Below are 57,671 nucleotides of genomic sequence, written 5' to 3'. Positions count from 1 at the left end.
GCCGCACCCATGCGATCAGGCCGAGCTGATCGCCGCTGCCGACGCGATAGAGCGTGATCCTGCCGAGATCGAGCTGCGCTTCGGCCTGGCCATCGGCCAGTGCGCTGTCGCGTGCCTGCGTCAGGCGCGGGTCGGTGAGATCGCGCGCACCGAGCAGGCGCCGTCCGCAGAGGCTGGCGCCGGCCAGCACGCCGTCAGCGGTGAAGGCGATCAGCGGCGCCTCGCTGTCGTCGACGAGGCGCTGCAGCCGCTCCGCCAGCGGCATCGTGCGCAGGCCGGTATCGGTGGTGGTGATCAGCACGCCATGGCTGCCATCGGGAAGATCGAGCCGGGAGCAGCCGCAGGTCGAGAGCGTGCCGAGCGGGGCGCCGAAGCCGCGCAGCCGCTCCAGCCGCACCGCGCCGTTCTCGGGCAGCCGCGGCGCAAGCTGCGCGACCTGGCGGCGGTGGCTATCGGCCGGCCCAAAACTTCGTCCCGCCAGCGCAATGCCGCTCGCCGCGCCGAAAGCCTTGGCACCGAGCGGATTGGCCCACAGCACCCGGCTGCCATCCGCCGCCCACAGCCATGCCGGCAGCGCGCCCGCCGCATGGACGGCGAGCCGCGGATCGCTGAAGCCTTGCAAGCTGAAGCCCTGCAATTGGAAACCGGTCTCACTCATGGGGGCGGTCGAACAGCGGCGCATTCCGATCTGGGCTGCGACCATCCCCGAGGGAATGGCAGCCATAACAAGCCGTTAGTAAAGCCCGTTTCCGGGTCTTCGGTCCACTTTCGGACCGCCGAAGGCCGGCTTTAGGCTTGGATAACCTCAATGTGTCCGGCATCCGCCCGCATGGATGCAATGCCGCAGCCTCCGCTCAGAAGTTGCATGTTGCAAAATCGCCGTTGGCAGGTTCACCATGCGTGAGCGCCGATGACGCAGCGCGTCATACCGGTGCAGCCATCGGGGGGTAATCTGAAAGTGCTCCCGAGGACATCCGCGCGGGGAAGCGGCTGCCCTGGGAACGACAAGAGCGGCCGGCTTAGGCGCAATTGTGCCAAGCGGCAAGTCGAGGAAAACGCCACAGGAGTGGGACCATGAACGAGAACGGGCGCGGATTCGAAATCCCCAAGGAAGTGCGGTCGATGGCAGAGGCGGGCTTCGAGCAGGCGCGCCGGACCTTTGAGAAATTCCTCACCAGCGCGCACGAGACGGCAGGCTCGCTGGAGGAGCGCGGCGCCACCGTGCGCGCCGGTGCCAAGGACATCGGCTCCAAGGTGATGGCCTTTGCTGAGAAGAACGTCCAGGCCTCGCTGGATTATGCCCAGTCGCTGGTGCACGCCAAGGACCTGCCCGAGGTGATGCGGCTGCACGGCGAGTTCGTCCAGTCCCAGATGCGGGCGCTGGCCGAGCAGGCGAGCGAGATGGGACAGGTCGTCAGCAAGGCGGCCATGGACGCCGCGAAACCCAAATCCTGAACCTCCCGCGTGGCCGCGCGCCCCGGAACCCATGACGGGTGCGCCGGCCCTGCGTCTGCAGCAAAATAATTCCCTTGGGTTCCGCGGCAATGCAATGAAGTGCATTCGCATTGCACAAAATTGCCACTATACAACTCTACGAGAGGTTGCTCTCAGGGGCGCTCTCCTCTGCGTGATCCGAAATGCGACGTATCAGGCCACGATGCCGGGGCCTGGCCAGACCAACCGTTTCCAAGGATGCATGCCAATGACCAACGACCCGTTCTCTGCCTCCATTATTCCGTTTGAAGTTCCCGAGCAGGTCCGCGCCTTCGCCGAGAAGGGCGTTTCCCAGTGCCGCGACAGCTACGCCAAGTTCAAGGACGCCGCCGAGAGCCACAACAGCGCGATCGAGGCTTTCTTCATCAACGCCAGCAAGGGTGCCAGCGAGTACTCCACCAAGGTGACGGAGTTCCTGAAGGCCAACACCACGGCGAACCTGGACTTCGCCCAGGAGCTGCTCGGCATCAAGTCGCCGGCCGAGGCGCTCGAGCTGTGGACCGGCTTTGCCCGCAAGCAGATCGAGACCTACACCGCCCAGACCAAGGAGCTCGGCGAGCTCGTCCAGAAGGTCGCCAGCGAGACGGTCGAGCCGATCAAGGCCAACGCCTCCAAGCTGTTCAAGACCGCGGCCTGATCGCTCTTGACCGCCTCGGAGACGTGACGGCGGTCATCGCGCGGTCTTGCAAGAGATAAGACAAGCCCGGGTCGCAAGCCCGGGCTTTGCGCCTGTAAAGACTGTCGAAAAATACCCCTTCGCGGCAGGGGACTTTGCACCGTCTTGGCCTTGCCAAAGCCGCGCGCAAATCCTAGTTTCCGGCCCGTTCGGCCCCCCTTCGCGGCGGCCCATCCGGATGCAGTTGTAGCTCAGTTGGTTAGAGCGCCTGTCTGTGGAACAGGAGGTCGGTGGTTCGAGCCCACCCAACTGTACCAGCAAAATCAATCATTTAATCTGATGCCGATAGATTGGCGGCTTAGGCTAGCTACCATCTAGCAACCACGGCGGTCCAAGAGACTGCGGCTCGACAATCAACCTGCGTCCCACAGTTCGCGATCCGTCGAGCCGCTTGCCGGTGCATCATCGCTCAAGCCCGCCGAAGGTCGTACTGGCATCGTCTACTGCGACGGAAGACTTCGGCTAAGCGGCTCACGACCCGCAGCGTAGGGTCGAACCAATCTCCCCACAATGAGACGTGGACCATCCCGCTATCGCTCGGAATGGTTCGATAGAGCGTAGTCGTCTGCCTTTGCCCCTCAGATGGGTGCCGGCGGCGCAAAGCTAACGGAAGAGCATGTTCGCCCACGCTGGCTACGGTGCTGAGCATGGCGTCATTTCCGTCGCACCATGCCAGCTTTGTCACAATCCTGCCCTCCTCAGTATTTGGAGTGATTATATTCGTGCAATGGCGCACTCGAGCGTAGCCAAAGCCGAGCATGGGCGCACGAAGAGCTTGATCAACCGACTTCAAGCTGACGCCCGGCGCCGGAGTCTGGCAGATGGTGCAGCAGTCGCTGAACCTGGCGTACTCGGACGGTAGCTCACAGGTGTTGTGGGAGGACGGCGAGCGCGTGTTCAGCCGTGGCTGGCGACTGGATGACCATGGCAACCGGCTAGCCGTACTGCTTGTGGCCCTAGGCGCCGACCACCCGTCCCGGTCAAGACTCGATCGCCTCACGCACGAATACGAGCTCAAAGATGAGCTCGACGGGGCATGGGCGGCGCGGCCGCTGGCCCTCATGCACGAGGACGGTCGGACCGTGCTGGTGCTCGATGACCCGGGCGGCGAGCCGCTTGATCGTTTTCTCTGTGGGCCTATGGAGATAGGACGCTTCTTGCGCCTGGCTATCGCTATCACCTCGGCTCTAGGCAAGCTTCATCAACGCGGGCTTATCCACAAAGACATCAAGCCAGCTAATATTCTGGTGGATTGCGCGGATGGACACGTGCGGCTCACCGGGTTTGGCATCGCGTCGCGCCTGTCCCGCGAGCGGCAGGCGCCTGAGCCGCCCGAGACCATCGCGGGTACTCTTGCCTACATGGCACCCGAACAAACCGGGCGGATGAACCGCTCGGTCGACGCGCGCAGCGATCTCTACGCCCTCGGCGTCACGCTGTACCAGATGCTCACGGGATGTCTGCCGTTCACCGCGTCCGAACCAATGGAATGGGTGCACTGCCATATTGCCAGGAAGCCGATGCCGCCCGGCGAGCGGTTGAAGAATATCCCGCCCCCGGTCGCGGCCATCATAATGAAGCTGCTCGCCAAGACCGCCGAGGGGCGTTACCAGACCGCAGCCGGCGTCGAGCGCGATCTGCGGCGCTGCATCGTCGAATGGAAAGCCCGGCAGGTCATCGGCGATTTCCCGCTCGGCGAACAGGACACGCCCGACCGGCTGCTGATCCCCGAGAAGCTCTACGGTCGGACACGCGAGGTCGAGACTTTGCTCGCTGCCTTCGATCGCATGGTCAAGAGCGGCGCTCCGGAGCTGGTGCTGGTCTCCGGCTATGCCGGCATCGGCAAGTCCTCCGTCGTCAATGAACTGCACAAGGCGCTGGTGCCTCCGCGCGGGCTCTTCGCCGCAGGCAAGTTCGACCAGTACAAGCATGACATCCCCTATGCGACGCTCGCTCAGGCCTTTCAGAGCCTCGTCCGGCGTCTGCTCGGCAAGAGCGACGCCGAGCTGAGCGGTTGGCGCGATGCCCTTAGGGAAGCGCTGGGCCCCAACGGCATGCTGATGATCGACCTCGTCCCCGAGCTGAAGCTCATCATCGGAGAACAGCTACCCGTCCCGGAACTTCCGCCACAGGACGCGCAGCGGCGTTTCCAGCTGGTGTTTAGGCGGTTCATCGGCGTCTTCGCCCGGCCAGAACATCCACTGGCGCTGTTCCTCGACGATTTGCAGTGGCTCGATGGGGCGACGCTCGACTTGTTGGAGGATTTCCTGACTCAGCCGGACGTGCATCATTTGATGGTGGTCGGCGCATACCGCGATAACGAGGTCGATCCGTCCCACCCGCTGATGCGGAAGCTCGACGCCATCCGAAACGCCGGAGCCTCCATTCACGAGATCAGGCTTGTGCCGCTCGGCCGTGAATACGTGACGCAGTTGGTCGTGGACGCTCTTCACAACGACGCCGAGCGTGCTGCTCCGCTGGCATACCTGGTCCACGAAAAGACGGCCGGCAATCCGTTTTTCGTGATCCAGTTTCTTCACGTGCTCGCGGAGGAGAATTTGCTCGCGCTCGCTCACGACCAGGGGCAATGCGTGTGGGATCTCAATTGCATTCGCGCCAAGGGCTACACTGACAACGTGGTGGACCTCATGGCCGGCAAGCTTAACCGCCTGCCACCCGAAACCCAGATGGCGTTGCAGCAGCTGGCCTGTCTCGGCAACGTCGCCGGGCTCACGATGCTTTCTATTGTTTTGGAGACGTCGGAGGAACAGGTCCACGCCGCCCTATTCGCGGCCGTTCGTCAGGAGTTGGTCGAGCGTATAGCGGGCGCTTACCGGTTCGTCCACGACCGAATCCAGGAAGCCGCCTATTTGCTCATTCCGGAAGCATCACGCGCAGAGGCCCACCTCCGGGTAGGAAGGCTGCTCGCCGCCCGAACTCCTCCAGGGAAGCGAGGGGAGGCGATATTCGAGATCGTCAATCAGCTCAACCGAGGTGCCGCGCTGATCACCGCACTGGACGAGCGCGAGCAACTGGCCGAATTCAACCTGATCGCGGGAGAACGTGCGAAGGCATCCACCGCCTACGCCTCGGCACTCAGGTATTTCGTTGCCGGTGCGGCACTGTTGGCAGGAGACTCGCGGAAGCGCCGGCGTGACCTGATCTTCCAACTGGAGCTGCATCGGGCCGCGTGCGAGTACTTGACGGGCGCACTGACGGACGCGGAGCAACGCTTACAAGCGCTTTCCGTCCACTCCACAGATGCGGTCGAACAAGCGACGGTGGCGTGCTTGCGTATGGATCTGTACGTGACCCTCGATCAGAGCGGCCGCGCGGTCGCCGTTGGTCTTGATTATCTCCGGCATCTGGGCATCGAGTGGTCACCGCATCCGACGGCAGAAGAAGCGTGCCGCGAATACCAGCGGATCTGGTCAACCCTGGGAGATCGCACGATCGAGGCCCTCGTCGAGCTGCCTTTGATGACCGACCCGGCATCCCTCGCGACTCTCGATGTTCTGACTAAACTCGCGCTGCCTGCCTTGTATACGGATGCGAACCTGGCTTGCTTGGCCATCTGTCGAGTTGTCAATCTCAGCCTCGAGAGCGGCAACTGTGAGAGCTCGTGCGTCGTCTATGAATGGCTTGGCGGCATGATCGCCGGACCGCGCTTCGGCGACTACCAGGCCGGATTTCGCTTCGGCCGGCTCGGCTATGACCTGGTCGAACAACGTGGGCTGAAGCGCTTCCAGGCCAGGACCTATATGAACTTTGGAAGTCTCGTCCTACCGTGGACAGCGCACGTCCGAGCTGGCCGTGAACTGCTACGTCGCGCATTTGAGGCTGCGAATCAAAGTGGCGATTTGAATTTTGCGGCGCACTGCTGTAGCCACCTCAACACAAATCTTCTCGCGGCGGGCGATCCACTCGATGAGGTGCAAGGCGAAGCGGAGCGTGGCCTCGCCTTTGCGCAGAAGATGCGGTTCGGTCTTGACATTGACCGCATCAGTACCCAACACGGGCTGATCCGGACTCTCCGGGGACTGACGCCGACATTCGGCTGCTTTGACGATGAGCAGTTTGAGGAGCGTCGGATCGAGCGCCGCTTCTCAGAGAATCCGGACTTGGCGTTTGCCGCGTGCTGGTACTGGGTGCGTAAGCTGCAAGCGCGCTACTTTGCGGGGGACTATGTCGCAGCCGTTGATGCGTCATTGGAGGCACAACGGCTGCTATGGCCATCACATTTTGAAACGGCGGAGTATCACTTCTACGGTGCGCTCTCTCGCGCCGCATCTTGCGCTTCCGCGGCGGCAGATCAACACCAGCAGCATCTTCAGGCTCTCGCTACGCACCACCGACAGCTCGACATCTGGGCGACGAATTGCCCAGAAAATTTCGAGAATCGTGCTGCACTGGTCGCTGCGGAGATCGCGCGAATAGAAGGCCGCCTGCTGGATGCTGAGCGCTTCTACGAAAAGGCCATCCGCTCTGCGCATGAAAACGGATTTGTCCACAATGAGGCGGTCGCCAACGAAGTCGCCGCGCGCTTCTATATGGGACGTGGCTTCGAAAAAATCGCGCGCTCGTACTTGCGGGAGTGCCGGCATTGCTATGTGCGTTGGGGAGCCGACGGCAAGGTACGGCAGCTCGACGAACTCTATCCGCAGCTCTGGGAGGAAAGCCATGCCGGACCGACGAGCACCATCAGGATGCCAGTCGAGCATCTGGATCTCGCTACCATCATCAACGTGTCGCAAAGGCTGGCGGGAGAGATCGTCCTAGAAACGCTGCTCGACACTGTCATTCGCACCGCGATCCAGCATGCCGGGGCCGAGCGCGGCCTCTTGATTCTTTCTCGCGGGGCGGACAATCTGATCGCGGCGGAAGCTAAGACTAATGGCAATGCGATCGTCGTGCATCTGCGGGACAAGTGCCCGGCAGAGGCCGAGCTGCCCGAGTCGGTCCTCCAGTACGTCCTGCGCACGCAAGAGAGTGTGATACTCGACGACGCGCTGGCCCCGAACCCATTTTCCGCCGATCCCTATTTGCGGCAGCATTACGCCCGTTCCATTCTGTGCCTGCCACTGATCAGTCGGGCCAAGCTGATCGGCGTGCTGTACCTCGAAAACAACCTTGTCCCGCGTATCTTCGCGCCGAGCCGGACAACGATCTTGAAGCTGATCGCCTCGCAGGCGGCGATTTCGCTCGAAAATTCGCGGCTCTATCGCGATGTTGCGGATCGCGAAGGGAAGATTCGGCGTTTGGTCGACGCCAACATCATCGGGATCATCACTGCCGACAGCAAAGGTCGAATTCTTGAAGCCAATGACGCGTTTTTACATATCTTAGGATATGATCGTGAGGACTTGGTTTCGGGCCGCGTGCGCTGGACCGAGTTGTCGCCGCCCGAATGGCGCGAGCGCGATATGTTGACTCAGGCAGAACTGAACTCAACCGGGATAGTTCAGCCCTTTGAGAAGGAGTATTTTCGGAAGAACGGCAGCCGCGTTCCTGTGCTTATTGGCGCCGCTCTGCTCAAAGAAGGAGGCGACGAGCGCCTTGCGTTCGTGCTCGATTTGACCAAGCGCAAACGCGCGGAGGAGGCGCTGCGAGCCAGCGAAGCGAAGTTTCGGGCAGCCATGGACGGGATCGCCGGACTCGTTGCGATCATGACTCCAAGCGGCGAACTCGAATCCGTCAACAGCCCACTCACCGAGTATTTCGGCCGGACTGTCGAAGAGCTGAAGAACTGGAGCACAAGCGATGCAGTACATCCGGAAGACCTTCCTCGCGTCCTTGAATCTTATGCGACCTCACTTGCCGCCGGTACCCCGTTCCATCACGAACTACGCCTGAGACGCTTTGACGGCGAATATCGTTGGTTCGAGAATCGCGGCGCCCCGATTCGGGACGAGTCCGGGCTTATTACGCGTTGGTACTGTTTGCTTACCGACATCGAAGATCGCACGCAAGCGCTGGCGCGTTTGCAGCAGATGCAATCAGATTTCGCCCACATGAACCGCGTGAGCGTGATGGGAGAATTGGCAGCCTCGCTCTCTCACGAAATTCTGCATCCGATCGCGACCGCTCGTAATAATGCCCGCGCAGGGATGCGCTTTTTGGAAATGAACCCGCCAAATCTGGATGAGATCAGGGAAGCGCTCGCTTGCGTTGTCAGGGACACGGACCGAGCCAAAGATATCGTCGGACGGATGCGCGATCACATCAAGAAAGCGCCTCTTCGAAAAGAGCATTTTGATCTCAATTCGGCTATTAACGAAGTGATTGTACTGGCGCAGAGCGTGATCCACAGGAATGGCGTCTCGGTCCAGACTCTGCTTGCGGACGGTGTGGTTCCGGTCCTGGGAGATCGCATTCAGCTCCAGCAAGTCTTGCTGAACCTCATTCTGAACGCGGCTGAAGCGATGGGCTCAGTTGAGGAAGGAGCAAGAGAGCTGTTGATCAGCACCGAGCAGGACCAAGCAGGCGCCGTGGTAGCCGTACGCGATTCTGGACCCGGCATTGATGCGCGACATCTTGATCGAGTCTTCGATGCCTTTTACACTACGAAGTCCAGTGGGACAGGGATGGGATTGGCGATATGCCGCTCCATTATCCATGCTCATGGGGGCAAGTTGTGGGTGGAAGCGAACGAACCTCGCGGCGCCGTCTTTCAGTTCACTCTGCCGGCGGACAACGACTCATGAATTGTCCTCAATCGGCGTACCCGGCTGCAGAGCCGAATGCAGGCATCGCTCGAGATGGTCGTCGTCCACTGGTTTGCTGAGGTAGCAAACGATCCCATCCTTTAGAGCCTCATCCCTGACGACCTCATCGGGGTAGGCGGTAACGAGGATCGTCGGAATTGCGTACCCTGCATCGACCAAATGCCTGTGTAGCTCGATTCCGCTCATTCCGGGCATGTGAACGTCGGCGATTAAGCACGTGGTTTCCGGCAAAATGCGTGAAGCCAGGAAATCGGCTCCTGACGGAAACGCCTCGACGGTGTAGCCCATTAGCATTACGAGCTTTCGCATTGACTCGCGATAGAGCTGATCATCATCGACAATGGCTATCAGTGTTCGGTTCAACATTGCCGGTTCCAGGCGCCTTCCTCGCTCCATACACTGGCGGCATGCGCCTGCATGCAATTACCAGTGTCCGGAACATTGCCCAATAATGCAATGACCGCGCCCGTAAGCGATGGCTTAGGCATCCGGCTTTAAGCTTAGGCAAAAGATACCTGTTCATCTCGACTGATTGTGCGTAGAGTGACGTTGGATAGGAAAACCACGCTTCCCCACGCGGGATGTCGAGAATGGGTGAGGCAAATCCCAGTGTCTTGGTTATCGATGACGATCCCGAGTTTCGCGACTCGGTCGTGCGGCTGTTGCGAACAGTCGGCTTAGCTGCCCGACAATTTTCGTCTGTTCCCGAGTTTCTCAAGGCCGATCCGCCGGACGGTCCAACTTGCCTGGTCCTCGACGTGAGAATGCCGGGACGAAGCGGTCTTGAGCTTCAGCGCGACCTTGTCGCCGCAAGCAGGCAAGTGCCGATTATCTTCATCACAGCGCACGCGGACGTACCGATGACCGTGCAGGCGATGAAGGGCGGTGCGATAGAATTTCTTACAAAGCCATTCCGTGATCAGGATCTGCTTGAGGCCATCGAGGCTGGCCTCGCTCGCGATCGTGCCCGTCGAGAGAGTGAGAGCGCATTGGCTGCGCTCAAGGAGCGTTTCAATATGCTCAGCTCTCGTGAGCGTGAAGTTATGCTCGGCGTCGTGGCCGGTCGCCTAAACAAACAGATTGCCAACGATATCGGCATCGCTGAGTCCACGGTGAAGGTGCATCGCGTGAATCTGATGCGGAAGATGAAGGCACGTTCGCTTCCCGAACTGAGCCGCATGGCGGACCGCCTCAATATAAGGCTGCAGCAGCCGCAGAATTTCTGAGCCGAAAGGCTGATACGAGTCGTTTGGCGCACCGCGCCATCTACTCGTAAGTCGCGTCCACTCCATTTTGTCACTCGTTGAGTCCCTCCGTTAGACGTCGTCCATCCGGCTGCCGGATTCGAGGCGCGAATTCTGTGCCCCATCTAAGCGATCGTTTAAACCGGACAGCGATAAGCGAACCTTGCAGTCCCCCCCGCTCAATCGACCGCAGCCCTGGAATCCATCAAGATCCGCCCAACGAGGCCGTCCTCGGGAAACCGCCGTCCCCAGGCACGCGAGGGTTTAATGCGCGCATTTCGCTTGACGCATCCCGAACCGGGATCTGACGTAAGTTGCGCCTCTCAAACTCCGGATACCGATCACGGATTCGTGGATCCACCAATTAAAGTGTCATTCGAACAACACTCTTGCCTGTTTGCAATCCAGCTCCTCTTTCTGGAAGGCGAGAAGCCCTTGCCATTCGGAATTCGAGTCTTGGAGATCCTGCCTGCTTTGCTTGAACGTCGTGGTGAGTTGATCAGCGTAAAGGACTTGATGTCTCGATCGCGGATTTAGCCCGCGAACCTCACGGCTCATAGGTCCACGCTGCGCGAGGGCTGCAGCAGGCATCGGCTGATCGACAACCTCGGGCTCGTGGAAAGTTGATGGAGAACAACCTATGGAGCTTCATCAAGTTCGGTACTTCCTCGCCGTTGCCTCTACACTCAATTTCACCCGAGCAGCCGAGCAGTGCAATGTCACGCAGCCCGCCCTGACGAAGGGGGTGCAGAAGCTCGAGCAGGAACTAGGCGGCCAATTGATCTACCGTGAGCGCCAGCTGACGCAGCTTACGGACCTTGGAAAGGAAGTCCTTCCGATGCTGGAGCGCACACTGGCCTCGGCAGAGGCGGTGCGTCGCAGAGCCCAGCAGTTCCGACGCAAGGAGGTCGCGCCACTGAAGATCGGCCTCGCCCCTTCCATCTCGGCGTCGCTCGTCCTCGATCCGATTGCGGAGATCGCAAAGTTCGTCCCTGGACTTCACGTTGAGCTGCGCGAGGGCACGGCGGAGAAGCTCGTCGAGCTCTTGCTTGAGGGCGAGATCAACGCCGCAATGGTGGGGGACGTACAGGATATACCCGCCCGCATCGACGACTGGTCGCTGTTCGAGGAGCGCTACGTCGCCGTTCTCGCGCCGACACACCGGCTCGCAAACCGTCCCTCGATCGGGATCGAGGAGCTGCGTGAGACCATTTTGCTGGAACGCGCAGACTGTGACGTCGCTCCGAAGATCCAGCGATCCTGTTTCCCCGAGAAGCCGCCCCAACTCGGCCACTGCAGCGGTCACGACTTGCACCTGCAGCACATGGCCGCCGCCGGCTTCGGCGTGATACTCGCGCCCGAGCACATGCCGCGCCTTCCGACACTCAAGACGGTTCCGCTCGAAGGCGATCCGATTTGGCGGGAGGTGCGGCTACTCGCTGTGCAGGGGCGCCGCTACTCCCCAGCGCTCGACGCTTTCATCAAGGTCGCTCGACTTCGCGAGTGGTCGGCCGAACTAGCCCACCGGGACGTGCCGCCTGCAGCAGTCCCGGAGGCGGCGAGGGCGCCCGCATCGCATGACCGAGACACGAAGGCCGCGGTCAACCGGTTCCAGTCATGATCCGCGGCGTCACGACTACCTTTGGGTTGGGCCCGGCTCCGTGTAGCCCGCCGCGGGTTCACCGAGTAATGACTCTCAGCACTCGGACATCATAAAGCGCGGCTATCGATTTCATGGCGTACCGTCATTTCCGATTCCCTGCGGTGAACTTCATGCTTCGGTCATACCGCGCTAATGTCGCCGGCAACGCCGTGAACGCGGCGGGCGGCGGCGCACTTGGACATCGAGGTTGAATACATTGCGGCACTCCAGGAGCGACACCCGATCATGTTTTCAGTGATTTTTGAGGTCCTCCCCAATAAAAAGAACTGGGATGACTACCTCGACAATGCCAACATGTTGCGCCCCGAGCTGGAGAAGGTTGAAGGCTTCGTCGACAACATCCGCTACAAGAGCCTGACCCGCGAGGGCTGGATCCTTTCGCTCTCGAGCTGGCGCGACGAGAAGTCGCTCGTGCGCTGGCGCACTCGTATGCGCCATCACGAGGTCCAGCAGAAGAGCCGCGACGAAATCTTCGCAGAGTACCACCTCCGCGTTGGCCAAATCACGGCCGACAACCGGGTGCCGCAGGGGTACGCCCTCGCTGAGCAGCGGCTCGACGAGACTGAAGTCGGGGAGGGAACAACGGTCACGCTGATCAACGCGACGCGCCCCGCAGAGTGGAAGCAGACGAGCAACCCGTACGAGTGCGCCGAGTGGCTCGGCTTGAACCCCTGGGCAGCCGACAGCACGTCCTGGGACATCTTCGACGCCATCCTCACGCCCGGCGACTTGATTCTGCTCATATCCTGGAAGGACGCCGCTGCGGCGCAGGCGTACGAGGACGCTTCCGTGCCAAATGACGATGCGCGGGTGCGGACAGTGCGAATCGTGCGCGACTATGGCAAATACGATCGTCGCGAGGCACCTCAATACTACGCGGATGCCAAGGGCGGCCCCACCCTGCACGCCTGATACGCCTTAGGCGGAAGGGCGCTTAGCCCGTGGTCGTCGTCCAGCGGCAGACCCCGACAGCAGCCTGAGGCGCAAAGGCGCAATGGGCTTTCGTTCGTGAACCTGGTCGATGCCGGCGCAAGCGCACGCACGCTTTCTGCCTGAGCTGAAAGGGCCGCGGCGAGCTACGTGCCGTCGCGAAGAGGCTGCGGCGCCGATCTGACCGCCTTCGACGGCGAGCCTAGCTGGACGCTGATCATGCCGGCCCGGTACGCCGCGGCGCCCGGCGGGACCGTCGAGCGCGTCCACAACAGCGACGACTACACGCCGCGCGGTAACCCGTCTGAACTGATCCCCATCCTCGCCCCGCGCCAGCTCGGCTCAGAGATTCCAGAAGGTGTGTCCGTGCGTCCGAATCAATGGACCGGGCCGTTCCAACGCGTGCATGCACGTTGCATCTAGGCTCCATGGTTGCGACGTGCCCGTCTCGTCGCCGAGTGTAACGGTCGTCAGCATAAGAGAAGAACAACCTATGGAGCTTCATCAAGTTCGGTACTTCCTCGCCGTTGCCTCTACACTCAATTTCACCCGAGCAGCCGAGCAGTGCAATGTCACGCAGCCCGCCCTGACGAAGGGGGTGCAGAAGCTCGAGCAGGAACTAGGCGGCCAATTGATCTACCGTGAGCGCCAGCTGACGCAGCTTACGGACCTTGGAAAGGAAGTCCTTCCGATGCTGGAGCGCACACTGGCCTCGGCAGAGGCGGTGCGTCGCAGAGCCCAGCAGTTCCGACGCAAGGAGGTCGCGCCACTGAAGATCGGCCTCGCCCCTTCCATCTCGGCGTCGCTCGTCCTCGATCCGATTGCGGAGATCGCAAAGTTCGTCCCTGGACTTCACGTTGAGCTGCGCGAGGGCACGGCGGAGAAGCTCGTCGAGCTCTTGCTTGAGGGCGAGATCAACGCCGCAATGGTGGGGGACGTACAGGATATACCCGCCCGCATCGACGACTGGTCGCTGTTCGAGGAGCGCTACGTCGCCGTTCTCGCGCCGACACACCGGCTCGCAAACCGTCCCTCGATCGGGATCGAGGAGCTGCGTGAGACCATTTTGCTGGAACGCGCAGACTGTGACGTCGCTCCGAAGATCCAGCGATCCTGTTTCCCCGAGAAGCCGCCCCAACTCGGCCACTGCAGCGGTCACGACTTGCACCTGCAGCACATGGCCGCCGCCGGCTTCGGCGTGATACTCGCGCCCGAGCACATGCCGCGCCTTCCGACACTCAAGACGGTTCCGCTCGAAGGCGATCCGATTTGGCGGGAGGTGCGGCTACTCGCTGTGCAGGGGCGCCGCTACTCCCCAGCGCTCGACGCTTTCATCAAGGTCGCTCGACTTCGCGAGTGGTCGGCCGAACTAGCCCACCGGGGCGTGCCGCCTGCAGCAGCCCCGGAGGCGGCGAGGGCGCCCGCATGACGGCGAGACGCACGCCGGCGGCCAGCCGCCTCCAGCAAATCATCCTCAACCTGATGACTCCCCACCGATGCTAGACCAGACCAAGAAGACACTCGACCGGATTCGCACCGAACTGTTGACAACGTTCAGCGCCGCGGACTGGGAGTCATACAACCACCTCGTGAGCTGGCTCCGCGATACAGAGGTGGCATCGCGCGCGTTGAAGGTCGGCGACGACGCGCCGGACTTCCTCCTGCCGGATGCCGACGGCCGTCTCCACTCCTCCGAGGAGCTGCGCCGCAACGGACCCCTCGTCCTGAGTTTCTTCCGAGGCGGTTGGTGTCCGTTCTGCAGCGCAGAGCTCTGCGCCCTCCAGGCCGCGAAGGATGAGTTCGAGAGCGTCGGCGCGACACTCGCAGTCCTGACACCCGAGACGAGGGACTTCCCGCGGCAGCTGAAGCGGGGCCTGGGCTTGGACCTGAAGGTGCTCTCCGACGTGGACTACGGTGTCGCCATGTCGTATGGCGTGCTGTTCCGGGTGCCCGACGAGACCAAAGCGCACTATTCCAAGCTGGGTTACGACTTTGGCGCCCGGCACGGCTCACCGATCTGGATGTTGCCTATCCCCGCGACCTACGTGGTCGACGCAAAGGGCCGGATCCGCAGCGCGTTCGTCGAGCCCGACTTCACGGTACGGAAGGAGCCGGCGCAGATCTTGGCCTCGCTGCGCCAGGCCGCTTCCGTGCGCTAGGGAGGCACTCGTAGGGTGGAAAGCGAGGTGCGGGATAATCCGGCAATGAGCCGGTTTGAAATGCCCCTCGGCAACGGTGCGCTAGCAGTCACCTACTACAAGATCGAAGACGGTCGCGTCGTCCTGCTGCACACGGAGGTGCCACACGAGCTGTCCGGCCTGGGGTACGGGTCGAGACTGGCACACGGCGTTTTCGAAGCGATGCGACACGGCGGGAAAAGAGTAATCGCGAAGTGCCCCTTCATGTCCTCCTACGCCGCTCGGCACCCCGAGTACGGCGCACTCCTCGACGGCTGATCGCGGACGGATGGGACGCCGGGTGCGCACGGCGCTTTCGGACGACGATACCTCCCGCCTATCGAATGTATGTCCGAAGGGAATTTCTAATTTCGTCGGCTGCATCCCACCTTTGGCTCTGCCAGGCCGCCGTGCACCCGCGGTCGGCCGTACCAATTGAAGCAGTGATGAAGCCCGTGCTTGGAGTGACCGTGCCGCGCGCGAGCTGCAAAGGAGTCCCATGAAATTACGGAGAACTATCGGCTTGGCTGTCGCCGTCTCGCTGGTCGCCGGCACGGCGGCGGTGCTCACGCAGATCAGCGGAGCAGCTGCAGCCGGTCCGACCGTTAACGTGGTGGACGCCGCCGTGCACCTGCGCGTCCCGGCGGATTACCGAACCCTCTACCAGGCGCTCGGCAGCTGGGCGATTGCCGCCGACAGCGGCCAGGGTTCAAAAGAAATCCACACCGTCTACGCATCCCGGGGGCGATCGACGCCTACCGGAACACGGGACACTTCCCGGACGGGGCCGTTCTGGTGAAAGAGGTCTTCGCGACTTCGACGAGCGATATGCACGGTAAGCAAGGCCGACAAGCTCAAGGGTTGGTTCGTCATGGTGAGAGACAGCAAGGGAACGCAGCCGGGCAACCCGATGTGGAGCGACGGGTGGGGATGGTCGTGGTTCGACGCGGACGAGCCGCTCAAGACCACTTCGACGGACTACCGTTCCGATTGCAAAGGGTGTCACCTGCCAGCCAAGGCCTCGGACTGGATTTATGTGAGTGCATATCCTGTCCTGCGTCACTAGGCGGCCGTATGCGTGGGAGCTCCCTATTTCTGTGGTCTCTAATCCACAAACTGGTGCGGCAAGCCGGAAGATTCAAAAGCCCATTGTGGCCAATCGTTTCGGCTATTGACCTTGCGAGTCCGGCCGACGTTCAGAGTAACGGGCGTATGGAGTTCAACGTGTCCTTCTCGGTGTATGAGATCACGGTCCCAGTCATGGTGCACGGACTAAACGTGATGGGCGACTATCTCGACCACGCCCGAGCGCTCGAGCAGACCAAGCGGATTGAGCCCGGCAGAATTCTTGGCGAGCGGCTGGCGCCAGATATGCTCACTTTCGGAGAACAGCTTTCCGTAAGCTGCAACAAGGTCGAGGCGCACATGGCGAAGTTGATGCGGCGCGGCGCGCCAGCACCCCAAAACACCCCCATGACGTACTCAGCATTGAAGAGGAGGCTCCTCGAGACGCGCGGCTTCTTGGAAAACGTGCAACCGGACGAGATTGCCGGCGCTCAATCCCACACATACGAGCTGACCCCGCCCATCGTGCGCGGGTGGTTCGGCGGCGACGACTACATCCGGCACCTGGTGCTGCCGGACTTTTTCTTCCACATCTCTATCGCGCACGCGATCCTCCGGCACCTTGGAGCGCCGCTTGGGAAGCGCGACTACCTCGGCAACCTCACTCAACAGAGCGGCGGTGACTACTCGTGAGAGGTGGACGCGCTGAGCAGCACTGCCCAAGCTCTTCAAGGCGAGAAAGCGAGTCTAGGACGCTGAAAGTGAGTGAGTCGCGAGAGGTCAGTGGCGCGCTGCAAGGCGAAGCGGACTTCGAGGCTGGCGGCGCGAATTGCAGTTTCCGTGAGGCCTCTCATCAAGATAACGATGTGCATATGATCGACCTGCTCGCCAGCGGCGTTGCTCACGACTTCAACAACAGACTGCAAAGCATGGCCAGCGCCCTCAACCTGATACGCGTTCGCGTTGCTGCGGGGCGCACATCTGAAGTCGGTGCTCTCATAGATATTGCGGAACGGTCACTAGATAGTGCAGGCAAGTTAGCACATCGTCTTATGACGGTTGCGCGTAAAGCGCCTCATCAATCAGACAGCATATTTCACCTTAACGATGCCCTCCTTTCAATGAGTGATCTGCTGCGTTGCATCGTTGGGGAAAGAATTAAGCTACGTTTGTCTTTATCGGATTCGGCGACTCAGATTCGATGTGATTCCCACCTCCTTGAATGCGCTATCATAAACCTAGTGATAAACAGCCGAGACGCCATGCCTAAGGGTGGTCTCATAACGATTGAGACCAGCAAGAGTTGCTCACCCGAAGCTGACGATGGCCAGGAGTATGTTTCCCTGTGCGTCACTGATTCTGGATGCGGCATTGCCCCCGACGTCATACAAAAGGTATTCGAACCATTCTTTACGACGAAGCCACGAGGTGTTGGAACCGGACTTGGACTTCCAATGATACGCCATTTTGTTGATCGGGCGCGCGGCCAAATCGAAGTTCACAGCACGCCGCAACAGGGTACCTGCATAAAGCTCTACTTACCAGTTGCTGCCGAAAGCTAGGTAGAGGCAGCTTAAGGACTCGATCGCCGTTTGTGATGGCAGTTAGCTCACGTTCTGCATTTCTTATCATGCAAATTGCTCTTGGCGCGGATTATCCTGGAACGTTCTCGCTCCACCGCTGCAAAGTTTGCATCAGTTGGGGAATGCCGGAAGCGTTCGAACGGATGACATTTATACGCGCGCGCGTCCCTGACCCGCGCAGGGACAGTTCGCGTCTGAAGCCGTTACAGGCGCAGTCCCACGAGTGGAATGAAAACGATAACGATCCGCCATTTATAGTATCGCGCAGACGGGAATACTCTCCCCATGCACCTCATCGGGATAACTCGATGGCAGCACGCGTCGTCGATCGATCGCGACGCGGTCGACCCGCCCATTCGTGCGCGTAGCCTCTATGATCGACGTCGCGAAGAACTCGATCGAGCAGCATAGACGCAGGAGTTCAGCCATGCCGTTCCGCTTCATCACTAAATCCATCCACGCCGACCTAATTGACTATCCCATCGCCATCCTCTTGGTGGTCGCGCCATTGTTGCTAAAGCTCGGACAGAGCGGCTCGGTCGCGTTGTGGCTGTCGGTGGTGAGCGGCCTCGCGGCACTACTGTTGGCGGCCATCACAGACCACTCGACGGGGCTCGTTCGGGTCATCCCTTACCGACTGCATCTCTGGCTGGACCGCGCCTTGGGTGCGGTCTTCATCATTGCTCCCTTCGCCTTCCAGCTTACTGGGCGTGACGCCTGGTATTACTGGGTTCTTGCCGCCATGGTCCTGCTGGCGACCTCGGTGTTTAACGCGCCTGAGACGAGCGCTGCCCAGCGAGCGAACTTCGGAACGCGGACCTCGATGTGAGGACCGCTTCAATTTGAGCGCGGCGTTCCGTTGCGGATTGGTCGGAGTACCGCGTCGATCAGGGTTAGACCGGCGGTCAGCGCATTGTCCGATCCGACGTATCCCCTCGCGGCTCCCCAACAAGTTGCACAAGGCCGGGTTGTGTGTGTCCATCCCGATCTGTTCTAACGAGAGACTGATGTTGAAGAGAATGTCTGTTATTGGTGGGCAGCTATCGCCAACACAGCTCAACTCCTCACTCAACATAGGTATCGATCCAAGGAATCCGCCGCTGAACGTATGCGCGAAGTCGCCCGCCCAAAATTGACGCAGGAGATTGCATCCTGATGGGAGCCGTCGGATGTTTAACGGCATGGACACGTCGCTGGTCTATGCTCTGCATTTTGCTTGGACTTGGTCTAAGTTCTCTTGGAAGCGCAATCGTAAATATCGCGTTGCCAAATATCTCGCGCTCATTCGCAAGCAGTGACGCGGCGACGGTGTGGATCGTGAATGCCTATCAGCTTTCGGCAACGATTTGCTTGTTGCCCGTTGCAAGTCTGGTTGAATCACTCGGTCTGAAGCGTGTTTATGCCGCCAGTCTAACCATTTTCGTTCTCGCGTCGTTGGGGTGCGCTTTCGCGCCGACACTGCCGATGCTGGTGAGTGCGCGATTGATTCAGGGCGTTGGAGCAGCCGGGATTTCCGTTGCCGGCGTCGCATTTGTGCGCGTGATCTATCCACACGGCATGGTCAGCAAGGGTCTCGCGTTGGTCGCATTAGCGGTGGCGGTACCTGGAGCGTTGGGCCCGACTATCGCTGCTACGATACTTGCCGTGGCAAAATGGCGCTGGTTGTTTCTCGTGAATGTGCCATTTGGCCTCGCGGTGCCGCTATTTCTTGCCGCTGCGCCATCAACCATTCGGGTTGCTCGCCCTCTCGATCTGACCGGAACAGTTCTCAATGCATTGGCGTTCGGGTTTTTCGTTGTCGGTGTCGGGACGTTGGGACTTAGTGATGTACGCATAGCGCTAGCGGAGATAGCAGCAGGCCTCGTCTGTTTTGGCCTCTTCGTTCGAGAACAGCGACAGCACCCTACGCCCATGTTGCCATTCGATCTTTTCCGGCTACCTCTGTTTACCTTGTCGGTGTGGACATCTGTCTGCTCCTATGCTGCACAAATTCTGGCTTACGTCTCTCTGCCGTTTTTGTTTGAGACGGGGATGCATCTTTCGGCGGTGGAAACAGGTTTTCTTGTGACGCCCTGGCCGTTCATGACCGCGGTCACGGCTCCGATCGCCGGTCGCTTGACAATCCATTACCCTGCCTCCGTAATTTGCGGCATTGGTTTGGCGGCGTTGGCGGCCGGTTTGCTACTGATGGTCTTCTTGCCGACAACTCCGGCGAAGTGGGATGTCGTATGGCGGCTGGCTCTTTGTGGTATCGGCTTTGGCCTTTTCCAGACTCCGAACAACACTGCAATGATGACGGCTGGACCCATAGGGCGCAGTGGGGCAGCAAGTGCGATGAATGCTGCGGCTCGCTACGTTGGATGGTCAGTCGGTTCGGCTTCGGTCTCGCTGATCTTCGGCTTACGGGGAGATCATGGCGCGGTGTTTTGCTTGGTAGCTGGAATTGCCTTCGCTCTGACGGGAGTCGCTATCAGCGGCGCTCGCCGCTTCAGATAGCCAAATGCGGGACGTAAGCACCTCGTCGAAGATCGTGTGGTCCTGTCGGGGCCAGGTTTTCAGCACAAACAGTATGTGATACCCACGCCTTAGCGGCCGAGATCGCCAATAGCCCCGCCCTCGCGGCGAATGCTTGTCTTGTCAGCAGCAGCGGCCGACGCCGAATACGGCCTCTCTACCCACTTTGCAGCAACAGGTCCGTCAGCTCGTTTGGCATGTCGAGCATCGCATCGTGCCCGCACGCAAACTCCTCCTGCCACCAGCCGCGTTGCCCTGCGAGCGCGTAAAAGCCGTCGAAATATGGGCTGGAATAGCTGCGCGCCCGAACGTATCCGATATTTGGAATGGCGTCACATGCGCCGCTGATTTCCGCGGGCGCTTCAAAGGTGGACAATGGATGCATCGTGCACTGCCGATCAACCCAATCGGCGTCTGCTGCGTTCACCGCCAAGAACGATGCCGGAGGCGGCGGGAGCTTCCAGCCATCGCCGATCGCTGCGGCGAGTTCTCGGAATTTCTTGCCGTTGTCAGGTAGGTAGTCGAAAAGAGCTTTGCCGTTGTCGGGGACAAAGGCATCGAGATAGATCAACGAACGAATCCGGTCCGACATCCGATCGGCAACGTGGCGCACGACAAATCCACCATAGGAATGTCCGACCAGGACGATGTCGTGCAGTTCTTCCCAAGCCATCAGGTTGGTGACATCCTCGATGTGGGTTCCGAGGCTGACCTCGCGACTCAAAAGATGTGACCGATCTGCAAGACCGGTCAGCGTTGGCGTGAACACCCGATGGCCTTTCGAGGACAGAAGGCGGCGCACGCGAGTCCAGCACCAGCTGCCATGGAATGCGCCGTGGATCAGAACGTAATCTGTCATTCTAGGCTTCTCCTGGACTGCCCGCTATCGTGGCGGCTGGCGGCGGGGTTGATGCAGCTATAAGGGCGCCGCAGATCGAGGTCGCAGCGGCTACGACGAGACCGACCTCGTAACCCGCCTCGAAAGACGCGACACCGGCGGCCAGTGCCGCGCCGGCAAGTTGCGCAATCCGGCTCGCCGCATTGTTGACGCCGGAGGCGAGCCCTTCGTCCGTCTTGTCAACGCTCGACATGACGGAAGCGGTAAGCGGTGCCACGAGCACGGCGAAGGACAGGCCAAGCAGCGCCATGGGTGCGATCACGCCGAGCATCAAGGTCTGTTTCTGACCAAGCGCCATCCAGACATAGGCCAGCGCGGCACCGGCAGGTCCGGTGATGAGCATGGTCCGCGCACCAATCCTGTCCGCCCAGCCGCCGAACACATTCGACAACAGACCCACGCCGAGCGTGAAGGGCAGGAATGCCAGCCCGGCATCGGTCGAGGACAGCGCGCGGCGATCAACGAGGTCGAAAGGTAACAGGAAGAACATGATCGAAATCCCCGCATAGACCATCAGGGTCGCGACGTTCAGTCCGAGGAAAGCACGGTTCTCCAGCAAACGGGGCGGCGTCATTGGGTGTGCGCTTCCGCGCTCCCAGATCGCATAGGCAATGAGCCCGGCAATACCGAGTCCGGCGACGACGATGATCGCGGTGGTCGTCCGGGCGGAAGCGTCCGCGGCGGCTGAAGCTTGACTGCGTCCAATCTGGCTTAGCGCCCAGGCAAGCGCGCCGAGCGCCGAAGCCAGGATCGCGGCACCAATCAAGTCGAACTGGCGCTGGATGGGGCGTTCCTTGGGCGCGAAGACCAGCAGTACTCCCACGGCGACGAGCGCGACTGGCGGGTTGATCCAGAACACGGATGGCCAGCCAAAGGTCTCGGTCAGCCAGCCGCCCAAGACAGGGCCTCCGGCGGTGGTGAGAGCCGATGCCGCGGCCCATATGCCGATCGCCCGGTTCCTTTCAGCGCGCGGGTAGGTGGCGCCGATCAAGGCGAGGCTGGCGGGGGTGACGATCGCCGCGGCCGCTCCCTGCGCGACGCGGCCGATTATCAGCCAGGCCGGCGAGGGAGCCAGCGCACACCCCGCGGACGCCAGACCAAACAGGACGCAACCCAGCGCGAGCATACGCGCCTTGCCATAAACATCCGCGAGAGCGCCCCCGATCAATGTTAGCGAGGCGAGGGTCAGCATATACGCGTTGAGAACCCATTGGACGGAGGCGAGGTCCGCTCCGAAATCAGCGCGCAATCTCGGTAATGCAACCGGCAGCGCTGTTCCATCGATGAACGCCATCGAGGACGCGAGCACACAGGCCGTGAGAACCATCCGCCGGCGCCGAAGCGGCGCTTCCCGCCTGAGCTCTCGGGGGCAGGGTTCTGCATTGACAAGGGGACGGCCGCAGCGCTCTACAAGCGGCAGTGGCTCATAACGACAGGCCCGCCCTCTCCGGTTCGTAGGAGTTGTCACTTGCGGTCTCGTTTTCGGTCGTAGGAGTTTCTGACACCAGCACTCTCCCACCGTGACGGTCGGACCCCGGCGAGGGAAATCACCTCTGGCCATAGACTTGATAGACGATCGTTATTGCCTCCCCGCGCGGCTGATGCCGTCGCGGCTGCACATTTGCCTTGATTTACGAATCGCAGTGACGGCCGAACCGCAGTATTCCTCGCTGGTATGGAAACCATACGTACCAGCTATTGGAAAATGTCGTCCCGCGCTGCTTTGGATACCACTGTCGCAGGCTTCATCAGGAATGCTCAGGCCGATATGGCACGGATATTAGCTAAGTGCGTGAGAGAAAAAGCTTGGTCATTGAGAAACCACGTAGGCGCCTTATCCTCCTAATCGCTGGAGCGCTTTTCAGCGCGGCTGCCTTAACAACTGTATTCGCGCATTCCGAATCCGATAACGGCAACGCGCCGACAAGCAAGCGCTATCTCCCCGAATATACCACATCGGGCGACTTGATCCTGCCGAAGAACTTCAACGAGTGGGTGTTCGTCGGCTCACCGCTCACTCCCAACTCGCTCAACGGCGGAAAGCCCAATTTTCCTGAATTTCACAACGTCTACATCGAACCGGGCTCACACGAGATCTACCGGAAGACAGGTGAGTTTCCGGAGGGCACGATCTTCTTCAAAGAACTACAGCTAAAGCTTCCAGCCGAGAACCCGGATGGATCGCGTACCGAGGCCTCCGGGCGAGGCTTCTTCCCCGGAAAGCTGAACGGCGCGGACGTTACGGAGAAGGATAGCAAGCGCTACGCGGGACACCGGGGGCTGGGGCTACTACAATTTCAATCACCACGAGCCAAAGGCACGAACAGCCAAGCTGCAGCCGAAGTCCGAATGCGCGTTCTGCCACATGGCGAGCGCTAAGAAAGATGATGTCTGGATCCAATTCTATCCGTTGCTGGACAAATGAAACAGTTAACGAGCGCTACCTGCTCACGAACACAGGAATGCCGCTGGCATGAGATGTCAAAGGGCTTTTTTCCCTGAAACAATCCAGCAAAGAGGCAAAGAACCGAGGAGACAATTCACATGAAAGCGATTTTGGTAATGGACCAGGCCGCAGGAACGGCGGGGATGAAGCTAGTCGAGCGGCCCGAGCCGCAGGCAGCGATAAACGATGTCGTCGTTCAGGTTCATGCGTCGGGATTCACCTGGGATGAGCTGACGTGGCCCTCGACCTGGACTGATCGCGTCGGCCGTGACCGGGCGCCGGTGATTCCAGGGCAGGAGCTGGCCGGAATTGTCACCGCCCTTGGCTATGGCACGACGGGGCTGTCGGTGGGACAGCGAGTCTTTGGTCTCACGGACTCCTATCGCGGCGGCACACTGGCCGAGTATGTGGCCGTGGAAGCACGCAACCTCGCACCGTTGCCGGGCGATGTCGACTTCGCGGTGGGCGCGAGCGTTGCGATGCCGGGCCTGACCGCGTGGCAGGGACTGTTCGAGCACGGTCGCGTTCAAGCGGGGCAGAGTATTGTCGTGCACGGCGCTGCCGGCGCAGTCGGTTCGATGGTGACCCAGCTCGCACGTGAGGCTGGCGCCTACGTCATCGGCACCGGACGCGCTGCCCACCGTCAGGCGGCGCTCGACTTCGGCGCGCGGGAGTTCGTCGCCCTCGAGAACGACGCCCTCGAACACGTCGGCCCAGTCGATCTGGTTTTCGATGTCTTTGGCGGCGACATTGGGAAGCGTTCCGCGCGCCTGATTCGAGCCGGAGGAACACTGGTGACCATCGCCGGCCCGACCGACGCACGACCCGCCGACGGATTGGCGATCGACTTTGTTGTCGTATCTGACCGCGCCCAACTGGGTGAGATCATCCAGCGGGTGCGGGACGGACGACTGCGGACGAACATCGGCAACATCGCGACCTTCGACGAAAGCATCGCAGCTTTCAATTCAATCAAGCGGATCAGCGGCAAGACGATCATCCGCGTTCGTCCGTGACGACTCGGGGGACGGCGAGCGGTTCTGCGCTCGTCACGGATCATCGTCGCCTTTTGCATCCTGGCGTAGCGACACAAAGAGACTGGTTGATGCAAAATTATGTGTTGGGGCATTCGAATCGGGAACTTCGCAGGTTGATGCTGCAGGCGAACAACCTCCGCCCGATCACGACGCGCCTGCTGCGCGAGATCGGGCTCGCACGAGGCATGCGCGTCGTCGATGTCGGTTGCGGAGCGGGCGACGTGGCAATGCTCGCGGCGGAAATGGTCGGACCGACTGGCGCCGTCCTTGGGATCGACCGCAATGCTGCCGCGATCGCCACGGCCCGCGAGCGCGCGCGCGCCGCAGGTCATATCAATATCGAATTCGTGGAAGGCGATGCCTCCGAAATGACCGGCTCACGAAACTTCGATCTGGCTATCGGTCGCTATGTCTTGGTCCACCAAAGCGACCCGATCGCACTGATCCGCGCAGCGACCACTCACCTCCGGCCAGGCGGCGCAGTTGCCTTCCATGAGGTACTCCTCCTTGGAACGTGGTGGTCCTTTCCCCTGGTCCCGCTATGGGAGGATACCTCTGACCTCATCAATAGGACATTTCGCTCGGTCGTCACGTGCCCGGATGCTGGAGCGCGGATGGTGGAACATTTCTACAATGCGGGGGTGGAGTTGCCCCGCTTGTTTTCGGAGACTCCGGTGGGTGGCGGCCCCGACTCGCCTCTTTACGCATGGGCCGCGGAAACCTTCCGCTCGCTATTGCCGAGAGCCGAGGAAATCGGCCTCGTGTCGCGCGACGAGATCGATATCGACAGGCTTGAGGACCACCTGCGCCAAGCGGTGACGGCGGTCCATTCTCAGATCGGCTTTGCTCATCAGCACTGCGGCTGGGCGCGAATCTAATGGCACTTGTTGAGAAGAGTACGCGGGACGGATCGGCGAAGTCCGTAGGTCCTTCCCAAACTGGGAGGACTCGCCCTCGATTGCCTGCCGGGTAGAGCCGCCGGCGTATCATCGAAGGGCGCCGGGAGAAGCTGTAGAGATGCAGGCGGTCGGCTTATGCGATCAGCTCGTTACACTCTGTGGACGCACGTTCCAGTTCAGAACGTCGGAAGCCATCCCACACTGAGAGCTCCCGAAATACGCTGCACAGAGCTTCGTAACGCTTGCCCGCTCCGGCGGATGGAGGGTTGCGAGACTCGGCAGGATTGGCACGAGCTATTCGGCTGTCCGGACTCACTCGCTACTGAACAGCTGCTTGTCGGCTTGCCGCCCATTCAGGTGCTGGCTGAATATGTCACATTTGGGCGGAAAAGTCGGGTGATAATGACGGTCCGTCGATCACCTGACATCTACACCTTTCCAGAATGCGATGTAGCCTTTGATGGACGCTGCTGCATCAGAGGGCTTGGCGTAATTCCATGCTGCGTCTTCATTAAGTTTTCCGTCGACGATTATCGAATAGTAATTTGCAAGGCCCTTCCATGGGCACCGGCTAGTCGTCGCGCTCGGCCGAAGATATTGCGTGTTGACAGACTCGGGCGGGAAGTAGTGGTTACCTTCGACGACAACGGTCTTATCCGATTCCGCGATTACTGCTCCGTTCCATGTTGCAACTGTCATTTGTCGTTCCTTTCCATGCTATCAGTTTGGGCCGATATCCGAACGTTCGATCGGAACGATCGTCACCTTATGGATCGGATTGGGGCCGCTTCGTCGTGGTCGGAGCAGTTTAGTTCTCCCGGTAGTTTAGCGTTGTTAAACTGTGGATTCGGAAGAAAAATCGAGCAGATCCCGATAGGTCATCTGGTAGGCGCTGCAGATTATCTCGATCATTTCGGCGTGGGTTCCGGGATTGCAATACGCTGGGTGCGGCAGGCCGCCACTGGATTAGCCGGCTCTCGTCGACATGATATCTGGGCCGCTCCCCATCAGCTTCTGTCCCAGACCGCCAGTTTGTGGCCATCGCTAGGCTTCCTGAGCGAAAAGCTTGAGATATTCGCCATATCCGGAGCTCTCGAGCTGATCACGATGAATGAAGCGCAGAGACGCGGAGTTTATGCAGTAGCGCAGACCTCCCATATCCCGAGGTCCACAAGGAAACAGATGGCCTAGATGTGGTCTTTCAGGAGGTTGTCCATCTGGCCTGAACCGAGGAAGCTGAGGTTGCGAAGCTTCAGTGTTCCAAGGAGAGACCAGATGAACATCCATAAGAATGCGCCTTTGACGCCTAAAGGTCGAGAGGCGATGGTTCGCAGCGTCGTGGAAGGCGGACTAAGCCAAGCCGACGCAGCCTACCAGTTCAATACGACGCCCAAAACGGTCGCCAAATGGGTCAAGCGGTTCCGCGCAGAAGGTGCGGCTGGGTTGCAGGATCGCTCCTCCAGACCTCATTCATCGCCAAGCCAAACCCCGCCTGCCACGTGCACGGTCGTCGAGACGTTGCGCCGGCAGCGCCACACCAGTAAGCAAATCGCCGCTGAGGTTGGGGTGTCACCGGCTACTGTGAGCCGCATTCTTCGCCAATTGGGATTGAACCGGATCCGCGATCTGGAGCCGGCCGAGCCGGAACGCCGCTATGAGCGCGAGAACCCAGGCGAGATGCTTCACATCGACATCAAAAAGCTCGGGCGTTTCGAGCATGTCGGCCACCACATCACCGGCGATCGCACCGGCCAGAGCAACAGCCGCGGCGTCGGCTGGGAGTTCGTCCATGTCTGCATCGACGATCATTCCCGCGTCGCCTTCTCCGAGATCAAGCTGGACGAGACGGCTAACAGCGCCGTTCGCTTCCTCAAGGCGGCGGTCGCCTATTACAAGAGCCTCGGCGTCACCGTCACGCGCGTCATGACCGACAACGGGAGTTGCTACAAGGCATTTGCCTTCCGCGATGCCTGCAAGGACCTGCGCATCAGGCACGTCCGCACCAAACCCTACACGCCCAAGACAAACGGTAAGGCCGAGCGCTTTATCCAGACCGCGCTCCGGGAATGGGCTTACGCCAAGGCCTATCCCACATCAGATCGGCGCGCCGAAGAGCTGCCGATCTGGCTGCACCAGTACAACTGGCATCGGCCTCACGGTGGTATAAAGTCTCAAACGCCTATCAGCAGACTCGGTCTAACCGAGGACAACCTCTTGAGGCTCCACACCTAGATGGCTGTCGCCGTGCTTGGAGCGAACCTCTGTGCGGATCATTCCGTGGGACCGGTCGACGTTCTCGACGACGTTCGCGGGTTCCAAGGGCCTCCGGAAGCTCGGCCAACCGGTGCCGCTGTCGAATTTATCGACAGACGCGAATAGTGGCTCACCCGACACCACATCGACATAGAGACCCGGTTCTTTGTTGTCCCAGTATTCGTTCTGAAACGGTCGCTCCGTGCCGTCTTGCTGCGTGACCCAGTACTGTTGTGGCGTTAGCCGGAACACTGCCTCCGGAGTTTTGTTGTATGTCTTCATCTTTCGTGCTCCTTTGCAGCCGACCAAAATAGGGCGGCAAATTTCCATGCTGCACGGCGAAGCTCCGTGGTCCAATGACCTTTAACTATGGAATCGATGCCGACGCGGCACGCAGTCCAAGAAGCTGTGGCTTTGGTAGGCCATCGACTACAATGATCTCGTCCTCGACGTGCTTGTTAAAAATCGCAACGGCAAGTCAGCAAAGATGCTGATGTGCATTGAGCCACAACGTCATTTGCCTCGTGTCATGATTCACCGACAATCGCGATCCCATTAGCTGGCTCAGCAAGAATCCTATCGTCCTGGCACCGATATTGTGGTCGTCGTAAGTGGAAGGCGGCCGTCAGGATGACAATCGGCCGATTGTCGCCCGCGGCTTTGGTGAAAAACCGTGTCGGCATATACCAAGAGCCCGGGCGCGTTCCCAAGAAGCTTTCCTGGGTGCACCCGGGCTCTAGTACTACACTCGCGTCACATAGAGCTCCAAGCGCCGCATGGGATGATCGATGCGACCGGATAGATCTCAGATCGCGCCAGCCGGCGCGACGGCGGGAAAGTCCTTCTCGGGATCGAACACATTGTTAAAGAAGTTCGTCAGCGAGTACATCGCAACCAGCGCGATGATCTCCATGATGTTCGCATCCGTGTATCCGGCATCGCGGACGGCTTTCAGGTCGGCGTCGGCGACGTGTCCCCGGCTCTCGATGACTTTGCGGGCGAACTGGACCGCGGCATCGCGCTTCGGATCGCTGGCATGGCCCTTTCGGGCGAGAATGATCTCGCTAGCCGGCAGCTTGGCCATATGCTCGGCCGTGAAGCTGTGAACTGTCAGGCAGTAGTTGCAGCCGTTCACCTCGGAGACAGCCAGGCCGATGCTGTCACGCGTCTTCACGTCGAGCGCCTTGCTCAACGAGCCGAGCAGCGCGGCCCATGCGTTGAAGGCGATCGGGCTGTGCGCAAACGTTGCCATCATATTTGGGGTGAAACCGATGTTCTTGGTGAAGGTCTCAAGGGTTGCCTTCGAATCGGCCGGCACCTGGTCCGGCTTTAAAGCAGCACATTTCGGCATGGTAATCTCCGTACCTGTCTGTATTCGTTGGAAGTCATACGAAGTGCAGCACGTCCGCAACGGGCAGGCGCGGCTTCTGCGGCCAGTTGCCCGGGCGCTCCGGCCCCACCGACAACAGCATGACCGGCACTTCGTCCTCGCCCAGTCCGAACTCCCGGTGCACCGCTTCGTCATCGAAACCGATCATCGGCGTCGAACCCAGGCCAAGCGAACGAGCGGCATAGATGATTGCGGCCGTGCCGAAGGTGGCAGAGCGTATTGCCTCGTCCCGTTGGCGCTGCGGCTGATCGAAATACAAACCGCGCGCCGGGATTTCCCACTCCGGCACCATGCGCGCCGGCATGATGCCCGCTTCCACAACCGGCGCCAGGCGCTCAGGTATTGTGCTGGAATCGGCTAACTGGCCGATGATGATGAAGGTAACGGCTGCTTCGGTAATCGCGGGCTGATTCCAGGCAATCGGACGCAGCCGAGCCTTGGCTCCAGGCGTGCGTACGGCGATGAAGCGCCAGTTCTGCAGGTGGAAGGATGTCGGCGCGCTGGTGCCGATACGCACTAGCTCCCGGATCTGGTCGTCGGTCAACGTGGCGGCAGGGTCGTAGTATTTGGCGGCGCTGCGGCTCAAAATACATTCGATGACGGCGTTCGTCATCGTTGGTGCTTTGGGTGAATGGGAAGTTTGGGGTGCGAGAGTGTTTCTGCTCGTTTTGGCCGGCGTGTAGATTGCAGCGGCGACGCCGGTTTCAGGTTCGGTGACGGGGATAGCAATATGGCTCACGATCTGGCTCCTTCGTCAGGTGATGAACGACCTTGACTTTAGGCCTCGCGATGCTGATTTCGAGACGCGATTGGCTCAACTAAGTGCTCAAAAGGATCAAACCGGCGCGGCTGGTTGATCCTTCACCCAGCCGCGCGGCCCAGGCCAAGTCGTCGCCTCGAGATCGAGCTTTCCGTGCTGCAGGTATAGAGGGGCGTCTAGCGCGTCGGTCACGTCAACGACTGCGCGCTCCGCGCCCAGGCTCTCGTACGGTCCGAACCGAATGCGAGGCGCATTACACGCTCTCGCGCGCCAGACGGCGCCATTCTCCCGGCGTCATCCCCATCTTGTCGGCGAACACGCGCCGGAATGCCGATACGGATTGATACCCGACTGCCTCGGCCACAGCCTCGGTGGTGATCGATGGCTTCTTCAGCTCGTTAGCGGCCAGGCTCATCCGAATATCGACTAACAGGTCCGCGGCAGAGCGGCCCAGCTTGTCCTGAAAGTGCCGCATGAAGGTGGCGCGTGACATGCCGCACAAGTCGGCCAGTTCGGGCAAATTCCAGGGCCGGGTCGGATCGGCCAACATGGCTGAAATGGCCGGGGCTAGTCGTGGATTTCCGGCCATCGCCAACAATCCTTCCGGAGCTTGGTCGGATTCGCTTGCTGCGCGCAGCGTCAGTGTGAATAGCGCCGAGGAAAGCGCGTTAAGGATGGCGTTGCTGCCCGGCTTGTCGCCGGCGGACTCCATCCGCATCAACCCGACAAGGTTGGCAAGGTGGTTCGCGGCGGACCCGATGTTCTCTTCAGCATCGCCGTCAATGGCTCGCACCACCAGATTGGTGGGCAGGTAGTTGCGGACCAGCCGATCATGGGGCGGCCCGATGAAAAATCGCCCGCACAACATGTCCAGGCGGTCGCCGTGACCATCATTTGCGCTGAGCATCCATCCGGCCGAACGCTGGCTGTTGTACGTTGGTCCCGGCGTATGTCCGCTGCCGTCGTGCAGAACGTGCGCCGATCCGTGAGGCAGCAGCACGATATCTCCGCCTACCAATTCCCTGATCGTCCGCGTCTCCGGATCCTCGATAATGGCCCGGCCCTTTAGCACGACGTGGTAAGGAATTTCATTCGCCGCGGACGGCGGCCAAGCTACCCGCCACGGCGCACCGTAGGCGCAACGGACCTCGAGCCGGCCGGTGATGGTGATCATTTGCAGGAGATGACTTAGCCAGTCGACCTGGGACATAAGATCTTCGCTATCTTGTCCGGAACGCGCGGATAGAGAGTCGCCGCGCGAGTCCTGAGGACGGACCTGTAACAGGGGTTAGCCGAACCGCTTTCGGTTATGATAAAACCCGAGCGTTCGGCGATCCAGTCGTAAAGCTGCACCGCGTTGTGGTTGGACTCGCCCGTCGACGAGTACTCGCTGGGGCTCCCCTCGACGTCTCGCCTCGGCATAAACATGCTCGATCATCGCGGGGCCGTCTCCGGCCGCCAGGTGCGTCGTCCGCGACGAACGAGCCTTGAAGATAGAGTAGTCGCCCGTCATCCAGGTGGATCGATGGTAGTCGAACGGCACCAGGCCCAATGCCAGCACTGCACAGATCGAATCGATTGGCTTCAACAAACGTACCTAGATCTTGAGCGTCACCGAGTCGAAGACATCCACCTCGTAAAATCATTGATAGCCCTTCCACAGCGGAAGCCAAATATCAGAATCGCTGTCCGCAATGGCTTTAGTCTCGATCCGATTGCATAGAATGCTCCCAAATACCGTAACGTGCCTGCGCCCCAATGTACCACCGGTCTCCGTAGGAAGTGTCATCGTTCCATCCCTGTGCCGCTGAGGACGGGCACTATGTGTTCGCCGTGGCGCTATGATCCTGTGGCGAGTCTGTAGCTGCGGAACGCGACTATGATAGGTGCGGATCGAGCGGGTTGATCAGAACTCACACCTTCCTTTCTCGCTCGGTACCCTTGTAGCTTTTCGAAGATGGAGGTTTCGGGCGTTCCCGGGGCCCGCATTGCCAAGACGACAGGTTGCATCGAATATCTCGCTATGTTTGTCGCGCGATTCAGCGACACTGCTGCTGTCCTCCAAGTGCCGGAAGTCCGGACTCCGTGTCCCTAAATACGCGGTCTGACGTTCTGCTTTGACAGGCAATCTGCCTACGCCTCAATACTAGGACGAAAGAAACATCGGGCGACACCTTTCAAGGCTCAGGAATCTTGCGGCAAACCGTTTTCGCAAGATCAAGGTGCAGGCCACCAAGTCTTTCGAGGCTTACGTGACAAAGTTGCGGTGTAAGAGGAAAGCGTCATGGAACAGTCCCCCCAAATCGGCGACCCTATCACCGACATGTCATGGCCGCCCGATGACGGCACTGTCCGCGACTGGATCGGGCCAAGGGCGTTCGGGCATTGGGCGGAGCTGCGGAACTGGATCGAGGCAAACTACCCCGGCGTTTTCGCGCCAGACTGGCTCTATCGTGGCAAGAAGCGCGGTTGGTCGTTGCGTTACAAGAAGTCCAAGGCATTCTGTACCTTCTTGCCGGAATTCAGAATGTTTTCGGTCGAGGTGGTCTTGGGGGCAGCAGAGCGAGAAAAGTTTGAGGCGCGGCGCTATGGCTGGCGTTCCGAGCTGGTCACGCTCTACGATGAAGCCCGAACATACCCCGACGGGAAGTGGCTGAAAGTGGCTATTTCATCCGCAAAGGATCGGCGTGATGTGACGCAGCTTTTGAGTATGAAGCGTCCTCCTCCACGGTCACGCGGTTGATCTCGCAACGACAAATTATCAAATAGATGATAACCGGAGTCTTCAAAGTTTTTCGCCCCTGATTGGATTCCGGCGACCCTCAATATTCCGATACTGAGAGTGCTCATGCCGGCCGGCGCGCTTCGCGATGCCTCGTGGCCACGCCGGTCCAGAGTGGCGGCGGTCTTCGAGCCGATCAGCCCGATGCCGCCGATCACGGCGACCTTGCTGGTCTATTTCGCCGTCAGTCGCGGGACATGGAACTTCCCCATGACTGTGAGATCAATCGCCGCCAGCACTTTCTCCCTCGCCGATGTGGCGTTGTCCCCCTCGAGAAACGCGGTGGCCTGCAGGGCCAGAAATTGCAGGGTTTTCAGGCCAATGGAGCTGAGCACAGCTGCAAGATACGGCGTCAGAAAATCGGGCTGGTTGGCCCGGTCGCCGGTGAAGACACCTCCGGAAGCGATGCCGATGAACACCGGACGATCACGGAGCATTCCCACCTTCCCGGCCGGCGTCGATTTAAAGGTGCGGCCGGCGCGCAGAATTTGATCAATCCATGCCTTGAGAACCGAGGGAACAGTCAGGTTGTGCATGGGCGTTCCAATGACGATCGCGTCGGCCGCCTCGACTTCCTGGATGAGCGTTTCGGACAGATCCAGCGACCCCTTCAGCGGGGCCGCCAATGTTACCGGAGACGAGAGGGTAGTGGCGTAGTCAGAAGCGGCATGCGACAGGGGGGCAGCGCCAAAATCTCGCCGACAAATGCTCGCGCCGGCCGCCACCTCAAGGAGCTTCTCTACGATCGCCGCTGAAAGCTGCCGGCTGTGCGATTCCGCGCGCGGGCTGCAATCAATATGCAGGATATTGTTCATCATTTACTTTCTTCGGTCCGTGCCGCCACCTTGAGCCCGCGCTGCACCGCCGGACGCGCGAGGCCGCGGTCGAGCCAAGCCTGCACATGAAGAAACCGGTCGAAGCCGACGAGCTCGCGCGCTTCGTAAAACCCGATCAGGTTGCGCACCCAGCCTAGCAGCGAAATATCGGCGATGCTGTAGTCAGCGCCCATCACCCAGTCGCGACCGGAGAGCCGTTCGTCGAGGACCCCGAGCAGCCGCGCTGATTCGGTTGCATAGCGGTCCCGCGGACGCTTGTCCTCAAAGGCCTTGCCGGCGAATTTGTTGAAGAAGCCGACCTGGCCGAACATCGGTCCGACACCGCCCATTTGCCACATCAGCCACTGAATGGTTTGATAGCGGGTGTTCGGATCGGCCGAGATAAATTGTCCGGTCTTGTCGGCAAGGTAGAGGAGGATCGCGCCGGATTCGAACAGCGCGAGCGGCGTGCCGCTCGGCCCGTCGGGGTCGTAGATGGCCGGTATCTTGCCGTTGGGATTAAGAGCGAGAAAAGCCGGTTCGTGGCTTTCGCCCGCCGTGATGTCGATCCGGTGTGGTTCGTAAGCGAGCCCGGTTTCCTCGAGCATGATGCCGACCTTCACCCCGTTCGGCGTTGGAAGGGAAAAGAGTTGCAGCCGATCGGGGAACTGAGCCGGCCAGCGCATGAAAATTGGATGATCAAGCATTGCCTTCGTGCCTATACAGGATCAGTGATGACGCAGCTCAGTGGCCAGCACTTTGCCCGCCGTCGACGTGCAAGATCTCGCCAGTGATGAACGGTGCAGAGTCCAGAAGGAGGATCGCGTCGGCGATGTCGGTTGTCTGACCTATGCGTCCAATAGGGTTGAAAGCTCCCAGCACTTCGTGAATTTCAGGCGGGTGCATAGGTGTGTTTCCGGGAGCGACGGCGTTCACGCGGATGCCTTTCTTCGCGTACTCGATCGCCAATGACTTCGTGGCGGCGTTGATGCCACCCTTCGTCAGAGCTGCCAAGACCGAGTAGACCCCACTGATCGCCACTTGGTCTATGCTGGCTGTTACGCTCACCACGTGACCGCTCGAACGCTTTTCCATCTCGGCGATCGCGAGTTGCGTGATGTGGTAGAAACCCGCCATGTTCACATTCATCACGGCAGCGTAGTCTTCGTAGGTGTGTTCGGTGAAAGGCCTTCCGATATAGATGCCGGCGTTGTTCACCAGCGTATCGATCCGGCCAAATCGTTCGACGCCTTCGGAAATGACGCGTTGCGCGGTCGTGGGATCCCCGATATCACCGGCGATGCTCAGGATGTCCGCGTCGTCCGACATCTTGATCGAACGCGACGTTGCGACAATGCGGTAATCGAGCTTTCGAAATGCCTTTACGACTGTAGCGCCGATGCCTTGTGACGCACCGGTGACAACAACAACCTTCTGTGACTTGTTCATGCGTCGTCCCTGCATTGGTCAGCCTCAGCGCCGATGGTGCTGAGGGTTTCGAATCGGCGCATACCAAAAAACCCGGACGAAGCAATTCTTTCATGGGGGCATCCGGCCTCTGGCGCTACGCTCGCATCGCATAAAAGCTCCAAGGGGGGCCTCAGAGGTTGCGACCGTGTAGAGTTCAGATCGAGCCGGCCGGCGCAACAGCGGGAAAGTCCTTCTCGGGATCGAACACGTTGTTAAAGAAATTCGTCAGCGAATACATCGCCACCAGCGCCACGATCTCCATGACGTTTGCATCCGTGTAACCGGCATCGCGGATGGCTTTCAGATCGGGGTCACTGATCTTGCCACGGGTCTTGATGACTTTGCACGCAAACTGGATTGCGGCGTCCCGCTTCGGATCGCTCGCATGGCCTTTCCTAGCGAGAATGATCTCATTGGCCGGCAGCTTCGCCATATGATCGGCCGTAAAGCTGTGAACCATCAGGCAGTAGTCGCAGCCGTTCACTTCGGAGACCGCAAGGCCGATGCTGTCACGCGTTTTCACGTCGAGCGCCTTGCTCAAGGAGCGGAGCAGGGTAGCCCATGAGTTGAACGCGATTGGGCTTGCCGCGAAGGTCGCCATCATATTTGGGGTGAACCCGATGGTCTTGGTGAACGTATCGAGGGTCGGTTTCGAATCGGCCGGCACTTGCTCCGGCTTTAGTGCTGCTGCCCTTGGCATTCCAGTCTCCCCAATGAATTGGTTTTAATAGAAATCAGACGAGATCCAGCACATCGGCTACCGGGCGGCGCGGCTTCTGCGGCCAGTTCCCCGGGCGCTCCGCACCAATGGACAACAGCATGACCGGTACTTCGTCCTTGGTTAGTCCGAACTCGCGGTGTACCGCGTCCGCATCGAAGCCGATCATCGGCGTCGAACCCAGGCCCAGCGAACGGGCCGCGTAGATCATCGCCGCCGCGCCGAAGGTGCCGGTGCGGACGGCTTCGTCGCGCTGGCGCTGCGGGTACTCCATGTACAGATCGCGTGCGGGGATTTCCCATTCCGGCACCATCTTTGCCGGCATAATGCCCGCTTTCACCAGCGGCGCCAGGCGCTCCGGGACTACGCTGGAGTCGGCCAACTGGCCGCAAACGATGAAGGTAACGGCCGCTTCGGTGATTGCGGGCTGACTCCAAGCGATCGGACTAAGCCGAGCTTTGGCTTCCGGCGTGCGTACAGCGATGAAGCGCCAGTTCTGCAAGTGGAAGGATGTCGGCGCGGTGGTACCGATTCGCACCAGCTCGCGGATTTCTTCGTCGCTTAACGTAGCGGTCGGATCGTAGTACTTCGTAGCGCTGCGGCTCAGGATGCATTCGATGACGGCGTTGGTTATGGTCATTCCGTTGCTCATGGTGATTCCTTGCGTAAAAGGAGGTATCGGCCGCACCTTCGCTGGAAATGCCGCAGGCACGGGGCTTGGTCGACATCTCATGCCAGCGTCCACGGGTAGTTTCCCAAGGTGCCCTGGCTCGTGCGAAGCCGGTCGTCTGCGTCGAGGGCGCTGGTCGTTCAGGGACGAACGCGGATGATCGTCTTGCCGCTGATCCGCTTGGTCGGATTGAAAGCGGCGACGGCATCCTCCAGGGGCGCGATGTTGCCGATGTTCGTCCTCAGTCGTCCGTCCCGCACCCGCTGGACGATCTCGGTCAGTTGGGCACGGTCGGATTCGACAACGAAGTCGATCGCCACACCGTCGGCAGGCCGTCCCTCGCTCGGCCCGACGATGGAGACCAGCGTTCCGCCGGCTCGAACGAGCCGCGCAGACCGCTTGCCGATGTCGCCGCCGATGAGGTCGAACACCAAATCAACGCCGCCGACATCTTCGAGAGCGTCGTTCTCGAGATTGACGAACTCTTGCGCGCCGAAGTCGAGCGCCGCCTGACGGTCGGCGGCGCGTCCGGTACCGATGACGTAGGCACCGAATTCTCGTGCGAGTTGCGTCACGATAGATCCGACTGCGCCAGCCGCCCCGTGCGCGAGGACGCTTTGCCCCGCCCGAACGCGGCCGTGCTCGAACAGTCCCTGCCACGCGGTCAGGCCCGAGATCGGCAGGCTTGCGCCCACCGTGAAGTCGACGTCCCCCGGCAGCCGCGCGAGGTTGCGTGCCTCAACTGCCACGTACTCCGCCAGGGTCCCATCACGATACCAGTCGGCGAGGCCGAACACCCGCTGTCCGACCGACAGCCCCGTCGTGCCATAGCCCAGGGCGGTGACCACTCCGGCCAGCTCATGCCCAGGGATCGAGGGTGTTCGGTCACGGTTGAGGCGATCGGTCCACGTCGAAGGCCACGTCAGCTCTGTCCCGACGAATCCCGACGCATGAACCTGAACCACAACGTCATTGATCGCCGCCTGCGGCTGGGGCCGCTCCATGAGCGTCATCCCGGCTGTTCCTGCAGCTTGGTCCGTCACGACGACTGCCCGCATCGTCCACCTCCTTGTGTCTGGTACGTCGTAATCTTCTGATCTTTTGCAGACGAGCGACAATAGGATCGGGCAGCTCGAGGGTCCAATGACCTGTGGCTATGGAATCGATGCCATCGACGGGACGCGCGAAAGTCAAAGTGCACGAACGTGAACCGCGGCGAATGCCCCGCAACGGCATGATTTCTGGGCGCTGGGAAACACGAGAGAAACGCGCGGAAGAAAACCTGTGCTGTTGGCTAAGATCAGGAGTAGGCGGGATTGCTCTCAACGAATCGCTATTGGATCTCGCGGTTATGCTGGTAGATCAAGCAAGGGTGGCGGAGGGGGCGAGAACGTTGGGATTGATCTGCGCGCCGAGTCGAGCCTCGCGTGATGTTGCTTCGTCCGAGGTCGAAGATCACGCATTTGGATGACAAGGTCTGGTTCGGGGCGATTAGCCATCGCCTGTGCGACGGGAATCGATAAGCTTTAGATGTGGCTCCAGAGTCACGGGTTCACTCAATTAAAGACCCTGCGGGTATGATAAGCTGCTATGCCCCGAGGGGCTGAGATACGCTCAATCCGGAGTAATATTCGGGATTGGCAGTTCAGCCACATCATCCTCGTAGCAGGCCTGAGGCCTTTCGTTGTGGCCGGAAGCAGTAACGTCCAGGCGCGTGTTAATATTCGCAGTAATGCCGAGAATTTTGCCTACAGGACAGAGGTTTGCAGCTTCCAGCAAGAATGTGCGCTGCTTCGCGTCGAGTTCTCCCTCCAGCACGAGCGTGCGCTCAAACGAATCTTTTTCGCCCCGGACGCCGTGGTGGAAGCTGACGCCGACCTCAACCCGCTCGAGCGGAAGTTTCTGGCGCCGAGCCTGAAAACGAACGCTCATAGCGGTGCATGCGGCCAGAGATGCGCTCAGAAGGTCGTAAGGATTAGGGCCAGAAGAAATGTGGCCTAGGCCGTCTGGCCCGCCGACGGGAAACCGAGAGTCACCGAAACGGCCAGCCAGCGCGCCATGATTGGTGGAGTCGCTTGTGACGACGACTTCGCGGATCTTGGTCATGATCAGGTCCGATCGTTATATGATTGGCCCGCCGGCCTCGAGAAGGGTACGCCAGAGGCGGCGCAAGTAACTCTTAGAGCTCGTGCGAGACCTCGGTACCGCATGCAGTCAATGCGTTCAGGAGTAAATCCGGCAACCATTCGGGTAAAGCTATCATATCCATAACCACCAGGAATGCTCCGTGACGCCTGCGCGCCGAAGCGCCCGGTGATAAAATCCGCGAACGCGCGCAGCGGGCTTCATGGTCTTTCGCGCCAACGAACAATCATTGACTTCCGGAGAGTCGAAGTCGATTGCCGATCAAGCGACTGAGTGTGACTTAGAAGTCTCTACACAGTTAAACGTCGCGGCTTCGAGTGCGATGCGGCTTTTGACATTCCTCCTACAGCATCACGCACGCGCGGGAGCGAGCGGCTATAACGACCGTTTATCGACTCCATGGCGAGAGGTGATTTCCTTCGCCGGCTTTGCAAGATCATTCTCCGAAGCGTCGCTGAACAGAAACCTAGGGTTCGCCTCGACACGCGTTACACGAAGACAATCCGTCGACATGCAAAGCAACGATATGATCGAAATCGCCGCGCCATGGGCGCGCTGACCGCTACTACCAGGTGGGTGCCCCTAGCGGCAGCAAAGGAGTTACAGCAAGCCGTTGGTCCTGGTTGGCCACTTCGGCGCACGCGCTAGAGCTGCAAGACGTAGCGACGTCGCGATTTTGGCGGAGAATAGTTAGCCGCCTCCATGAGGGCCGACTGGAGTGGAAAAAATCATCATAGCGGCAGCTGCGGGTCAGGCGAAGTGCCTTGGCGGGCGTTCGACTGCAATTTCGAGGTGAAGTCGGCTGACCAAGGTTCGACTCTCTGCGTCGGCCACGTTGAGCGATTTGTCCGAGAGCGGCCGCGCCGTTGAAGTTGAGCTCGACGTCCGCATTGGACCGCAGTGCGAATGCTGCCGCCGGTGAGTGAAGCTGGCGACGATCAGAGTGCGACCTGTCCAGTTATGATTGCAACGTTCTATGCCTTGGAGAGACGGAAGTGTGTACGACAGACAACCCGGAGCAGCCGGCCCCGGTGACCCGGCTCGACCGCGGCTCGTTTTGCCGCTACCAACGATGCGGCGGCGCTACGATTGGCTTGCTTTTCGCGCTGGCGCTCGCCGGCTGCGATGACAAGGCCCAATCGCAGGCGGCCGAGCCTCCGCCGCCGGTAACAGTCGCGCAACCGGTTAAGCGTACGGTCACCGACTGGGACGAGTTCACCGGCCGCTTCGAGGCGATCGAGGAGGTGCAGGTCCGCGCCCGCGTTGGCGGCTTCGTGGACAGCGTCCAGTTCAAGGACGGTGCGATTGTCCACGCCGGCGATCTGCTCTACATTATCGATCCGCGCCCATTCGAGGCGGTCGCGTTGCAGGCCCAAGGCCAACTCGACGACGCGCGGGCCAGGCAAGAGCTGGCCAAGCGTGAACTCGACCGTGGCCTGACCTTGGTACAGACCAGCGCAGTTTCCGAACAGGTCGTTGACCAGCGCCGTCAGGCCTTGCAGGCGGCTTATGCGGCCGAGACGCAGGCCGAAGGCGCACTGAAGGCGGCGCGGCTGAATGTCGAATTCACTCACGTGCTTGCCCCGATCACCGGCCGCGTCAGTCGCCATCTGGTGACCCCCGGCAACCTCGTCCAGGGCGCCGATGGCGGAGCGACACTGCTCACCTCCATCGTGTCGCTCGATCCGATTTATATCTATTTCGATGTCGACGAGCAGACCTATCAGCGCAACAACAAGCTGTGGTTCGAAGGCAAGCGGCCGAGTTCGCGCGATACAGCGAACCCGGTGCAGGTGATGCTGACCGGCGAAACCAAGCCCTCGCATGAAGGCGCGATGGACTTCCTCGACAACCGCCTGGACGTCTCGACTGCGACGCTGCGCAGCCGCGCGGTCATCCAGAACAAGGATCTCTCAATTTTGCCCGGGCAGTTCGGCCGCGTCAGGATCATCGGTTCATCGCCTTATGAGGCGCTGCTGATCCCGGACGCCGCCATCGCCACCGACCAGTCGCGCAAGATCGTGTTCGTGGTCAAGGGCGACAATACGGTTGAGGCAAAGCCGGTGGTGCTCGGGCCACTCGATGACGGACTGCGGGTGATCCGGGAGGGCCTCGAGGCGGAGGATCACGTCATCGTGGACGGTATTCAGCGTGCCCGCGTGGGCGCCAAGGTGACACCGAAAATGGCGCAGGCGCGGGCAGACGACAAGACTCCGGCAGGTGCCAAGCCATGAATCTCGGAAAGCTTTCCATCAACCAGCCCATCTTGGCGATGGTACTGTCGATCGTGCTTGTGATCGTCGGCACGATCGCCTACCAGACGTTGCCGGTCTCGGAATATCCGCAGGCGGTGCCGCCGACCGTTACCGTCACCACGCAATACCCGGGCGCTTCGGCCCAGACCGTAGCCGACACCGTTGCCGCCCCAATCGAGCAGGAGATCAACGGGGTCGAGGACATGCTGTATCTCTACAGCCAGGCGACCTCGAACGGCCAGCTCACCATCACTGTCACCTTCAAACTCGGCACCGACCTCGATAAGGCCCAGGTGCTGGTGCAGAACCGCGTCGCAATTGCACAGCCGCGTCTGCCGGAGGAGGTGCAGCGCAACGGCGTCGTCACGCGCAAGAACTCACCCGACATCCTGATGGCCGTGTTCGTGCTGTCGCCCGACGACTCCTTCGATCAGCTCTACATCTCCAACTACACGCTGCTGCAAGTCCGTGATCAGCTTTTGCGACTCGATGGCGTCGGTGATATCCAAATGTTCGGAGCGCGCGACTACTCGATGCGATTGTGGCTCGATCCCGACCGGATCGCTGATGTCGGTCTGACATCGAGTGAGGTGCTGGCGGCTATCCGCGCCCAAAATCTGCAGATCACTGGCGGGCAGATCGCAGAGCCTCCGATAGCCGATCGCGCGTTCCAGCCGAACCTCGTGTTCACCGGCCGCCTCAAGGATACCGCGCAGTTCGAGGACATCGTGGTGAAGGCCGGCTCCGACGGCCGTACCGTGCGACTACGCGACATTGCCCGGGTCGAGCTCGGTGCGCTGTCCTACGCGACCAGCAGCCGCATACTGCGCAAGTCGGCTGTCGCGATGGTAGTGACCCAACGCCCCGGATCGAACGCGCTCGCCACAGCGAACGCAATCTCCACCACCATGGCCAAGCTGAAGGCGAATTTTCCTAAGGGCCTCGACTACAATATCGGCTACAACCCGACCGAATTCATCGCCCAGTCGGTCCACGAGCTGATCAAGACAGTCTACGAGGCGATGACGCTCGTGGTCATCGTGGTGCTCGTGTTTTTGCAGGGGTGGAGACCTGCGATCATTCCGATTATCGCGATCCCTGTGTCGCTGGTGGGCACTTTTGCAGTGATGGCAACGCTCGGATTCTCGATCAACAATTTGACGCTGTTCGGTCTGGTTCTCGCGGTCGGCATCGTGGTCGACGACGCCATCGTGGTTGTCGAGAATGTCGAGCGTCATCTCCGGGACGGCCTGAGCCGGCGTGAGGCGGCGCTCAAGACCATGGAAGAGGTCGGCGGCGCGCTGGTCTCGATCGCACTTGTGCTCTGCGCGGTTTTCGTGCCGACCGCCTTCCTGGGCGGCATCTCCGGACAGTTCTTCCAGCAATTCGCCGTCACCATCGCTGTTGCGACGGCGATCTCCTGCTTCTGTTCGTTGACGCTGTCGCCCGCACTTGCCTCGCAAATCCTAGTTCCGCACGACGGCAAGCGGCTGCCGGCGCGCTGGAATGTGATCGCGCGTGGCTGGTCGGCCTTCACCCGCGTCTTCAATCGGGTGTTCGATTGGTTATCGAACGGCTATGCGACCGCAGCATCCTTCGTGATCCGGCATTCAGCGCTAATGCTGTTGCTTTATGCCGCGCTGATCGGTAGCGCCGGCTGGCTGCTCGCCACCACTTCGCAGGGCTTCATTCCCGCGCAGGATCGCGGTTACCTTATCATCTCGGTGCAATTGCCGGGCGCAGCGTCGCTGGCGCGGACCGCCGCAGTGGTGCGCGACATCGAGCGGATTGCGCTGGATACGCCGGGTATCGTCCGCGTCGGGGCGTTCAGCGGCTTCTCCGGCGCGACCCGCACGCAGGCAGGCAATGCCGCTGCCTTGTTTCCGGTGTTCGACGAGGCGGAGGCGCGGCAGAAGAAGGGGCTGACAGCGAATGCGATCACGGCCGATCTGCGCAAACGGCTATCGGTGATCCAGGGCGCCTTCATCATCGTCATTCCGCCCCCCGCAGTGCCCGGCATTGGCACCGGTGGCGGCTTCGCTATCCGCATCCAGGATCGACAAGGGCGCGGTCCCGAGCTGCTTGCAGCCGCGACCAACGATCTGGTCGCTGCCGCGCGTAAGTCACCAAATCTGACCTCTGTGTTCTCGCCGTTCACGGCGAATACGCCGCAGCTGTTTGTCGACATCGATCGCGTCAAGGCGCAGAAGCTGGGCGTCCCGATCGCTAACATTACAGACACCATCGAGACTTACTTCGGCTCGACCTATGTCAACGACTTCAACCTGTTTGGGCGTACCTATCACGTCACCGCGCAGGCCGATCTGCCGTTCCGCAAGGAAACCTCCGATCTTACGCGGCTTCGTACCCGTAATGCCGCCGGTGACATGGTGATGCTCGGCAGCGTCGTAGACTTCAAGAACGTTTCGGGCCCCGACCGCGTCGCGCGCTACAATCTCTACTCGGCATCCGAACTGCAGGGCGAGCCGGCGCCGGGCACGAGTTCCACGACAGCGCTCAACGCAATCAAGAAACTCGCTGACCAGACGTTGCCCAGCGGGTTTTCATTCGAGTGGACCGACCTCTCTTACCAGCAGGTGAACGGCGCAAATGCGGGCCTCTACGTGTTTCCGATCTGCGTGCTGTTCGTTTATCTGGTTCTGGCGGCGCAATATGGCAGCTGGACATTGCCGTTCTCGGTGATCCTGATCGTGCCGATGTGCCTGTTCGCGGCCACCATCGGCGTGCGTGTCATGGGCCAGGACGTCAACATCCTGACCCAGATCGGCTTTGTGGTGCTGGTGGGGCTTGCCGCCAAGAACGCGATCCTGATCGTCGAATTCGCGCGCGATATCGAGCTCGAGGGCAGGCCGCGGCTGGAGGCTGTCATCGAGGCCTGCCGGCTCCGCCTGCGGCCGATCCTGATGACCTCGTTCGCGTTTATCCTCGGCGTGCTGCCGCTGGTCGTGTCGACCGGCTCCGGCTCTGAGATGCGGCAGGCCGTCGGCGTTGCCGTGTTCTTCGGCATGCTCGGCGTCACGCTGTTCGGCCTGATCTTCACGCCGATCTTCTACATGGTGGTGCGCAACCTCGCGGAAGGCAAGAACGAGCGCAAGCCGACCCAGACGACCGCGGCCGCAGTCGCGGCGGAATGAGCCGCGTTGGCGCGATCCGCGACAAAGCCGGAACACGATCTGCGTTACCGTGAGGAGCGCGGAATTCACGTCTCGAAAGGCACACGGCCTTGCCGGCCGCAGTTCCGGAGATATCGATGACGCGATCTCGTTCAATGGTCGAGACGCATAATCGAAGAGGTCGCCCGACGCCTGCGACGCCGAAGTCGAAAGCGGCCCCTCGGTTATAACGCAACGACCGTCGCCTATTTTACGGAGTGCCGAGGGATGAGCGGATGGTGTGTGGCCTGGGCGGGCGATCTTCTGATGCCGTCCGTGACCTCGGCAGCCGGACACTGAGGCGCGGCCCTTGGAGCGGTGGTTGACGCCACACTAACCGCTTCCATGGCGCCGAGCGCGTGGAATGGAAACGATAAGGACTGGGCATTTCTAATCGTTGACGTGCAGGCATATCCTTATTGCTCGTCAAACCGGGTTGACCTGCGACGCTTCTACGGTGCGCTTGCCGGCACAGGAGTTCGTAATCGTCCGCTTGGCTGGACGCACTCTCCGCATCGCAGGGACCCGTCCGTACAAGTACAGGAGTCACACATGTCGTTCCGCTTCATTACCAAGTCTATCCACGCCTACCTGATCGATTATCCTGTTGCGATCGTCCTGATCGCAGCGCCCTTCGCGCTGAAGCTCGGCCAGAGCGGGCCGATCGCAATATGGCTTTCGGTTGTCGTCGGGGTGACCGCGCTGCTCTTAGCCGCTCTGACTGACCATCCCACCGGGCTCGTCCGCATCATTCCCTACTGGCTGCATCTTTGGGTCGATCGCGCGGTCGGCATGGTTTTTGTCATCGCACCCTTTGCGTTCGAATTCACTGGACTCGATACCTGGTACTACTGGATCCTCGCTGCCGCTGTCCTGCTCACGACGTCAGTCTTGAACGCGCCCGAGGAGCCAGTCGCGACGCGTTCGGAATTGGCCAGGCGCGCAGCTGGTTGAACGCGGCGGCTGCTGCGTAAAGGGATGCCTACCGAGGGCGATACACTTCGGGCCTAGAGGTGCAGGCCTTCGGGCGGTGCGCCCGCATCACGCGGTTGATAGCAGAGGGATTAACGATGGTGGCGTTTGCTCAGCAGCGGGGCCGAAGCGCCACGATCGGGCCGCGTTTCGACTATTGGGCACTGACTCCCGCAGCGGCGGCCATTTGCTACCCCTTTCTACTCCGCGCCTTTCATGCCGTCGTCGGCACGCAGGCCGCAAGGCCTTCGCCTCTCGCAATTGTTGCCGCGACCTTAGTCCTGGCCGTGGCGTTCGTTGTACCGTTTCTCGCGCTCGCGTTCGCTTGCCGGCTCGATGCCGCTCCTGGGGCGCGGCGGCTCGCCTATGTCGGCGTGGCGAGCCCGACCCTATTTGTCTTTCTTGGCGTCGTGCAGGCCCTGATTCATAGCCCTCTTCCCGACGAACTCGTGTGGTGCGTGCTTTGGCTCGTGATCGCGAGTTGGTCGCAAACGGCCGGCAATCCCGCGGCTGCAACGCAGCTGGCCGTGGGGCGCTGGCGTATGGTCCACGGAATGACCGCGGCCGTCTTGTGCCTGTACGTGGCGTTCCATCTAGCCAATCACTTATTCGGGCTGATCGGCCCCGATGCGCATGCGGCCGTCATGGGGATCGGCCGCGTGGTCTACCGCTCTACCGTCGGTGAGCCGCTGTTGGTCGCGGCCATGCTTTTCCAGGTTGGCACGGGCCTGATTCTGGCATGGCGCTGGAGTGCCGCCCCGCAGGGCTTCCATCGAACATTTCAGGTGGCCTCCGGGATGTACCTTTCGCTGTACATCCTCGGGCACATGAACTCGGTTTTCATCTACGCTCGAAGCTTTCTCAATATACCGACCGATTGGAACTTCGCGATCGGAGCCCCGACCGGGCTCATTCATGATGCATGGAATATCCGCCTATTGCCTCACTATGCGCTCGGCGTGTTTTTTGTCCTAAGCCACCTTGCGTCGGGATTGCGGGTGGTGCTGGTCGCGCATGGAGCCAGTCGATGTGCCGCAAATCGATTTTGGGGCGCGGGTGTCTCGATAAGCGCCGTTATCTCGGCCGCGATCATCGCGGGTATGTGCGGGGTTCGGATCAGATAGGCGGCAGCGGCCGGCGCAGAGACGCGGCCGGCAAGGATGAATGCGGCGACCGCCACGGCGGCAGATGTTTAAAAACGTTCACTGTCAGCACCTTTTGTCTGTCTGTCGACGCAGTTCGCGCTGGACCTGCAGCGGCGGAATCTGCACCGACGCACGTGGAGCTTCGCTGATCGCCATTTCGTCTCAGACGATGAAGAGAAAACAGCGGTTTCGAGGTGCGATGCAGCTGGTGGTCTTTCTCCCTACGGCGTCACGCCGCGCGGCGAGCGACAATAACAATTGTCTGTCAACTCCATGGCGAGAGGTGATTTGCCCAGCCGGCGTTGCAAAACCACTGTTCGGACGCGATTAACACAACGTGATGCGCGCGGCGCTGGCGGTGCCGTTCTGGAGGGTCCGGAATGCTGGAATGCTCCGGCTTTTTCCAGCTCAGCGACACCGCAGTGAAGTTATTCACTGACGAGTTCATGTTGCATTTGCCGCGCGGGCCTATCATTTTGCGGTGCCGACGGCGATGGCATTCCTCTCCGGCTGCGGCGAGGTCCTGTTTCCGGTGCTGCTGCTGCTCGGCCTCGGCACCCGCTTCGCCGCACTCGGGCTGTTGTTCATGACACTGATCGTCGAGATCACCGTGCCCGACGGCTGGCCAATCCATCTCACTTGCCGCAATGACGCTCAGTATCATGGCGTGGGGACCAGGACGGATTTCTGCCGATCATTGGCTAAAGAGGGGGGGCCATTGAACCTCGTGAGCGATAGCGAAGGAAGCAGCCAAGCAATGCGCCTGGCGGACGTGCTTGCGCTTACGCCTGTTAGGCGCCTACAGCACGTTCTCTCCGATGATCAGTGGCCGTCTGGCACGATATGCGGACCCGATCTTGGCCAGCGATGTTCGCAGGCTCTACGCCTCGTCGGTATGCCTGAGCGATCTGCGATCGACCTCATGGCCAATGACCGTTACCGGAAGAGGTCCAAATTCGGGCATCAAAACGCGAGCTAGAGTCTCGCTGATCGCCATCTCGCGTCAGACTCGGTTTCGAGGTGGCAAATCGGCCGATGGCGTTGCTTCGCCACGGCATTATGCGGCGACCGGTAATAACGATCGTGTATCGAGTCTATGACGAGAGGTGATTTCCCTAGCCGGCATTGCAAGGTCACTTTCCAAAAAGCAGGGGCCAATCAATCTCTGGATAAGGTGCCTAGCTATCGCAGCGCCGGCTACGGGCGTTGATTGAACGATACAATGGTGCCGAAAGAGAAAGACACTGATGTCTCAAGAAGCGTACGACATCGTCATTGTTGGTGCAGGCGCTGCCGGCTGCGTCGTCGCGAGCTATCTCGCCGAACACACCGATGCGTCGATCGCGCTGATCGAAGCGGGCGATATGGATCGCGATCCATTCATCCACCTTCCCGCCGGCTTCGCCAGTATACTGGTCCACGATCGGCATGTCTGGAAATACGAGACGGTTCCTCAGCACGGCACCAAGCGAGCATATCGCTCAGCCAAGGTGCTCGGCGGTGGCTCGTCGATCAACGCGATGTGCTACGTCCGTGGTCAGATACGCGACTACGCCGCGTGGCAGGACGCCGTCGGCAATACCGGCAAATGGTCGTATGAAGACCTCCTTCCCATCTTCATGGCGCAAGAAAGCAACGACACCTTCCACGACGAATATCACGGCATCAATGGTGGTCTCGCGGTGCAGTTGCCCAAGGGCATCAACAAGCTGAACCAATATTGCCTCAAGGCCTTCCAGGAATATGGGATCCCTTACAATCCCGACTATAACGGCGAGAGCCAAATTGGCGTGTCGCCCGTGCAGTCAACGGTCGGAGATTCGCGGCGTTGCAGCGCGGTCGACGCTTATCTGCGTCCGCACCTTGCCTCCAGCCGCGTGACGCTGCTCACCGGTAAGACCGTCGTTCGAATCATCGTTGAAAACAAGTGTGCCGTTGGCGTCGAGCTCATGAACAGCGAGATCATCAGGGCTGGCGAGGTTGTGCTGTCTGCCGGCGCAGTCCATAGCCCGAAAATCCTCATGCACTCGGGCATCGGCCCAGCAGAGCAGCTTCGCCGGCACGGCATCGCGGTGATCGTGGATTCTCAGGAGGTGGGTGAAAATCTCCATGATCACCCGATGGTGCCGGTCCGCGCTTACGTAAAGGGCGATCTCGGTTACCAGGCTGCCGCGCACGGCCTCGGCACAGTGAAGGCGGGCTTGCGGTATCTCATCACGAAGGATGGCCCGGCGGCGGGCAACGGCATCGAGACGGTCACCCACTGGAATCCATCCGACTTCAGCGCCGACCCCACCATCCAATGCTATCACTCTCCGATCGTCTTGAACGAGCAACTTGGCCCGGCGGGCGACCGCTCTGGCGTCACCTTCGAAACCGTGGTGCTTCAGCCCAAGAGCCGCGGCTGGGTGCGGCTGGCCGACAGCGAACCGACGTCAATGCCCCTCATCAACCCGAACTTCATGGGCGAGGAGGAAGACTTGAGGGCCGCGGTGGAATCGGTGCGCGCGGTCCGCAAGGTTATGGCACAGGAGTCGTTGGCGTCGGTGATCGAGGAAGAGATGGATCCCGGCCCGCATATCCAGTCAGACGCCGAGATCGGCGAGTGGGTGAAGCGTGCGGTGACGACCATGTGGCACCCTGTCGGTACGTGCCGGATGGGCCAGGATGCGCGAGCGGTGGTCGACGCAAGGCTCAGGGTACGCGGGGTCGACGGCCTCCGGGTGATCGACGCCTCGATCATGCCAAACATCACCAGCGGCAATACGAACGCCCCGACCCAGGCGCTTGCGCGCCACGCCACGGCGATGCTGGTCGAGGACTTGCGGCGGACGTAGGGAGTTCTCGCGTAAGCCGGCGACAGGGATGGGCGGGGCGGGGCGGCGCGGAAAGCGTCCGTGCTCTTGTCAGAAGGACAGGCGGGCCGAGTGTTCGTGATCGTGACCCACTGCCACTCGGGAAATAGTTTCGCAACTTGCTTATCCAGAGCCATCCCCCCAGCGAACAGCAGACTGCATCAACTAGGAAGTGATCAAAATGAGTCTAGAAGACGCCAGAAAGCGCCGCGAGGCATCGCTCGACACGCCGAGCAATCTCGGCTCCAATGCCACCAAGGATATTTCGGCCGCCCTCACGGCGCTTCTGGCGGACGTGTTCGCGCTCTACATCAAGACCAAGAACTTTCACTGGCACATGTCAGGCTCGCATTTCCGGGATTATCACCTCCTTCTCGACGAGCAGGCCGAGCAGATCTTTGCGATGACGGACGAAATCGCCGAAAGAGCCCGCAAGATCGGCGGCACAACAATCCGCTCGGTCGGCCACATCGCCAGGGTGAAGCGTGTTGGGGACAATGATGCGGATTTCGTCACACCCGAAGACATGCTGGCCGAACTGAAGGAAGACAATCTGTCGCTCGCCCGGCGCATGCGGCAAACCCATCATGTCTGCGACGAACATGGCGATGTCGCCACGGCTAGCCTGATCGAAAACTGGATCGACGACGCGGAACGTCGCACATGGTTCCTATTCGAGACGACCAGGAGAGCTTAGCCTCGATCGCAAGCCACTCTCCGATCTCGGGTGGTGCCTACGTCCCTGGAAAAAAGCTCCCTCCTTTAGGACGAGGGAGACGTTAATCCTGTTCGGTCTGAACGTTAGACTCGTTCGGTTGAATTGGCATTTTGGCGAAGGCCGCCTCCTCAAGCCGTGAGGATTGATTGGGATGCCCACAGGAAGCCCTTGGAGCAGAACCGCCCAAGGCGGGAACGCTGGAGGGTGGACCATGTCCCCAAGGCTCGCGTGTGACGCTCAAACTCGTCCTTTGGCTGCGTACGTCCAGCCTTCAGGCACTCTTCATGACGCGCTTAGGGTATGTATTCCTCGTAGATTGCATAACGCCAGCGGCCCGCATGCCATCTCAGACATCATTCTAAGCTTTGCTTTCCTTGGCTATCCGCCGATAGTCGCTCGGATCTCGATTGTACGTCTTACGAAAAGCTCGCACAAAACTCGAACGGCTCTCGTACCCCGCATTATGAGCAATGACGTCGATCGACGCGGTGGTTGTCGTCAAATCGATCGCAGCCTGGCGCATTCTCAGGTCTCGCAAGACGACCATCGGGGATTGTCCAAAGATCGCCGAGAATCGCGCCATGAACGCCGAGCGACTCAATCCTGCACTATGTGCCAGGCTTTGAACTGAATGGGGGGCTCCTGGTCGCGCCACCATATCTGCAAAAGCACGGGTGACCTGCCTGTCGGAAAGTATCGAGAATCGTTCAGTCCACCGCTGAGATGACCTGAGGGACCGTCGCACCAATGAGACAACGATTTGCTTGAGCAGAGACGCTGTCATGGCTCCAACGCCGACCTCTTGCTGCAGCAGCTCGTCCATAGCCTCGCGAAGCTTCAGGCCGATCTTGTCCGCTGGCTCGAACTGCTCGATCACCGGTTCACGGAGTTCTCCGAACAGCCTCACAGACCGACCAAAGGATGCATTAAAAAAGCCGCATATCTGTACGATTTCGGGTTGCTCGTTCGGCACCGCAACGCGAAGGATGCCGTCTTGACGAGTCCAGCAGTCTCTCGAAATAAGCTTCGGTGGGCCACTTCCTCCGTCAACCTCGATCGTGAACGGAGTATTTGGCGGCACGATGATGAGCAAATGAGGGCTCAACGGCATCTCGGGTCCGCCGTTGATCGATATGCGACCCACGCCACTCAGATTGTAGTGGATCCCAGGTGCGTCAATCATTCCCATTTCGACTCGATGGCCTTGGGGCACCAGAATCTCGGTCAGCGCGATGACATCAATGTCGAGCGCCTGCATCAAGTTGTCGAGGTCTGTTGTAGACAATCTGATGGCGGAGCCTGTGGGCGGCGGAGGATTCTGGCCGAAGAGAGCCTGCGTTGGAACTGCTTTCGAAGTGTGCATGACTGTAATAGCCCATTGGTGCCTGGCTACTGGTGGCGACAGTGCTCCGAAGTCCGTTCTCTTAAGGTCAGCGAGGCGTCGCCATGCCGGCTCGCGCCACTGACTGATTGCCTTCCCAGATCTGGCTATATGACCAGAACGTCTTGGTATGGAGTGAAAATCCTGCAGTTCAATTCTGAGCGCGCTGCAGATCGTGGCTGACAACAATAAGGTGTTCGACGCAGTCGCGCAGCGCGCTGCAGGCCAAGCTTGCACTGAACAGCTGAAGGGACAAGGGCCCAGTTCGGCTGCCGGCCCTAAGCAGGGTGCCCACAGTAGAGATTCTGAGTGGATCGAGTTTGCAACCCAAGACGGCATTCCTTTGAGAGGTAACTTCGAGCAAGGAGCTGTGCACTCCGGAATTCGTCATGCTCGGGGACTTTAGCCCGGGATACTGCGCGCTGCGACGCGCGGTCACGGACAAGGACTAAGACGACGATTTCAGGGAACTTGTCTCGATCGGCAGTCGGCGCACACGCTTGCCGATCGCGGCGAAGATCGCATTGGTCACAGCAGCACTGACAGCCGCTGTCGGAGCTTCACCAACGCCACCCGGAGCCTCCGCGTTCTTAATCAAGTGTGTCTCCACGAACGGCACCTCGTCGATACGCATCGGCAGATAGCTGTCGAAATTGGTTTGCTCAACCCGTCCATCCTTGAAAGTGATGGACCCATAGAGCGCGGCGGTCAGGCCGAAAACCGTTCCACCTTGAATCTGCGCTTCGATCGTATCTGGATTGACGTACATGCCGCAGTCGATCGCACACACGATCCGCTTGACTTTGACGGAGCCGTCGGCCGCCACTTCGACTTCGGCGACCTGGGATGTGTAACTTCCGTATGCGAATTGCACCGAAATTCCGCGGCCGTGCCGCGGGGGGAGGGGTGATCCCCACCCTGCTTTTTCCGCCGCTAGCGATAGAACAGCGAGGGCCCGCGGATTGTGGTCCAGTAATCCTTTGCGATAATCGACCGGATCCTGTTTCGCGGCATGAGCGAGCTCATCGATGAAGCTTTCGACCACAAAAACATTGTGAGTCGGTCCGACGCCGCGCCACCAAGATGTCCGGACGCCAGGCGGCTCGACCCGGATAAAGTCGACGTGGATATTGGGGAGCGCATAGGGCGGCTGGGCCGCCCCTTCGATGGCGTCGGGGTCCAATCCGTCCTTGAAGTAAGGAGGATAATAGCGAGCCATGACAGAGGAGCCGGCGATCCGATGCGTCCAGGCCACCGGTTTGCCGACCTCATCAAGTCCAGCCGACAGACGGTCGAGATAGTACGGCCGATACATGTCGTGCTGGATGTCTTCCTCGCGGCTCCAGATCACCTTGACCGGTCCATCGACGTGCTTGGCGATCTTGACGGCGAGCACGGTGCCATCGGCCTCCAGCCTTCGGCCGAAGCCGCCGCCAATCAGATGATTGTGAATTTTGACTGCCTCCTTTGGCAGGCCGGTGAGTTCTACCACCAGAGACTGCGTGATCGTAGGCGCCTGTGTTCCGACCCAGATGTCGCAACGATCCTTCTGCAGGTGGACGGTGCAGTTCATCGGCTCCATCGCCGCATGTGCCAGGAAAGGCACCTCATAGATGGCGTCAACCCGTTTCGCCGCCGACGCAAGAGCCTTCGCGGCATCGCCATCCTCACGGGCAATAGCACCTGGCTTTTTGGAGTCCTCCTCCAACTGCTTGACGATATCGGCGTTGCTGATTCCGCCGTTCGGCCCGTCGTCCCACGTGATGATGGCAGCCTCGAGCCCCTTCTTCGCCGCACCCATATGATCCGCTACCACGGCAACAGCTTCATCGATATTGACCACCTGCCGGACGCCCTTTACTGCCAGCGCGGCCTTCTCGTTCACGGTTTTCGCTTTGCCACCGAGCACGGGCGAAATAGCAAGCGCTGCAACCTTCATATCCGGCAGCCGCGTATCGATGCCGTAGACCGCGCGCCCGTCGACCTTAATCGATGAATCCACGCGCTTGGCACGCGTGCCGATCAGGGTGAAATCCTTCGGATCCTTCAATTTGACGCTTTCCGCGAGCGGCATAGGCAATTTCGCGGCAGCCGTCGCGAGATCGCCGTAGCTCAGATGCTTCGAGCCTGATGCGTCGAACACGACGCCATCCTTGGCGCGGCAAGCCGATGGATTGGTATTCCAGTGCTTTGCAGCCGCCGCGATCAGCAGAGTACGACCGACGGCCCCTGCCTGGCGGAGCGGAGTCCAGAAGGCGCGGACGGAGGCGGAACCACCTGTATTTTGAATACCTATGATCGAGTTGACGTAAAGCGCATGATTTGGCGGCGCATGCTGAACCTGAATCCGGTCAAGCTTCACCTCCAGTTCTTCAGCGAGAAGCATCGAGAGCGAAGTGTAAACGCCCTGTCCCATCTCAATCATCGGAATGACCAGGGTCACCGCGCCGGTTGGATTGATCCGTATAAAACCATTCGGTGCGAAACGACCCGTGACCTCGTTTTCTAACACCTGCGAAGCAGGCGCCGCGAAGACGGACTCCATGCTTGCACTGGTCAGCGCAAAACCAAGCAGCAAACCTGTGCCCTGAAGGAAGGCGCGCCGGGACATCGCTGTTTCACCGGCAATCTCGTCTTTCAGAAAAAGTTCATCCATAATTTCAAACTCCCGAAGCGTGCTTGATCGCGGCGCGGATGCGCTGATAAGTGCCACATCGGCAGACGTTGCCGGACATGGCGGCGTCGATATCCTCGTCCGTCGGCTTCGGCCTATCCTTCAGCAGCGCCGCCGCCGACATGATCTGACCGGACTGGCAGTAGCCGCACTGCACCACCTCCAGCTCCAACCACGCCTTCTGCAAGGCCGCGCCTTGCGGCGTTTTGCCGATCGCCTCGATCGTGGTGATCGCACTGTCGCCAACGCTGTCGACCGCTGTTTGGCAAGAGCGGACAGGCTGACCGCCGACATGCACGGTGCAGGCACCGCACAGCGCCTGGCCGCAGCCAAACTTGGTCCCGGTCATGCCGAGCACGTCGCGCAGCACCCAAAGTAGCGGGATGTCGCCGTCGACGTCGACCTCATGGGGCTTGCCGTTGATGTTCAATGTGAAGGGCATGGATATCTCTTGAGCGCCTCGGGGAGCGAGCGTGAGCCCGATGAACACCTCTGCGTTAAGTTGCTAACCGCCGAATCAAGATGTCCGATGGGATATATTCGGGGCGATCGGATACTGAGTGAGGTTGGCCTGGGCGTTACTCTTGGAACCTGCGACAGTGGTATCCAATGATCGCAGCGACAAACGAAACTTACCAATAGCCGGCATGTATAGTTTCGATAGCGGCGAGGAATGCTGCTGCAGCAGACCTCTCGGCCATTCGTAGATCAAAGCAAGTGTGCAGGCCGCGATCGAATTTCGTTCGCTATCCTTACGACAAGTCGCTCGCCTATGGTCAGGCAAGACGGCCAATATCCTCTTCGAGAAGGCGCTTGAGGCGCGCAGCAGCGAATACAACGTCCGGGCGGTTTCGATGCACCGTCACCCAACGCAGTCCCCGCGCGTATCGGGCTCATAGTTGGACGACTCGCGCACAACCGAGCCGCAAAGAGATGGATATGGTTGGCACGCCGAACGAGGGTAGTACACGGGCCATCGTTCCCGCCCGGATAAGCTAACGCCCGTGCCTCAGCTCTTTGGTTGCGCGGCGGAGCACCTCGTGAAGCCAATCGTGCGATGGCTCCCCCTCGATCCGCTCGTGCCACAGCATCCGTACCTCTACGGGGGTGGTGCTGTAGGGCAGCTCATAGATCGTGATTGCGTGCGCTTGCTCGAAAATGCGTGCCAACGGTCGTGGAACGATCGCCGCCAGTTCGGACTCGGCCAGCAGTGCAGGCAGAGCAAGAAAGTGCGGCAGCGAAACCGCGATTCGCGGCGGCCGGTCGCTCTCGGACAACGCCCGTTCAAGCGCGGCGCGGTCATACATCTCCGATCGCCGGGCCAGCCCGCGCTCCGAGATGAAGCCTCCGATCGCGCCTTCCTGCTCACCGCCGAAGGAGACAACGACCAGCGGCAAGGCGGCAAGCTTCGCGCTGTCGAGCCGTCCGAGCTGCCGGTTGCCTCCGGCGATCAGCACATCGTCGTATTCGAACAAGAAAGCCGTACGGAAGCGGCTCGGCGGAGACGAGAATACGCCGATCGCGACGTCGATGCGGCCGAGGTCGATCTGCTCGGCAAGATCAATCCGCGTCACCGGCTTGATGGTGAGGTCAATCGACGGCGCCTCTTGTCTCAATATCTTCAGCAGCGCTGGTGCGAGCACCATCGTCGTGAAGTCATTGGCGGCGAGCGTGAACGGCTTGGTGGAGACCGCCGGCGCAAAGGTCGGCAGTTCGACCGCAGCCTCCAACGATCGCAGCGCCTGACGAACCTGCGGCGCCATCGTCAACGCGCGCGCCGTCGGCTGCATGCCCGTGGCAGTGCGGACGAACAGATCGTCGCCGAGCATCTCGCGCAGCCGCGCGAGCGAGTGGCTTACCGCGGACTGGCTCAGCGCGACTTTCTGGCTGGCCCGTAGCACGCTGCGCTCCTCCATGACCGCGTCGAACACCTTGAGCAGATTCAGGTCCAGGGTCTTGAAGGAAACGGACACGCTGAGAATCCCGTTTGTGGCGGATCGTTCGCCTCGGCGAAATTTGCAAGGATGGGCAGTTAAGGCCAGCTGTTCGCCGGATGCAACTGACCGGATTGCCCAAGAGCTTACTGGAGTGCCTCGCCAACGACCATCTGAGGCCCGTTCAGGATCAACCTGCAAGATTTTCACTTCCGCAACGCCGGCGTTCTGGTGAAAATTGCCCGCACGGGGAAGGGAGGAGAACAGCGATGAAAGCCTGCGTGAAGTCGGTCCAAAGCGGCGCACGCAAATGGCCACGATCTCAGGGGAAGCGACCTACCAATGGAGAGCGGCGGTGCTCGCTGGTGAAGAGGGCGTGATCGACCAGGAAGCGGCGCGCGAAGTCGCGCACACTTCGATCGACGAGGTGATCGCCGGCCGGCTCTCATGCCGCGAGTTCTCGGGCAATCCGGTCTCGCAATCGACCATCGAGCAGATCCTGCGCGTGGCGCGGTTTGCGCCGAGCGGCGCCAATATCCAGCCCTGGCACGTCTATGTGCTTGCCGGCGCCGCCAAGGCCGAGGTGTCCGCCGCGCTTCTTCACGCGTATGAGAACGAACCTAACGAGCACGTCTCCGAATATCAATATTATGCCAGCGCCTTCCCCGAGCCGTATCTCGGCGGCCGCCAGGAGTTCGGGCGATTGTTCTACGACTCGCTCGGTATCGCGCAAACCGACACGGCGGCGAGGCGCAGGCAGACCGCAAAAAACTTCGTGTTCTTCGGCGCGCCGGTTGGGTTGATCGTCACGATCGATCGGCGACTGGCCGTGGGAAGCTGGCTCGATCTCGGCATGTTCATCCAGAACGTGATGCTGACCGCAGTGGGACGCGGGCTGCAATCCTGTCCGCAGGAAACCTTCGCCAAATTCCACCGGACATTGCGTCCGCTGTTGTCGATCCCCGCCGAGCAGATGGTGGTCTGCGGGATCTCGATGGGGCACCCCATGGAGCGGCCGCGGACGCGGCTGATGCCGCGCGCGGCTGTGGAGGCATTTGCCTCCTTCAAGGGCTTCGAGGATTAGATCAGGAGAAGGTCATGGGAAGTCGGGAACAACTGATCGAACGCAGCATTCCGTTTCTGCGCGAGGTCAAGGATATGACGCCGGGTGCGGCCATGGAGCGATGGCTCAACGAGACCTATGGAGAACATAGCGCGCTGTACCAGGATCTGGCTCGCCTCATCAAAATGGGAGTCGACGAGGGTTGGGCCGCGAACCAGGAGGTGGAGGGCCCGAGCTATCGGCGCAGCCGCATCCTTGAACCGGTCCCAGAGACGTTTCAGTTCAGCATCACCGCGGTCTACATGAACAGCGCCGGCCCGCGCCGTTTCAAGGAAGGGGACCATCATGACGTGCTGCGCGGGCAGTATCACGGCCACCCTTATGGTGAGCTCAATTTAGTCGTTCCCCTCGACAAGGGTGCGCAGCTTAAGGGACTGCAGGGGTGGCAGGGACCGGGTTGGACGGCGCCGGATCCGGGCAGCCGGCATTATCCGGAAGTGCGGGGCGGCGCCGTGATCGCGCTGTTCTATCTGCCGGCCGGGCGCATTTCTTACGATTTCGAGGCGCCGGCCTGATGCCTGGCGCCGCCGGTCCGATTAGCAGGGCTATGCCGCGAGCCGCGCGACTGTCCATGGACCTATCAAATTGGGCTCGGACAAATCAAACGAACGAGTGTTGCACCGCGCGCAACCATGCGCTCTGCGAAACAGTGTTATGGCGCGTCCTGCGCATCGACTAGCGACGGAAAACGAACGGCCGGGCCAGAGACGGCCTCGCAAACGGTCGACGATCGCAGACGCGTGTAGACGTCGTCAGTCCGCGCCGAGATAAATCTCGAGGGCTGCCTCGAAGCGCTCACGCGTGGAGGCAGCGAGGCGCCCGAGACCGAAGTGCATTTGCATTCCCCGCACGATCTCTTTGGCGTCTAGGCCACCAGCGCTGAGCATTCGGGCGAGACCCGCGAGTTCGCACAGCGGAACGTCGCCGTGAACCCGCTCGCCGCCGTCTCGATAAGCGATGATGGCCGGCACGATCTCACCCGACTTCCAGATCACATGGCGATCGCCATCGCGCGAGGTCGGGTATCTGTCCCGCCCCAAGGCCGCTTTGACGACCTTCTGCACGTTTTCGCCCGAACGTTGGAAGC

At 60.5% G+C, this 57,671-nt stretch carries 48 protein-coding genes, 1 tRNA gene and 4 pseudogenes (2 of these 53 running past the window's edge); 31 read left to right on the top strand and 22 right to left on the bottom strand.

Annotation, left to right across the window (positions count from 1 at the left end):
- Nucleotides 1-658 carry the beginning of a sensor histidine kinase gene (locus P6U24_RS33265; protein ID WP_407156625.1) on the bottom strand. The gene continues 2,084 nt to the left of window position 1, outside the view, so the window shows 658 of its 2,742 coding nt (coding positions 1-658); its start codon is at nucleotides 656-658; its stop codon lies beyond the left edge, outside the window.
- Nucleotides 659-1,074: 416 nt separating this feature from the next.
- Here P6U24_RS33265 and P6U24_RS33260 point away from each other — a divergent pair, with 416 nt between their 5' ends.
- From P6U24_RS33260 to P6U24_RS33245, 4 genes are all read left to right on the top strand, one after another.
- Entirely contained in the window at nucleotides 1,075-1,455 is a 381-nt protein-coding gene (locus P6U24_RS33260; RefSeq protein WP_407156624.1) for a phasin, read from the top strand.
- A 247-nt stretch (nucleotides 1,456-1,702) separates the two neighbouring features.
- Nucleotides 1,703-2,131 (top strand): phasin, encoded by a 429-nt coding sequence (locus P6U24_RS33255; protein WP_407156623.1) that lies wholly within the window; start codon nucleotides 1,703-1,705, stop codon nucleotides 2,129-2,131.
- A gap of 219 nt (nucleotides 2,132-2,350) precedes the next feature.
- Nucleotides 2,351-2,427, top strand: a tRNA-His gene (locus tag P6U24_RS33250).
- A gap of 564 nt (nucleotides 2,428-2,991) precedes the next feature.
- The gene (locus P6U24_RS33245) at nucleotides 2,992-8,874 is read left to right on the top strand and encodes an AAA family ATPase (protein ID WP_407156622.1); all 5,883 of its coding nucleotides are present in this window, start codon (nucleotides 2,992-2,994) and stop codon (nucleotides 8,872-8,874) included.
- On the opposite strand, the gene P6U24_RS33240 is transcribed toward P6U24_RS33245, so the two are convergent.
- Complete coding sequence (locus P6U24_RS33240; protein WP_407156621.1) at nucleotides 8,869-9,261, bottom strand: response regulator transcription factor; 393 nt, start codon at nucleotides 9,259-9,261, stop codon at nucleotides 8,869-8,871. The genes P6U24_RS33245 and P6U24_RS33240 overlap by 6 nt on opposite strands.
- A gap of 224 nt (nucleotides 9,262-9,485) precedes the next feature.
- Between P6U24_RS33240 and P6U24_RS33235 the strand changes: the two genes are divergently transcribed.
- From P6U24_RS33235 to P6U24_RS33180, 12 genes are all read left to right on the top strand, one after another.
- Nucleotides 9,486-10,121 carry a response regulator transcription factor gene (locus P6U24_RS33235; protein ID WP_407156620.1) on the top strand — a complete coding sequence of 212 codons (636 nt, stop codon included), beginning with the start codon at nucleotides 9,486-9,488 and terminating at the stop codon, nucleotides 10,119-10,121.
- A 658-nt stretch (nucleotides 10,122-10,779) separates the two neighbouring features.
- A complete protein-coding gene (locus P6U24_RS33230; RefSeq protein WP_407156619.1) occupies nucleotides 10,780-11,760 on the top strand; it encodes a LysR family transcriptional regulator in 981 nt (326 codons plus the stop codon).
- Between the two features lie 216 nt (nucleotides 11,761-11,976).
- On the top strand, nucleotides 11,977-12,714 hold the full coding sequence (locus P6U24_RS33225; protein ID WP_407156618.1) for an antibiotic biosynthesis monooxygenase family protein: 738 nt from the start codon (nucleotides 11,977-11,979) through the stop codon (nucleotides 12,712-12,714).
- A gap of 511 nt (nucleotides 12,715-13,225) precedes the next feature.
- Nucleotides 13,226-14,161 (top strand): LysR family transcriptional regulator, encoded by a 936-nt coding sequence (locus tag P6U24_RS33220; RefSeq protein ID WP_407156617.1) that lies wholly within the window; start codon nucleotides 13,226-13,228, stop codon nucleotides 14,159-14,161.
- A 67-nt stretch (nucleotides 14,162-14,228) separates the two neighbouring features.
- Nucleotides 14,229-14,891, top strand: coding sequence for a peroxiredoxin-like family protein (locus P6U24_RS33215; protein ID WP_407156616.1), 663 nt, complete (start codon nucleotides 14,229-14,231; stop codon nucleotides 14,889-14,891).
- Nucleotides 14,892-14,906: 15 nt separating this feature from the next.
- Complete coding sequence (locus P6U24_RS33210) at nucleotides 14,907-15,188, top strand: GNAT family N-acetyltransferase (RefSeq protein WP_407156615.1); 282 nt, start codon at nucleotides 14,907-14,909, stop codon at nucleotides 15,186-15,188.
- 244 nt (nucleotides 15,189-15,432) lie between these two features.
- Nucleotides 15,433-15,708: a hypothetical protein gene (locus P6U24_RS33205; protein WP_407156614.1), complete on the top strand. Its 276-nt coding sequence runs from the start codon at nucleotides 15,433-15,435 to the stop codon at nucleotides 15,706-15,708.
- Nucleotides 15,709-15,780: 72 nt separating this feature from the next.
- Entirely contained in the window at nucleotides 15,781-15,975 is a 195-nt protein-coding gene (locus P6U24_RS33200; protein WP_407156613.1) for a cytochrome P460 family protein, read from the top strand.
- Between the two features lie 146 nt (nucleotides 15,976-16,121).
- Nucleotides 16,122-16,667: a DUF1993 family protein gene (locus P6U24_RS33195; RefSeq protein WP_407156612.1), complete on the top strand. Its 546-nt coding sequence runs from the start codon at nucleotides 16,122-16,124 to the stop codon at nucleotides 16,665-16,667.
- A 68-nt stretch (nucleotides 16,668-16,735) separates the two neighbouring features.
- Nucleotides 16,736-17,536 carry a sensor histidine kinase gene (locus P6U24_RS33190; protein ID WP_407156611.1) on the top strand — a complete coding sequence of 267 codons (801 nt, stop codon included), beginning with the start codon at nucleotides 16,736-16,738 and terminating at the stop codon, nucleotides 17,534-17,536.
- Nucleotides 17,537-17,984: 448 nt separating this feature from the next.
- Nucleotides 17,985-18,386: a hypothetical protein gene (locus tag P6U24_RS33185; protein ID WP_407156610.1), complete on the top strand. Its 402-nt coding sequence runs from the start codon at nucleotides 17,985-17,987 to the stop codon at nucleotides 18,384-18,386.
- A 326-nt stretch (nucleotides 18,387-18,712) separates the two neighbouring features.
- Complete coding sequence (locus P6U24_RS33180) at nucleotides 18,713-20,053, top strand: MFS transporter (protein WP_407156609.1); 1,341 nt, start codon at nucleotides 18,713-18,715, stop codon at nucleotides 20,051-20,053.
- A gap of 175 nt (nucleotides 20,054-20,228) precedes the next feature.
- Here the strand turns inward: P6U24_RS33180 and P6U24_RS33175 are convergent, their stop codons facing one another.
- Together P6U24_RS33175 and P6U24_RS33170 are read right to left on the bottom strand one after the other, a co-directional pair.
- Complete coding sequence (locus P6U24_RS33175) at nucleotides 20,229-20,930, bottom strand: alpha/beta fold hydrolase (RefSeq protein ID WP_407156608.1); 702 nt, start codon at nucleotides 20,928-20,930, stop codon at nucleotides 20,229-20,231.
- A gap of 1 nt (nucleotide 20,931) precedes the next feature.
- Nucleotides 20,932-22,296 carry an MFS transporter gene (locus P6U24_RS33170; protein ID WP_407156607.1) on the bottom strand — a complete coding sequence of 455 codons (1,365 nt, stop codon included), beginning with the start codon at nucleotides 22,294-22,296 and terminating at the stop codon, nucleotides 20,932-20,934.
- A gap of 461 nt (nucleotides 22,297-22,757) precedes the next feature.
- Between P6U24_RS33170 and P6U24_RS33165 the strand changes: the two are divergent.
- The 4 genes and pseudogenes from P6U24_RS33165 to P6U24_RS33150 form a co-directional block, all read left to right on the top strand.
- Nucleotides 22,758-23,225 (top strand): annotated as a pseudogene (locus tag P6U24_RS33165) (cytochrome P460 family protein); the annotation flags it as partial.
- The gene (locus tag P6U24_RS33160) at nucleotides 23,221-23,394 is read left to right on the top strand and encodes a cytochrome P460 family protein (protein WP_407160675.1); all 174 of its coding nucleotides are present in this window, start codon (nucleotides 23,221-23,223) and stop codon (nucleotides 23,392-23,394) included. The pseudogene P6U24_RS33165 and the gene P6U24_RS33160, both read left to right, overlap by 5 nt.
- 119 nt (nucleotides 23,395-23,513) lie before the next feature.
- Nucleotides 23,514-24,431 carry an NADP-dependent oxidoreductase gene (locus P6U24_RS33155; RefSeq protein WP_407156606.1) on the top strand — a complete coding sequence of 306 codons (918 nt, stop codon included), beginning with the start codon at nucleotides 23,514-23,516 and terminating at the stop codon, nucleotides 24,429-24,431.
- 89 nt (nucleotides 24,432-24,520) lie between these two features.
- Nucleotides 24,521-25,330 carry a class I SAM-dependent methyltransferase gene (locus P6U24_RS33150; protein ID WP_407156605.1) on the top strand — a complete coding sequence of 270 codons (810 nt, stop codon included), beginning with the start codon at nucleotides 24,521-24,523 and terminating at the stop codon, nucleotides 25,328-25,330.
- A gap of 438 nt (nucleotides 25,331-25,768) precedes the next feature.
- On the opposite strand, the gene P6U24_RS33145 is transcribed toward P6U24_RS33150, so the two are convergent.
- Both P6U24_RS33145 and P6U24_RS33140 read right to left on the bottom strand, forming a co-directional pair.
- Nucleotides 25,769-26,050 carry a DUF427 domain-containing protein gene (locus P6U24_RS33145; RefSeq protein ID WP_407156604.1) on the bottom strand — a complete coding sequence of 94 codons (282 nt, stop codon included), beginning with the start codon at nucleotides 26,048-26,050 and terminating at the stop codon, nucleotides 25,769-25,771.
- Between the two features lie 345 nt (nucleotides 26,051-26,395).
- A pseudogene (locus tag P6U24_RS33140) lies at nucleotides 26,396-26,545 on the bottom strand (peptide-methionine (R)-S-oxide reductase); the annotation flags it as partial.
- An 81-nt stretch (nucleotides 26,546-26,626) separates the two neighbouring features.
- Here P6U24_RS33140 and P6U24_RS33135 point away from each other — a divergent pair.
- Nucleotides 26,627-27,583, top strand: coding sequence for an IS481 family transposase (locus tag P6U24_RS33135; RefSeq protein ID WP_407156603.1), 957 nt, complete (start codon nucleotides 26,627-26,629; stop codon nucleotides 27,581-27,583).
- Here the strand turns inward: P6U24_RS33135 and msrB are convergent.
- From msrB to P6U24_RS33115, 4 genes and pseudogenes are all read right to left on the bottom strand, one after another.
- Nucleotides 27,578-27,886: pseudogene (gene msrB, locus P6U24_RS33130) on the bottom strand (peptide-methionine (R)-S-oxide reductase MsrB); the annotation flags it as partial. The gene P6U24_RS33135 and the pseudogene msrB sit on opposite strands and share 6 nt — an antisense overlap.
- 523 nt (nucleotides 27,887-28,409) lie before the next feature.
- Complete coding sequence (locus tag P6U24_RS33125; protein WP_407156602.1) at nucleotides 28,410-28,955, bottom strand: carboxymuconolactone decarboxylase family protein; 546 nt, start codon at nucleotides 28,953-28,955, stop codon at nucleotides 28,410-28,412.
- Between the two features lie 34 nt (nucleotides 28,956-28,989).
- Nucleotides 28,990-29,607, bottom strand: coding sequence for a nitroreductase family protein (locus P6U24_RS33120; protein WP_407160674.1), 618 nt, complete (start codon nucleotides 29,605-29,607; stop codon nucleotides 28,990-28,992).
- A 400-nt stretch (nucleotides 29,608-30,007) separates the two neighbouring features.
- Nucleotides 30,008-30,964: a cupin domain-containing protein gene (locus P6U24_RS33115; protein ID WP_407156601.1), complete on the bottom strand. Its 957-nt coding sequence runs from the start codon at nucleotides 30,962-30,964 to the stop codon at nucleotides 30,008-30,010.
- Nucleotides 30,965-32,038: 1,074 nt separating this feature from the next.
- Here P6U24_RS33115 and P6U24_RS33110 point away from each other — a divergent pair.
- Nucleotides 32,039-32,497, top strand: coding sequence for a DUF3788 domain-containing protein (locus tag P6U24_RS33110; RefSeq protein WP_407156600.1), 459 nt, complete (start codon nucleotides 32,039-32,041; stop codon nucleotides 32,495-32,497).
- A gap of 212 nt (nucleotides 32,498-32,709) precedes the next feature.
- On the opposite strand, the gene P6U24_RS33105 is transcribed toward P6U24_RS33110, so the two are convergent.
- From P6U24_RS33105 to P6U24_RS33075, 7 genes are all read right to left on the bottom strand, one after another.
- Nucleotides 32,710-33,354: an FMN-dependent NADH-azoreductase gene (locus P6U24_RS33105; protein WP_407156599.1), complete on the bottom strand. Its 645-nt coding sequence runs from the start codon at nucleotides 33,352-33,354 to the stop codon at nucleotides 32,710-32,712.
- The gene (locus P6U24_RS33100; protein ID WP_407156598.1) at nucleotides 33,351-34,058 is read right to left on the bottom strand and encodes a glutathione S-transferase N-terminal domain-containing protein; all 708 of its coding nucleotides are present in this window, start codon (nucleotides 34,056-34,058) and stop codon (nucleotides 33,351-33,353) included. Before P6U24_RS33100 ends, P6U24_RS33105 begins: the two co-directional genes overlap by 4 nt.
- A 37-nt stretch (nucleotides 34,059-34,095) precedes the next feature.
- Nucleotides 34,096-34,800, bottom strand: a complete 705-nt coding sequence (locus tag P6U24_RS33095; protein WP_407156597.1) for an SDR family NAD(P)-dependent oxidoreductase — start codon at nucleotides 34,798-34,800, stop codon at nucleotides 34,096-34,098.
- A gap of 175 nt (nucleotides 34,801-34,975) precedes the next feature.
- The gene (locus tag P6U24_RS33090; RefSeq protein ID WP_407156596.1) at nucleotides 34,976-35,521 is read right to left on the bottom strand and encodes a carboxymuconolactone decarboxylase family protein; all 546 of its coding nucleotides are present in this window, start codon (nucleotides 35,519-35,521) and stop codon (nucleotides 34,976-34,978) included.
- Between the two features lie 34 nt (nucleotides 35,522-35,555).
- Complete coding sequence (locus tag P6U24_RS33085; protein ID WP_407156595.1) at nucleotides 35,556-36,191, bottom strand: nitroreductase family protein; 636 nt, start codon at nucleotides 36,189-36,191, stop codon at nucleotides 35,556-35,558.
- Nucleotides 36,192-36,349: 158 nt separating this feature from the next.
- Complete coding sequence (locus P6U24_RS33080) at nucleotides 36,350-37,267, bottom strand: NADP-dependent oxidoreductase (protein ID WP_407156594.1); 918 nt, start codon at nucleotides 37,265-37,267, stop codon at nucleotides 36,350-36,352.
- Nucleotides 37,268-37,823: 556 nt separating this feature from the next.
- A complete protein-coding gene (locus P6U24_RS33075) occupies nucleotides 37,824-38,315 on the bottom strand; it encodes an OsmC family protein (protein WP_407156593.1) in 492 nt (163 codons plus the stop codon).
- Nucleotides 38,316-39,385: 1,070 nt separating this feature from the next.
- On the opposite strand from P6U24_RS33075, the gene P6U24_RS33070 reads away from it, so the two are divergent.
- The 7 genes and pseudogenes from P6U24_RS33070 (at nucleotide 39,386) to P6U24_RS33040 (ending at nucleotide 49,451) form a co-directional block, all read left to right on the top strand.
- Nucleotides 39,386-40,588, top strand: coding sequence for an efflux RND transporter periplasmic adaptor subunit (locus P6U24_RS33070; RefSeq protein WP_407160673.1), 1,203 nt, complete (start codon nucleotides 39,386-39,388; stop codon nucleotides 40,586-40,588).
- Entirely contained in the window at nucleotides 40,585-43,764 is a 3,180-nt protein-coding gene (locus P6U24_RS33065) for an efflux RND transporter permease subunit (RefSeq protein WP_407156592.1), read from the top strand. The genes P6U24_RS33070 and P6U24_RS33065 overlap by 4 nt, the downstream gene beginning before the upstream one ends.
- A 570-nt stretch (nucleotides 43,765-44,334) precedes the next feature.
- Nucleotides 44,335-44,736 (top strand): hypothetical protein, encoded by a 402-nt coding sequence (locus P6U24_RS33060; protein WP_407156591.1) that lies wholly within the window; start codon nucleotides 44,335-44,337, stop codon nucleotides 44,734-44,736.
- A gap of 116 nt (nucleotides 44,737-44,852) precedes the next feature.
- Complete coding sequence (locus tag P6U24_RS33055; RefSeq protein ID WP_407156590.1) at nucleotides 44,853-45,878, top strand: hypothetical protein; 1,026 nt, start codon at nucleotides 44,853-44,855, stop codon at nucleotides 45,876-45,878.
- 361 nt (nucleotides 45,879-46,239) lie between these two features.
- A pseudogene (locus tag P6U24_RS33050) lies at nucleotides 46,240-46,621 on the top strand (DoxX family protein).
- Nucleotides 46,622-47,146: 525 nt separating this feature from the next.
- Nucleotides 47,147-48,736 (top strand): GMC family oxidoreductase, encoded by a 1,590-nt coding sequence (locus P6U24_RS33045; protein ID WP_407156589.1) that lies wholly within the window; start codon nucleotides 47,147-47,149, stop codon nucleotides 48,734-48,736.
- A 199-nt stretch (nucleotides 48,737-48,935) separates the two neighbouring features.
- The gene (locus P6U24_RS33040; RefSeq protein ID WP_407156588.1) at nucleotides 48,936-49,451 is read left to right on the top strand and encodes a Dps family protein; all 516 of its coding nucleotides are present in this window, start codon (nucleotides 48,936-48,938) and stop codon (nucleotides 49,449-49,451) included.
- Between the two features lie 379 nt (nucleotides 49,452-49,830).
- Here P6U24_RS33040 and P6U24_RS33035 read toward each other — a convergent pair whose 3' ends face one another.
- The 4 genes from P6U24_RS33035 to P6U24_RS33020 all read right to left on the bottom strand — a co-directional run bounded on the left by P6U24_RS33035 (nucleotide 49,831) and on the right by P6U24_RS33020 (nucleotide 55,779).
- Nucleotides 49,831-50,730 carry a helix-turn-helix transcriptional regulator gene (locus P6U24_RS33035; RefSeq protein WP_407156587.1) on the bottom strand — a complete coding sequence of 300 codons (900 nt, stop codon included), beginning with the start codon at nucleotides 50,728-50,730 and terminating at the stop codon, nucleotides 49,831-49,833.
- 571 nt (nucleotides 50,731-51,301) lie between these two features.
- Entirely contained in the window at nucleotides 51,302-53,509 is a 2,208-nt protein-coding gene (locus P6U24_RS33030; RefSeq protein ID WP_407156586.1) for a molybdopterin cofactor-binding domain-containing protein, read from the bottom strand.
- Nucleotides 53,510-53,513: 4 nt separating this feature from the next.
- Nucleotides 53,514-53,969 (bottom strand): (2Fe-2S)-binding protein, encoded by a 456-nt coding sequence (locus P6U24_RS33025; RefSeq protein ID WP_407156585.1) that lies wholly within the window; start codon nucleotides 53,967-53,969, stop codon nucleotides 53,514-53,516.
- Between the two features lie 553 nt (nucleotides 53,970-54,522).
- Nucleotides 54,523-55,779, bottom strand: coding sequence for a LysR family transcriptional regulator (locus P6U24_RS33020; RefSeq protein WP_407156584.1), 1,257 nt, complete (start codon nucleotides 55,777-55,779; stop codon nucleotides 54,523-54,525).
- Here P6U24_RS33020 and P6U24_RS33015 point away from each other — a divergent pair.
- Together P6U24_RS33015 and P6U24_RS33010 are read left to right on the top strand one after the other, a co-directional pair.
- The gene (locus P6U24_RS33015) at nucleotides 55,772-56,545 is read left to right on the top strand and encodes a nitroreductase (protein WP_407156583.1); all 774 of its coding nucleotides are present in this window, start codon (nucleotides 55,772-55,774) and stop codon (nucleotides 56,543-56,545) included. The two genes, P6U24_RS33020 and P6U24_RS33015, sit on opposite strands and share 8 nt — an antisense overlap.
- Nucleotides 56,546-56,559: 14 nt before the next feature.
- Nucleotides 56,560-57,099, top strand: coding sequence for a DUF4863 family protein (locus tag P6U24_RS33010; protein ID WP_407156582.1), 540 nt, complete (start codon nucleotides 56,560-56,562; stop codon nucleotides 57,097-57,099).
- A 237-nt stretch (nucleotides 57,100-57,336) separates the two neighbouring features.
- Here P6U24_RS33010 and P6U24_RS33005 read toward each other — a convergent pair whose 3' ends face one another.
- A protein-coding gene (locus P6U24_RS33005) for a DUF3320 domain-containing protein (protein WP_407156581.1) crosses the window boundary here: on the bottom strand, nucleotides 57,337-57,671 show its 3' portion. It continues 5,641 nt past the right edge of the window; only the last 335 of its 5,976 coding nucleotides appear in the window; its start codon lies off the right edge, out of view — the gene reads right to left on this strand; its stop codon occupies nucleotides 57,337-57,339.

The organism is Bradyrhizobium sp. STM 3557, from assembly GCF_045571465.1.
Taxonomy (GTDB): Bacteria; Pseudomonadota; Alphaproteobacteria; order Rhizobiales; family Xanthobacteraceae; genus Bradyrhizobium.
The sequence above is the reverse complement of the archived record's forward strand: the minus strand, read 5'-3'. Positions and strand labels throughout refer to the sequence as shown.

Bases quoted from the DNA above. Each gene is read 5' to 3' on its own strand.
- P6U24_RS33260 (WP_407156624.1), top strand. From the start codon at position 1,075: ATGAACGAGAACGGGCGCGGATTCGAAATCCCCAAGGAAGTGCGGTCG.
- P6U24_RS33255 (WP_407156623.1), top strand. From the start codon at position 1,703: ATGACCAACGACCCGTTCTCTGCCTCCATTATTCCGTTTGAAGTTCCC.
- P6U24_RS33245 (WP_407156622.1), top strand. From the start codon at position 2,992: ATGGTGCAGCAGTCGCTGAACCTGGCGTACTCGGACGGTAGCTCACAG.
- P6U24_RS33240 (WP_407156621.1), bottom strand. From the start codon at position 9,261: ATGTTGAACCGAACACTGATAGCCATTGTCGATGATGATCAGCTCTAT.
- P6U24_RS33235 (WP_407156620.1), top strand. From the start codon at position 9,486: ATGGGTGAGGCAAATCCCAGTGTCTTGGTTATCGATGACGATCCCGAG.
- P6U24_RS33230 (WP_407156619.1), top strand. From the start codon at position 10,780: ATGGAGCTTCATCAAGTTCGGTACTTCCTCGCCGTTGCCTCTACACTC.
- P6U24_RS33220 (WP_407156617.1), top strand. From the start codon at position 13,226: ATGGAGCTTCATCAAGTTCGGTACTTCCTCGCCGTTGCCTCTACACTC.
- P6U24_RS33215 (WP_407156616.1), top strand. From the start codon at position 14,229: ATGCTAGACCAGACCAAGAAGACACTCGACCGGATTCGCACCGAACTG.
- P6U24_RS33200 (WP_407156613.1), top strand. From the start codon at position 15,781: ATGGTGAGAGACAGCAAGGGAACGCAGCCGGGCAACCCGATGTGGAGC.
- P6U24_RS33195 (WP_407156612.1), top strand. From the start codon at position 16,122: ATGGAGTTCAACGTGTCCTTCTCGGTGTATGAGATCACGGTCCCAGTC.
- P6U24_RS33185 (WP_407156610.1), top strand. From the start codon at position 17,985: ATGCCGTTCCGCTTCATCACTAAATCCATCCACGCCGACCTAATTGAC.
- P6U24_RS33180 (WP_407156609.1), top strand. From the start codon at position 18,713: ATGGGAGCCGTCGGATGTTTAACGGCATGGACACGTCGCTGGTCTATG.
- P6U24_RS33175 (WP_407156608.1), bottom strand. From the start codon at position 20,930: ATGACAGATTACGTTCTGATCCACGGCGCATTCCATGGCAGCTGGTGC.
- P6U24_RS33170 (WP_407156607.1), bottom strand. From the start codon at position 22,296: ATGGTTCTCACGGCCTGTGTGCTCGCGTCCTCGATGGCGTTCATCGAT.
- P6U24_RS33155 (WP_407156606.1), top strand. From the start codon at position 23,514: ATGAAAGCGATTTTGGTAATGGACCAGGCCGCAGGAACGGCGGGGATG.
- P6U24_RS33150 (WP_407156605.1), top strand. From the start codon at position 24,521: ATGCAAAATTATGTGTTGGGGCATTCGAATCGGGAACTTCGCAGGTTG.
- P6U24_RS33145 (WP_407156604.1), bottom strand. From the start codon at position 26,050: ATGACAGTTGCAACATGGAACGGAGCAGTAATCGCGGAATCGGATAAG.
- P6U24_RS33135 (WP_407156603.1), top strand. From the start codon at position 26,627: ATGAACATCCATAAGAATGCGCCTTTGACGCCTAAAGGTCGAGAGGCG.
- P6U24_RS33125 (WP_407156602.1), bottom strand. From the start codon at position 28,955: ATGCCGAAATGTGCTGCTTTAAAGCCGGACCAGGTGCCGGCCGATTCG.
- P6U24_RS33120 (WP_407160674.1), bottom strand. From the start codon at position 29,607: ATGACGAACGCCGTCATCGAATGTATTTTGAGCCGCAGCGCCGCCAAA.
- P6U24_RS33115 (WP_407156601.1), bottom strand. From the start codon at position 30,964: ATGTCCCAGGTCGACTGGCTAAGTCATCTCCTGCAAATGATCACCATC.
- P6U24_RS33110 (WP_407156600.1), top strand. From the start codon at position 32,039: ATGGAACAGTCCCCCCAAATCGGCGACCCTATCACCGACATGTCATGG.
- P6U24_RS33105 (WP_407156599.1), bottom strand. From the start codon at position 33,354: ATGATGAACAATATCCTGCATATTGATTGCAGCCCGCGCGCGGAATCG.
- P6U24_RS33100 (WP_407156598.1), bottom strand. From the start codon at position 34,058: ATGCTTGATCATCCAATTTTCATGCGCTGGCCGGCTCAGTTCCCCGAT.
- P6U24_RS33095 (WP_407156597.1), bottom strand. From the start codon at position 34,800: ATGAACAAGTCACAGAAGGTTGTTGTTGTCACCGGTGCGTCACAAGGC.
- P6U24_RS33090 (WP_407156596.1), bottom strand. From the start codon at position 35,521: ATGCCAAGGGCAGCAGCACTAAAGCCGGAGCAAGTGCCGGCCGATTCG.
- P6U24_RS33085 (WP_407156595.1), bottom strand. From the start codon at position 36,191: ATGAGCAACGGAATGACCATAACCAACGCCGTCATCGAATGCATCCTG.
- P6U24_RS33080 (WP_407156594.1), bottom strand. From the start codon at position 37,267: ATGCGGGCAGTCGTCGTGACGGACCAAGCTGCAGGAACAGCCGGGATG.
- P6U24_RS33075 (WP_407156593.1), bottom strand. From the start codon at position 38,315: ATGACCAAGATCCGCGAAGTCGTCGTCACAAGCGACTCCACCAATCAT.
- P6U24_RS33065 (WP_407156592.1), top strand. From the start codon at position 40,585: ATGAATCTCGGAAAGCTTTCCATCAACCAGCCCATCTTGGCGATGGTA.
- P6U24_RS33060 (WP_407156591.1), top strand. From the start codon at position 44,335: ATGTCGTTCCGCTTCATTACCAAGTCTATCCACGCCTACCTGATCGAT.
- P6U24_RS33055 (WP_407156590.1), top strand. From the start codon at position 44,853: ATGGTGGCGTTTGCTCAGCAGCGGGGCCGAAGCGCCACGATCGGGCCG.
- P6U24_RS33045 (WP_407156589.1), top strand. From the start codon at position 47,147: ATGTCTCAAGAAGCGTACGACATCGTCATTGTTGGTGCAGGCGCTGCC.
- P6U24_RS33040 (WP_407156588.1), top strand. From the start codon at position 48,936: ATGAGTCTAGAAGACGCCAGAAAGCGCCGCGAGGCATCGCTCGACACG.
- P6U24_RS33035 (WP_407156587.1), bottom strand. From the start codon at position 50,730: ATGCAGGCGCTCGACATTGATGTCATCGCGCTGACCGAGATTCTGGTG.
- P6U24_RS33030 (WP_407156586.1), bottom strand. From the start codon at position 53,509: ATGGATGAACTTTTTCTGAAAGACGAGATTGCCGGTGAAACAGCGATG.
- P6U24_RS33025 (WP_407156585.1), bottom strand. From the start codon at position 53,969: ATGCCCTTCACATTGAACATCAACGGCAAGCCCCATGAGGTCGACGTC.
- P6U24_RS33015 (WP_407156583.1), top strand. From the start codon at position 55,772: ATGGCCACGATCTCAGGGGAAGCGACCTACCAATGGAGAGCGGCGGTG.
- P6U24_RS33010 (WP_407156582.1), top strand. From the start codon at position 56,560: ATGGGAAGTCGGGAACAACTGATCGAACGCAGCATTCCGTTTCTGCGC.